We start from the raw sequence: 51,996 nt of genomic DNA on the forward strand, positions 1-51,996 counted from the left end.
CACCACCCCAACCGCCACCTCCTTCGCCGCCGTCCTCCTCCGTCTCGCGGTGGATGAACATCACCACGTCGGCGTCCTGCTCGATGGAGCCGGACTCACGCAGGTCCGACAGCATGGGCTTGCCACCCTTGCGCTCCTCCACCTTACGGCTGAGCTGGCTGAGCGCGATGATGGGCACCTCCAGCTCCTTGGCCAGCTGCTTGAGCGCGCGGGAGATTTCGGCCACTTCCAACTGGCGGCTCTCCACCTTGCCCTTCTGGTGCATCAGCTGGAGGTAGTCGATGACGAGCAGCGACAGGCGGGGGTCCTTCTGCTTCACGCGCCGCGCCTTCGCGCGCAGGTCGAACGGGGACAGGCCACCCGAGTCGTCGATGTAGATGGGCGCGTTGTAGAGGGCGCCCGCCATCTCCTGGAACTTCTCCTCGTCGTGCGGGGAGAGCCGGCCGCCGCGCAGCTTCTTCATGTCCACGCGCGCCGTGGACGCGAGCAGACGCATGAGCAGCTGATCCGCGGGCATTTCCAGGCTGAAGATGCCGACCGCCTTGTTCTCCTTGAGCGCCGCGTGCACCGCGATGTTCATGGCGAAGGACGTCTTGCCCACGCCGGGACGCGCCGCGAGGATGATCAGCTCACCGGCGTGCAGGCCGGTCAGCTGATTGTCCAGGTCGATGTAGCCCGTGGACAGACCGGTCACGCCGGTGTTCGCGGTCTTCATCTTGTCCAGCAGGTCGAGCGTCTGCTCCATCAGCTCGCTGACCGGCCGCAGGTCGCCTTCGCGCTTCTTCTCCGCGAGGAGGAAGACCTTGCGCTCGGCCTCGTCGAGCAGGACGTCCAGTTCGCCCGTCTCCTGGCTGGCGAGCTCCTGGATCTCCCGGCCCACGCCGGCCAGGCGCCGGCGCAGCGCCTGGTCCTTGACGATGTGGGCATACTGCACGGCGTTGGCCGCCAGCGGGACGACCTGGTCCAGGCCCATCAGGTACGCGGGACCGCCCACCGCGACCAGCTGGCCGAGGATCTTCAGCTCCTCCGCGAGCGTCAGGTGGTCCACCTGCTTGCTCTGCTGATCCAGCCGCATCATCGCGGCGAAGATCTGCGCGTGCGAAGGGCTGGCGAAGTCGTCCGCGTGGACGACCTCCGCCACGGGCGTGATGAGCCCGTTGTCCGCCAGCACGGCGCCCAGCACCGCACGCTCCGCGGCGAGATCCTCGTGGACCCGCCGACCTTCCCTACCGTCCAGGACGTTCTGCATGGCTGCTTGGAACCTCTACAGGCAGCGTCTGACACGTTCCAGCGAACGTCCAGTTTCCAGGCAACAGACCTGTAGCACCCGGTAGGCCCGGGAGGGATGCCGCGACCCGCCGTGGCACCTCCGCCCGGCCCCCGGGTGAACCCACCCGGCGCGTCGGCCTATTCGGCGGCGCCCCACTGCTGGAGGAAGGCCTCCCGGTGGGTGCGACTGAGGATCACCGTGGAGCCGTCCTTCAGCACCAGGATGCCGTCCCCGTGCGTCCACGGCTCCAGGCGGGCCACGGCCTCCAGGTTCACCAGGTCACTTCGGTGCACGCGCACGAAGCGGGTGGGGTCCAGGCGCTCCTCCAGGGCCCGCATCGTCTGGCGGACCAGGTGCTCACCCTGGGCGGTGTACAGCCGCACGTACTTGTCCTCCGAGGACAGGCGCCACACGGTGTCCAGGCGCAACGGGACCCAGCCCTCGCCCACCTTCACCACCAGCCGCTCCAGGGGGCGCTCCGGGCGGGCCCGGGCCACCGTGGCGAGCAGGGCGTCCAGCGCGCCAGCGCCGTGCGTGCCCGCGCTGAGCAGCGCATGGGCCTTGTCGAGCGCCCGGGTGAAGCGGACCGCGTCATAGGGCTTGAGGAGGTAGTCCGCCGCGTGGGCCTCGAAGGCCTGGAGCGCGAAGCGTTCGTAGGCGGTGGAGAAGATGACCGCGGGGCAGGCGTCCGGCCCGAGCGCCTCCAGGACCTCGAAGCCGGTGAGGCCGGGCATCTGTACGTCGAGCACCACCAGGTCCGGCCGCAGCGCCTCGATGCGCGCGAGCGCCTCCGTCCCGTCCGGGGCCTCGCCCACGCAGCTGAAGCGCGTGTCGGCTTCCAGCAGGCGCTTCACCTTCGCGCGCGCGGGCGCCTCGTCGTCCACCACCAGCACGCGGAACACCGTCATGATCCGGCCTCCCTTCGCGGCAGCCACGCCGTGACCCTCGCGCCGCCCTCCGGCCCCGCGCCGCGCTCCAGGCGGGCCCGGTCGCCGTGCAGCAGCGTGAGCACGCGTCCCAGCTGCGTCAGTCCCACGCCAGGGCCCGAGGCGGGGGAGGGCGCTCCGAAGCCGCGCCCGGTGTCCTCCACCTCCAGCGCCCAGCGGTCCGCTTCGGCGCGAGCGCGGATGCGCACCTCCAGCGTCCCCACCCGGTCCTGGTTGTGCTTCACCGCGTTCTCCACCAGCGTCTGTAGCGCGAAGCACGGCACGCGCTGGGACTCCAGCCCCGGCGCCACGTCCCAGCGCACCTCCAGCCGGTCGCCGAAGCGCGCCGCGAGCAGCGCGACGAAACGTTCGGTGTGCCCTCGCTCCTCGGCCAGCGTCCAGGTGGGCTCGGTGCGCTCCAGGCTCGCGCGGAGCAGCTGGCCCAGGTCACTCAGGAGCCGGTCCGTGCGCGGCAGGTCCTCGTACATCACCGACCCGATGGTGTGCAGCGCGTTGAAGAGGAAGTGCGGGTGCAGCTGGCCCGTGAGCGACTGGAGCTGCGCGGCCCGCAGCTCGCCCTCCAGCTCCGCCGAGCGCAGCGCCCGGGCCTGCCGCTCCCGCCACTCGTACAGGAGCGCGATGACCGCGCAGCTCAAGCCATAGGAGATGAGGTCCTTCTGCGCCTCCATCGGCAGCGCGTACACGGGAGGCCCCAGGTCGTAGTCCCCCAGCTCCAGGACCGCGTAGACCGCGTGACGCAGCCCCGCCATCCCCGCGACGTGCAGCGAGGTGAAGAGGAGGAACGCCGCCGCGTGGATGCCCAGGAAGCGCGGCCAGCCCACCCGGGGCGACGGCGCGTTGAGCACCGCCGTCATCAGGAGGGGCAGCAGCAGTCCGACTGTCACCGCGCTCGTCAGCTCCCAGATGAACGCCGGGGCCCACGGCCCGGGGTGCGGCCGCATGAGCTGCGTCAGCCGCACCGCGCTGCCCTGCCACAGGCCCAGCGCCACGCAGAACGCCAGGACCTTCAGCGCCGGGCGCACCCGCAGCCGGGGCCAGCGCCAACGCGTGGAGGGAGCTTCGTCCCAGGCGCTCAACCCACCGCCTCCGGCGTCAGGACGGCTGGACGCGCGGCCCGGGGCTTCATGCCGAAGAGCGGCCGCAGCCACGACACGCGGGATACGCCCTCGCACAGCGCCAGCGTGACGGCGAAGGACGCGGTGAGCACCACGAGCAGCATCGCCCACGGCCCCACCGGCAGGCGCAGGCACAGGTAGCCCACGCAGACGATGACCGTCTGGTGGAAGATGTAGAACGGATACGACAGCGCCTGCGCGCGCGGAAGCCACGCCGGGGACACGCGGACGTGCCTCCGCGCGTAGCCCAGCGCCACCAGCAGCCCGCTCCAGATGAGGACGGTGCCCCCCACGATGGCGGGCACCACCGGCATCACCGGCCACGGCCACACCATCTCCACCACGAGCGCCACCAGGAAGAGGGCGAGCAGCCCGTGGCGCAGCGCCACCAGCCGGCCCCACACGCCCGGGCAGCGGCCCAGGAGGTGGCCGTACAGGAAGAGCAGGCCGTAGACGAGGAAGGTGCGCGGATCATCGAACAGCGCGTGCGTCTCCGGGTGGTCGCGCAGGAGCACCCGCGTGAGCACCAGCGGCACCGCGAGCCACAGCACGTTCACCCCGCGCGACAGCCACGCGTCCGTCCACGCGAGGACCCTTCCACCGCGCTCCGTGCGCAGCGCCGCGAACAGGGGCAGGGCCAGGAGGCAGTAGATGAACAGGTAGGCCACGAACCACAGATGGTGCCAGCTGAAGCTGCCAGCGGGGTAGGGCACGAAGTCCAACACCGTCGGGTAGAACGCGGCGTAGCTCCCGTGGAACTGCCCCCGGAACAGCCGCTCCACGTAGATTTGCGGCGGCACCACCACGAACATGCCGAACACCAGCGGCAACAACAGCCGCTTCGTCCGGTCCTTCGTGAACGCTCCCAGCGTGCGCCGCCGGAGCGCGAACGCGGTGCCCGCGCCGGAGATGACCATCAGCAGCGGCATCCGCACCAGGTGCAGCACGGACATCACGGGCTCCAGCACCGGCAGCGCCTGGGGGCTTTTGACGTGCCACTCCCAGGTGTTGAACATCATCCCGGTGTGGAACAGGTGCAGCACCACGATGGCCAGCACCCGGAGCCAGTCCAGGTCGGGGTGATGCATGGCGGTGGGGCGGGCGGGAGCGTTCATGCGGTGGGACCTCCAGGCGGTGTCCGCCGCTGATGTACCCACGCCTCCGCCACGGCCTCCACGCGGATGCCGTGGAACGGACCGCCGGCGGCGCGAACCGGACGCCCCGGCCCCAGCCCAGGGCCCTGGAGACGCGAAAAGGGCCGCCCGGTTGCCCGGACGACCCTTCCCTGTGAAGCCATGGAGCGCTTCAGGTGATGCGGTGGACTACTCGGCCACCACGTCGACCTTGATCTTCGCCGTCACCTCGCGGTGCAGGCGCAGCTCCACGTCGTAGCTGCCCAGCGACTTGATGGGCTCGGCCAGGTGCAGCTGGCGGCGATCCACCTGCTGGCCCTGGGCCGCGAGCGCCTCGGCGATGTCCAGCACCGTCACGGAGCCGAACAGCTTGTCCTGCTCGCCCACCTTGCGCTTGATGGTGACCTTGACGTTGCCCAGCTTCTTGGCCTGCTCGTCGGCGGCGCCCTTCAGCTTGGCGCTGCGAGCGGTCTGCACGGACTTCTCGTGCTCCAGCTGGCGCATGTTCTGTGCGCTCGCCAGGACCGCCTTCTTGCGCGGCAGAAGGAAGTTGCGGCCGAAGCCGTCCTTCACCGTGACGAGCTCGCCGGACTTGCCGAGGTTGTCGATGTCCTCACGCAGAATGACCTTCATGTTCCTGTCTCCTGTGTTGCGGACCGGCGACTAGCCGACCACCGCGTTGTAGGGGAGGAGCGCGATGCCGCGGGCGCGCTTGATGGCGACCGCCACCTCACGCTGGTGCTTCGCGCAGTTGCCGGAGATGCGGCGGGGGATGATCTTGCCGCGCTCGGTGACGAAGTACTTCAGCGTCGCCTGGTCCTTGAAGTCCACCGACGCGTTCTTCTCCGCGCAGAACCGGCAGACCTTCTTGCGGCCGAAGCCACGACCACCGCGCTTGTCGTCGTCGCCGCCCATGCCGCCGCGGTCGCCACGATCACCACCACGGTCGCGGTCACCGCCGCGATCACCGCCACGGTCGCCACCGCGCGAACCGCCGCCGTAGCCGCCACCGCCACCACCGGGGCCGCGGGAAGCGCCCGCGCCCTGCTTGCTATCCATGCCGTTGCTCATGAACGTTCTCGTTTCCTGGAAGGTTGGGGGAAGGTCCCGTCAGAAGAGGCTTACGCCTCCTCCGCGGACTCCTCTTCCGAATCGACAGCCGCGAACTCCGGCGCCTCGCTCCGGAAGCCGCCACCCTCGCGCTCGGCGGGAGCGCCCGGACGGGTCTCCTCGACGTCGCCGGCCAGCTTGAGGTCCTCGAGCACCGGACGCGACTCGGGGTCCACCTCGTCCGCGATCTTCACGGAGATGTAGCGGGTGACCTCGTCGAGGTTGCGCAGGTTGCGCTCGATCTCCGCCACCAGCTTGCCGTCACCCAGGAAGCTCGTGTGGACGTAGATGGCGCGCGGCTGCTTGGCCACGGGGAACAGCGTCTTCTTCTTCCCCCACACCGTGAAGCGGAGGACCTTGCCGCCCTCGCGCGAAACGATGCCGCGGACGCGCTCCTTGAGCTTGTCCACGTTGTCGTCGGTGAGGTCCGGCTTGACCAGGAAGATGGTCTCGTACTCACGAAGCCGCTTGGCGGCCTGCGTCTCTGCCATGTTTCTCTCCCCTTGGGGTCGAGTGCCCCCCGGACCATCCGGGGAGCGGGGAAACGGCCGGTGACCCTCGAAGGCCACCACCGGGAACGGGAAATCCTCTCGCGCGCCCGTCACCATCGCGCCTTGGCCCGTGCGTCAACACGGGAAGCTTTGAAAGAACATCCCCTTGAAGCGTGGGTCACACTTCGGGGGAAGGGGCTTCTAGGAGGACCCCTCCTGGAAAGTCAAGCGCGGCCAGGGGAAGAGGGGGCAGGCGGCCGGCCCGCCGCTTCAAGCCCGGCGGTTGTGGCGGTTCATCGCCGTGGCCAGTCCGTCACGCACCCAGCTCTCCGCCATGTCCGCCGCCTTGGCGATGAGCTCCTCCAGCGCGCGGCGCTCGCCGTCATCGAAGTTGGACAGGACGTAGCCCGCCACGCGCTCCTTGGCGTTGGGCCCCTCCGGCTTGCCAATGCCCACCCGCACGCGGATGAAGGCGTCCTCGCCCAGGCACTGCACCATGCTCTTGAGGCCGTTGTGCCCACCCGCGCCGCCGCCCGCCTTGAGCTGCAGCCGCCCGAAGGGCAGGTCCAGCTCGTCGTGCACCACGAGCACGTCCTGCACGGCGACCTTGTAGAAACGCGCGGCCTCCGCCACCGAGCGGCCCGACAGGTTCATGTACGTCTGCGGCTCCACGAAGAGGATGCGCTCGCCGCCCAGGCTCCCCTGGCCCACCCGCGCCTGGAACTTGTCCTGGGTGAGCTCCGCGCGGGCGCGCGCGAGCAGCGCGTCCACCACCATGAAGCCGACGTTGTGGCGGTGCCGCTCGTATTCGCGCCCGGGGTTGCCCAGCCCGCAGATGAGCTTCATGGAAGGCTCCGGAGGAGGGGCGGGGCCCTGAAGGCTCCGCGCCCGGAAAAAGACAGCGGGGCAGGCCCTGGAAGAGGCCCGCCCCGCGAAAAGACACCGAACGGCGGAAGAGGACTACTTCTTCGCCGGGGCCTTGGCCGCGGCCGCCGCCGGGGCCTTGGCCGCCGCCGCGGGGGCCTTCGCGTCGCCCGCCTTCGCGGCCGCCGGAGCCGCCGCGGCAGCAGCAGCCGCCGCCGCCGGGGCCGCTTCCGCCGCTTCCGGCGCGGCGAGGACGGCGATGGTGTAGTTGACGTGCGTCTTCACGGACACGCCCTCGGGGAGCTTCACGTCGTTCACGTGGATGGCTTCCGCGATGTTCAGGTTGGAGACGTCCACTTCAATCTGGAGCGGGATGGCGCCGGGGAGCGCCCAGACCTCCAGGTTGCGGCGGATCTGCGTGAGCAGGCCGCCCTCCGCCACGCCCGGGGCCTTGCCGGTGAGCACGACGGGCAGGTTCACCTTCACCTGGTCGTTGTCACGCACGGCGATGAAGTCCGCGTGCAGGATGTCCCGGGTGAGCGGGTCCATCTGGTAGTCCTTCAGCAGGACCTGCTGCTCATTGCCGGCCAGCTTCAGCTGGATGAGCGTGTTCAGCTTGTGCGGGGTGTTGATGGCCGTGCGGATGGCCTTCGGGTTCACGGAGATGTGCAGCGGCGCCTTCAGGTGCTTGCCGTAGACGACGGCGGGAACCTGGCCGGCCGCGCGCAGGCGGCGGGCAACGCCCTTGCCGGAACCATCACGGGCCTGCGCTTCGAGGGTGCTCTTGTCGGTGGCCATGGAAATCGCTCTTTTCAGTGGGGGACTGCGGTGTTCACCGGTCCATCGGGCGCCCTCGGCATCCCACCCCCATGGTGGGCCCCGAAGACGGCGCCCGGGCCGTGAGGCCCGTGGAACCGGTGCAGGGGGCCGGACATGCCAGCCCCCGGGGTCTTTCGTCAAGCCGCCCGGCCTCCAGGCGGCCCTTCCGCTCAGACGAACAGCGAGCTCAGTGAGTCCGCGCGGTGGATGCGCGCGATGGCCTCGCCGAAGAGGGCGTCCGTCTGGAGCGCGCGGATCTTCGGGCACGCCTTGGCATTGGGCGCGAGCGGCACCGTGTCCGTGAAGACGACCTCCTCCAGGACGGAGTCGGTGATGCGCTGGATGGCGGGGCCGGACAGGATGGGGTGCACCGCGTACGCGAGCACCCGGCGCGCGCCCTTGTCCTTCAGCGCGAGGGCCGCCTGCGCGAGCGTGCCCGCGGTGTCCACCATGTCGTCCACCAGGATGGCGTCCTTGCCCTTCACGTCGCCAATGAGGTTCATCACCTCCGACGCGTTGGGGCGCGGGCGGCGCTTGTCGATGATGGCCAGCCCGGTGTTCAGCCGCTTGGAGTAGGCGCGCGCGCGCTCCACGCCGCCGGCGTCCGGGCTGACGATGACCAGCTCGCTGGTCTCCGTGAAGCGCTTGCGGATGTCCTCCAGGAACACCGGCGAGCCGTAGAGGTGGTCCGAGGGCATGTTGAAGAAGCCCTGGATCTGCCCGGCGTGCATGTCCATGGACACCACCCGGTTGACCCCCGCGACCTCCAGCATGTCCGCCACCAGCTTCGCGGTGATGGGCGTGCGGGCCGCCACCTTCCGGTCCTGCCGCGCGTAGCCGTAGTACGGCATCACGGCGGTGATGGAGCCGGCGCTCGCCCGCTTGAGGGCGTCGCACATGATGAGCAGCTCCATCAGGTGGTGGTTTGTCGGCGGGCACGTGGACTGGACGATGAACACGTCCTGCCCACGCACGTTCTCGCCGATCTCGACGTGGATCTCCCCGTCGGAGAACGTGTCCACCGTCGCATTGCCCAGGGGACGCTGGAGGTACTCGCAGATGCGCTGCGCCAACGCCGGGTTGGAGTTCCCGGCGAACACCTTGAAGTCACGCGACGGCTGCATGGGGGCGCTGACTAACCCGTGCGCGCCCCGAAGGGAAGTTCGTTAGTCGAGTTCCACGGCCACGGGACCGAGCGTCCCGCTCTGCGCCTGGTGAAGGTGTTTCTCATACTCAATGAGGATGACGCGCTCCATCTGGCTGCGCGTGTCCGCGTTCAACGGATGGGCGATGTCCTTGTAGGTCCCGTCCTTCCGTTTTTTCGCGGGCATCGCGATGAAGAGCCCGGTGGAGCCGTGGATCACCTTCAAGTCGCGTACGACGAAGCAGTGATCCAAGGTGATGGTGACGTACGCCTTGAGTTTGTCCTCTTCGACCGGAAACACCCGGACGTCGGTGATGTTCATGGTCCCCCCCCGAACCTGGAAGATCGGAGCTATGGGGAAGCCTGGGACAGACCGGAGGTGAAAAGCAAGCACCCCCTACCCGTCACACCGGGGACCGTTCACTGCCCCGCCAGCCGCTATGCCCCGAAGGGCCAGTGACTCACCAGGTGGGTGAGGAAGGCCAGATGGTAGACCACGATGATGGCGTACACGATGGCGCCCGCGCGGATGGCGAAGCGGCTGGCCTTGAGCCGGCGGTGCAGGCACAGCAAGCACAGCCCCGCGTTCACGATGAGCAGCTTGGAGAACATGAACAGCAGCGGTGACTGCTCATACGCCACGCGCATCACCGGGTTGAGCTCCTCCGCCACTCCCAGCTGCAGGAAGAGCAGGGTGAACAGCCCGTCCAGCAGGTTCAGCATCAGCAGCGCCACCGACGCCGGTGACATGTAGAAAGAAGCCTGCTGCGCCCAACTCCCCGACTGCACCTCGTTCGCCGTCGCCGCCACGCCCCACCCCCAAGGTTCTCGTCCGTGCTACCTGGGGGCAGGGCTATTCAAATCCCTTGCCAGGGCTTTACCGGGCTTCCCGGAAGCAGCCGGGCAGGCGGCGCGGGTGGGGGGCCTGGCAGCCGGAAACGAAATTGACGGGAAGGGGTGGCCAGCGGAGATTGGCCGCGCTTCCGCCCTTCCCGACGAGTGTCCCTTGCATCAATTCCCCAAAGATATCGGGTGGATAGAAGTCATCTGCGGCTCGATGTTCTCCGGCAAGACGGAAGAGTTGATCCGTCGCGTCAAGCGCGCGCTGTACGGCCGGCAGAAGGTGCGGGTGTTCAAGCCGCGCATCGACACCCGCTATGACGACACGCAGGTGGTGAGCCATTCCCAGTTGAAATTGACGTCCCTGCCCATCGAAAGGGCTGAAGAAATTTTCCGGCACCTGTCCCCCGACACGCAGGTGGTGGGCATTGACGAGGTGCAGTTCTTTGGCGGTGAAGTGGTGCAGGTGTGCGAGGCGCTCGCCCAGCGGGGCCTGCGCGTCATCTGCGCGGGCCTGGACCAGGACTACCAGGGGCGCCCCTTTGAACCGATGCCGCAGCTGATGGCGGTGGCGGAGTACGTGACGAAGGAGCTGGCCATCTGCGCGGTGTGCGGGAACCCGGCCAACCGTTCACAGCGCATCATTGGCAGCGAGGAGCGCGTGGTGGTGGGCGCGGCGGGGGCCTACGAGCCGCGCTGCCGCAAGTGTCACGTGGCGGAACCCGCGGAGGCGAGCCCTCCGCAGACGCTGAAGCTGTTCGACTGAGAGCCCCATCCCATGCGCGACACCCTCTACGCGAACGTGCCCTTCCAGTTGAACGAGATGACCCACCACTATGGGTCCAACGTCCATCTGGTGGGAAATCCGTTTCTCCTCTCCCAGCTGGCCACACTGTGCGCCAAGGGGACGCTGCAGCCGCAGATCAACCGGCTGGTGGAGCAGCTGTACGCGGACCTGGTGAAGACGGTCATCAACGCGGAGTTCCCGCGCAAGATGGTGACCATCCCCACGCGGATGATCGACTCCACGCCCCTGGGCATCTACCAGGGGGAGGTGGTGGACCCGCACCTGCGCGTGGTGACGGTGAACATCGCGCGGGCGGGCACGCTGCCGTCGCAGGTGACGTACGACCTGCTCAACTTCTCCGTGGACCCGTCCCTGGTGCGCCAGGACCACATCATCATGAGCCGGATGATTGACGCGGCCCAGTCAGTGGTGGGCTCGGAGATTGGCGGCGCGAAGATTGGCGGGGACGTGGATGACGCGTTCGTGCTCTTCCCGGACCCCATGGGAGCCACGGGTGGCAGCCTGTCCACGGCCATCCACCTGTACAAGACGAAGGTGCCCGGGAAGGCCCGGCGCATCATCACGCTCAACCTCATCGTCACGCCGGAGTACCTGCGCCGGATGACGACGGAGCACCCGGACGTCATCATCTACGCGCTCCGGTTGGACCGTGGCCTGTCCCCTCCGGAGGTGTTCGGCACCGCGCCGGGCCTCCTGTGGGAGAAGGAGCGGGGGCTGGATGACCGGCAGTACATCGTCCCCGGCGGCGGCGGCTTCGGGGAGATCATGAACAACGCCTATGTGTAGAGGGAGCACCCGGTGACGTTCCACGAGAAGGATGTCGGCGTCCTCATCTCCGAGGAGGCCGTGCAGGCGCGCGTGAAGGAGCTGGGCGCGGCCATCACCCGCGACTACCAGGGCAAGGAGCTGACGCTCATCTGCGTGCTCAAGGGCTCCGCGTTCTTCGCCATCGACCTGGCGCGCGCCATCGACCTGCCGCTGACGCTCGAGTTCCTGGGCGTGTCCAGCTACCACGGCGGCACGGAGTCCACGGGCGAGGTGCGCATCACCACGGACGTGTCCAAGCCGATGGCGGGCAAGCACCTGCTCATCATCGAGGACATCATCGACACGGGGCTCACCATGAGCTTCCTCCTGGAGAACCTCCGGGCGCGCCACCCCGCGTCGGTGAAGATCTGCTCGCTCCTGGAGAAGCCCGCGCGGGCCAAGGCGAAGGTGGACATCGACTACAAGGGCTTCGTCATCGAGGACAAGTTCGTCGTCGGGTACGGCCTGGACTACGGCGAGAAGTACCGGAACCTGCCGTTCATCGGCGTCTGGAAGCACACCTGACGCTCACGGGCGCCTGAGGGCCCGGGTGTCCCACCCCGAGGGGTGGGAGTGTTGAGACTGCGAGGGCCCTGTCCACGCGCCGCAAGGCGGCCGTGTGCAAGGCCCTCGCGCGTTGTGGGGCGCACGCATGCACAGCCTCTCCTCTGGACATCCAAGGAGGCTTGAACATGCGAGACGGGAACATGCGGGCCCCCCCGCGGACGGCGGCCGCCGGCGGGAACGCGATGCAGAAGTACCTGGCGGAGGCCGTCGGCACGTTCGTGCTGGTGCTCGGTGGCGTTGGGGCGGCGGTGCTGGCGGGCGACCGCATCGGCTTCCTGGGCGTGTCATTCGCCTTCGGGCTGTCGCTGCTGGCCATGGTCTACACGGTGGGCCCCATCTCCGGCTGCCACGTGAACCCGGCCGTGACGGTGGGCCTGCTGATGGCGGGCAAGTTCGACAAGCGTCACCTGGCTGGCTACGTCGTCGCGCAGTGCGTGGGCGCCATCCTGGCGGCGGCCGTGGTGCTGATCATCGCGAAGGGGGCGCCGGGCGGGTACTCCGCGGCGGCGGAGGGGCTGGGCAGCAACGGCTATGGCTCCGCGTCGCCGGAGGGCTATGGCGGCGGGGCGGCCTTCATCGCGGAGGTGGTGCTCACCTTCCTGCTGGTGCTGACGGTGCTGGGGGCCACGGACTCGCGGGCGCCGGTGGGCTTCGCGGGCGTGGCCATTGGCCTGGTGCTGACGCTCATCCACCTGGTGGGCATCCCCATCACCAACACGTCGGTGAACCCGGCGCGCAGCCTGGGGCCGGCGCTCTTCGCGGGAGGCGTGGCCCTGGAGCAACTGTGGATGTTCGTCATCGCGCCGCTGTTGGGGGCGGCCTTCGCCTCCGCGGTGTACCGGCTGGTGAACCGGCCGGCGGTGCAGATCACCGCCGCGCGCGCGGAGCAGGCGACGGAGGAGGAGCGCCGTGCGCGCATCACGGGCGCGCGTGACGTGGAGCACCCCGTCTGACGCACGAAGGCCGTGCCTCGCTTGCTGTCGCGGGGCACGGCCTGGGTGTTGGAGGCAGGGGAGGGCGGACTAGAAGGCGGCGTCGAAGACGACGTCGTTCGCGGCGCCCACGCCCACGCCCACCTGGTAGGACGACACGCGGCGCTCGAAGAAGTTGGTGAGCTCCTGCACGTCCTGCAGGTCCATGAAGTGCAGCGGGTTCTTGGTGTGGAAGATGGGGGACATGCCCAGCATCTGGAGGCGCTGGTCGGCCACGTACTCCAGGTAGCCGCGCATCTCCTGCACCGACAGGCCCATCACGCCGCCGCTCAGGAGGTCCTGGGCGAATTGCGTCTCGCACTCCACCGCGTCGCGCATCATCTGCACGACGTCCTTCTCCAGGCTCGCGTCGAAGAGCTCCGGCTCTTCCTTGCGTGCCGTCTGGATGGCCTCGAAGGCGAAGGCCATGTGGGCGGACTCGTCGCGGAACACCCAGTTGGTGCCCGCGGCCAGGCCGTTCAGCAGCCCCTTGCTGCGCAGGAAGTACACGTAGGCGAAGGCCGCGAAGAAGAAGAGGCCTTCAATGCAGCCCGCGAAGCAGATGAGGTTGAGCAGGAACTGGCGGCGGTCCGACTTCGTGCGGACCTGATCCAGCGCCTGGATGCTGTCCATCCACTTCATGCAGAAGCGCGCCTTGCGCTGGATGGACGGGATGTTGTCCACCGCCGCGAAGGCCTTGGCGCGCTCCGCCGGGTCCGGCACGTAGCTGTCCAGCAGCGTCAGGTAGAACTGGACGTGCAGCGCCTCTTCGTAGAGCTGGCGCGACAGGTACATGCGCGCTTCGGGCGCGTTCAGGTGCTTGTAGAGGTTGAGCACCAGGTTGTTGCCGACGATGGAGTCGCCCGTGGCGAAGAAGGCCACCAGCCGGTGGATGAGGTGACGCTCCGCGTCCGTCATCTTCGAGCGCAGGTCCACCAGGTCCGTGGAGAAGTCGATCTCCTCCACCGTCCAGGTGTTCTTGATGGCGTTGCGGTACATCTCGAAGAAGACGGGATACGCCATGGGGCGCAGCGTCAGGTTCATTCCCGGATCGAGCAGCATTGCTTCGGTACTCCCTTACTCACGGACGACAGGGGACAGCAGGGGTACGGCGCCCACCCGGGTGACTACTGGCAGGCCTCGCACGCCTCGGGGTTCTCCAGCGAGCACGCCACCGCTTCAGCCTCCGCGGTGACGACCTGCGGCACCGGCGCGGGCGCGGCCGTAATCGTCGGGCCGCCCTGGCCCACGGTGGCCTTGGCGATGCGGGTCGCCGGGCGCGAGCGCATGTAATACGTGGTCTTCAGCCCCTTCTGCCACGCGTAGAAGTACATGGAGGACAGCTTCCCGATGTTGGGCGTCTCCACGAAGAGGTTGAGCGACTGGCTCTGGTCGATGAAGGCGCCGCGGTCCGCGCCCATGTCCAGCAGCGCGCGCATGGGGACCTCCCACGCGGTGCGGTAGATGGCGCGCAGCTCCTCCGGCAGCTCCGTGAGGTCCTGCACGCTGCCTTCGGCCAGCTTGATGCGGTTGCGCGTGGCCTCGTTCCAGAGCCCCAGCTGCTGCAGGTCGCGCACCAGGTAGCGGTTCACCTGGAGGAAGTCCCCGGACAGCGTCTCGCGCTTGAAGAGGTTGGACACCTGCGGCTCGATGCACTCGTAGCAGCCGGCGATGGACGCGATGGTGGCCGTGGGGGCGATGGCGATCATCAGCGAGTTGCGCAGGCCCACCTTCATGATGCGCGAGCGCAGCGCGTCCCAGCGCAGCGTGTCCTCCGGGACGATGCCCCAGCTGTCGAACTGGAGCTCGCCCTTGGCCGCGCGCGTCTCCGGGAAGGACGGGTGCGCGCCGAACTGCTCCGCCAGGTCGGAGGAGGTGACGAGCGCCGCGTAGTAGATCTCCTCGGAGATCTTCTTGGACAGGTTGCGCGCCTCCACGGAGTCGAAGGGCAGGCGCAGCTGGAAGAAGACGTCCTGGAGCCCCATCAGGCCCAGGCCCACCGGGCGCCAGCGGCGGTTGGAGTCCGCGGCGGTGGAGATGGGGTAGTAGTTGAGGTCGATGACGCGGTCCAACTGCTTGAGCGCGAGCATCGCGTTGGAGCGCAAGAGGTCGAAGTCGAACTTCCCGTCCTTCACCATGCGGCTCAGGTTGAGCGAGCCCAGGTTGCACACCGCCGTCTCACCCTGGCTCGTGACCTCCAGGATTTCGGTGCACAGGTTGGACAGGTGGATGACGTTGCCCGGCTGGCCCGTCTGGTTGCTCTTGCGGTTGCAGATGTCCTTGAAGGTCATCCAGCCGTTGCCCGTCTGGGCCAGCACCTTCATCATCCGGGCGTACAGGTCGCGCGCCTTCACCTTGCGCACGGCCTGGCCCTGCGCCTCGGCTTCCGCGTAGGCCTTCTCGAAGGCCTCGCCGAAGAGGTCGGTGAGGTGGGGCGTCGTCTTCGGGTCGAAGAGGCTCCACTCCTGGTCGGCCTCCACGCGGCGCATGAAGAGGTCCGGCACCCAGTTGGCCAGGTTGAGGTTGTGCGCGCGGCGGGCCTCGTCGCCGGTGTTGTCACGCAGCTCGAGGAAGTCCTCGATGTCCGCGTGCCACGTCTCCAGGTACACGCAGCACGCGCCCTTGCGCTTGCCGCCCTGGTTCACCGCCGCCACGGACGCGTCCAGCGTCTTGAGCCACGGGACGATGCCGTTGGAGTGGCCGTTGGTGGACTTGATCAGCGAGCCGCGCGCGCGCACGCGGTGGTACGCCACGCCGATGCCGCCGGAGAACTTCGACAGCATCGCGATGTCCGAGTACTTCTTGTAGATGGCGTCCAGCTCATCCGCCGGCGAGTCCAGGAGGAAGCAGCTGGAGAGCTGCTCGTGGCGCGTGCCGGAATTGAACAGGGTGGGGGAGCTGGGCAGGTACTCCAGCGAGCTGAACAGGCGGTAGAGCTCGATGGCCTCGCGCGCGTTGTCGCCGGACAGGGCGCACGCCACGCGCAGGAAGAAGTCCTGCGGCGTTTCAATCACTTCGCGCGTCTGCGGGTTCTTCAGGAGGTAGCGGTCGTAGACGGTGCGCAGGCCGAAGTACTCGAACAGGTCGTTGCGGACCGGGTCGATGGCGGCGTTGAGCTTGCGCGCGTTGGCCTGGACGAAGGTGAGCAGGCGGTCCGCGATGAGGCCGTGCTTGTGGCCGGCGGCGACGGACTGGCTGAAGGACTGGATGTCCTGGTTGCTGACCTCCTTCTGGATGAAGGTGGACAGCAGGCGCGCGGAGAGCCGGGCGTACTCGGGCTCCTCCACGATGAGCGCCGCGGCGGTCTGGATGGACAGGCTGTCCAGTTCGCGCGTGGTGGCGCCGTCGTACAGGCCGCTGATGGTCTTGGTGGCCACGCGCATCACGTCCACGCGCGACAGGCCCACGCAGGACTTGCCCACCGCGCGGACGATCTTGTTGAGGTCCACCGGCTCCGCCGTGCCGTTGCGCTTCTTCACCCGCATGGTGGTGGTGAAGTCGCCGGGGGCCGACGAGGCCTGCGTGGTGGGCGCCACGGTGGCGGAGTCGGGGGGCGGCGAGGCGACAGCGTTCGGCTTGAAGGGCGTTTGGACGGTCACGGGCGTCTCACTTCCGGGCAAGGCAATGGCGTAGCCAGCAGGGCGGACGGACCCTGTGGGTGACAGCTTCGGAGATGGCTGGGAGGGACTGCTTCCGATCAGGACCCGAGGGGCTGGCGACAGCGACCCGACATGTAGTTGGGTGTACGGCGGAAGTGGGTGTCTCGCAAGAAAACCACTGCCGCCTCCAAGGTCCCAGAACGCACCCCCCGTGATAGGGGGCGAGCAACCGGTCAACCCAAGCTATGGGGGGTCCTCCGGTGTGTCAACGCTAGATCCTGTGTAAACCTGCCCGAAAGGTGGGATCGATCATTGCAATCTATGATCATTCACCAACACTCTTTCGGGCGTCCTCCGCAGGACATTTACAGCGGCGCAAACGACCCTCCGACGCCGTCTTTTTCATGGGGTCGCCCAACCCCTCAAGATCAGGGCGCCGTGCCCGCGTCGGAGGTTGGGGCGGCGGACGGAGGCGTGGCGGACGTGTCACCGGCGGGTGACGGCGCGGGCTGGCGCGGGGCCGGTGCTACAGGGCTGTTGTCCGGGGCGCTCTCGGTGTGGACGGCGCGGCGCAGGGCCTCCTCCAGGTCGCGGGCGGTGGGGCCCACGGTGCTGAGCATCTGGTTGGCGGCGCGGGCGTGGCGGTTCTCCGTCTCCGCGGCGAGCTTGAGCTGGGCCAGGCCTTCGGACACGAGGCGGCGGGCGTCCTCCAGCTTCTGGCGCGCCTGGTAGAAGGCCACGTCGGTGAGCATGGACTGGAGGCTGCGGCGCTGCTCCTCCGTGATGCCGGAGAGCTTCTCCGCGCGGCGCAGGTAGTAGAGGCCGCGCTCCACCTTGGCGGGCTCGCCGGACGCGATGCGCGGGCGGGCCAGGGTCTCCAGGAGCGGGAAGAGGGCGCGGTCCAGGTCGTCCCGGTCGGTGAACTTCTGCTGCGTCAGCAGGGTGACGTCCTGGCCCTCCAGGGGGAGGGGCGCGTAGGCATCCGCGAGGCGCGCGTCGCCGGGGCGGTAGGCGGCGGCGCCGGTGGGCAGGGCCCGGCCCTTCATCACCACCAGCTCGCCGTTCTCCTGCACGACGGTGAAGGTGCGGGCGTTGAGCTGGCCCAGGAGGAAGACGACGCCGCCACCCAGGCCCAGGATGACGAGGAAGACGAGCAGCCGGGTGAAGGTGCGGCGGGCCCGGTAGCCGAATCCCTGCGGTGAATGGGTGGTCATGTCGCCTGCCCTCCGGTCGGACGGGCTTGGGCCCGTGGGTGTGTGGCCCTGAAATTGGGCCTTCTGGGACTCCAACGCTACAGTCTGCGCCCCGCCGGGAACATCATTTGCAACCCACCTTTCGTCGCATGGGGCCCAGCGAGCTGCTGCCCCGCTACATCTTCGCGGAGAGCCTGTTCGCCCGCCGCCGCGTGCTGGAGGTCGACGCCGTGGCCTCCACGGGCGGCGAGAGCGCGCGCTTTCTCGTCGAGCGGGGCGCTCGCACCGTGGTGGCGTGTGACGCGGACGTGGGGGCGGTGGAGGCGGCGCAGAAGGCCTACGCGCATCCGCAGCTTCGATTTCGCGCCAACGTCTATGACGACCTGGAGGCGGGCAGCTTCGACCTGGTGCTGGTGACGGACCTGGCGCCCTACGTGCGCGCGCCGGAGCTGCTGGCGGAGCTGGCGCGGCTGGTGGCCCGGCAGGGCTTCCTCGTGGGCGGCCTGCGCAACATCGCGGGGCTGGCGCTTCCGCAGCTGATGGACCCGGAAGAGACGGTGCCGCCCACGTACGGGCAGCTGTTGGACGCGCTGACGGCGCACTTCCCGCATGTGGAGGTGGCCACGCAGTCGCCGGTCCTGGGCTACCAGCTCGCGTTCGAGCGGGGCGAAGGGTTGCAGGTGGACGGCTCGCTCGTGCGGCACAGCGAGGCGGCGTACTTCGTGGTGATGGCGGGCCTGGAGCCGGCGCGCGTGGTGGACCCCACGTGGGTGCAGCTGCCGCCGGAGCCCCTGGCCTTCACGCGCGGCAAGCTGGACGAGGTCGCCGCCCGGGCGAAGACGTGGGAGGAGCGGGCGGGGCGGCTGAAGGAGGCGGTGTCCAAGCTGCGCGCGGAGATAGGTGACCGCGAGGCGGAGGTGGTCACGCTCAAGCCCGCGCTGGAGGGCGCGCGGCAGGACATGGCGCGGCTGACCGCGCAATTGGAGCAGGCGCGGGGCACCGTGGAGTCCGCGCGCGAGCGGGACGACCTGAGCAGCCGCTTGCGGCGCCGCGAGCTGGAGCTGCAGGTCGCGACGGAGCGGATCGCCGACGCGGACCGGCGGCTGACGGCACAGCGCCTGGAGGTGGAGGCGGCACAGCGCGCGCAGGCGGAAGCGGGCGTGCAGGTGCTGGCCGCGCAGGAGTCGCTGCGGCTGGAGCGGGCACGGCGCGAGGAGACGGCGGCGACGCTGGACGAGTCGCGCGAGCGGCTGACCCAGGCGTACACGGAGCTGCGCACGCTGCAGGACGAGCTGGGCTCGCTGCGCATCGACCGGGAGCGGGACCGGCTGGCGGCGGAGCGCGCGCAGGACGCCTCCGAGGACCGGCGACGTCAGGCGGAAGCGGCTCGCGAGCGGGAGCTGCGCATCGCGGAGCAGTACTCGACGGCGCTCGCGGCGGTGGAGCACCTGAAGGCGGAGCTTTCGCGCGCGCAGGAGTCCGCGCGGACGGCGGGCGACGCGGTGCCGGTGAAGGAGGCGGAGCTGGCGCGCTCCCGCCGCGAGCTCGCCGAGGCCCAGCAGCGGATGCACTCCGCCGAGGGGGCTCGCAAGGACGCGGAGGCGCGGCTTTCCGAGCGCGAGGTGCTGCTGCGCGGCCTGGAGACGGAGCTCACCGCGGCGCGCGAGGCGGAAGGCCGGCTGCGGCAGGAGCTGGAAGGGCGCGCGCAGTCGGAGTCCTCGGCGCGGGCGCTGGCGGCGCGGTTGGAGGAGGAGCTTCACGCGGCCGGGCTGCGCCTGGAGTCGCTGGAGGCGGAGCAGAAGCGGGTTGAATCCGCGCAGCATGTGGCGGGGCAGCGGCTGGTGGCGGCGGAGACGGAGCGTGTCCGGGTCGAGGCCGCGCTCGTGCAGGCCATCGATGCGGAGCGGGCCCAGGCGCAGGCTCGGCTGGAGGAGGCGCTGGCCCAGGCCCGCGCCGAAGCCGACGAGCGGGTGACGAACGCGCTGGCCGTCGCGCACTCCGACGCGGATTCGCGGCAGGAGCGCGCGCTGGCGGAGGCCCGCGAGCAGGAGGAGGCGCGGCTCGCTCAGGCACTGGAGGACGCACGGGCTCGTGCGGAGCACTCGCTGACGGAGGCCCGTGAGCAGGAGGAAGCTCGGCTCGCCCAGGTGCTGGAGGAGGCACGGGTTCGCGCCGAGCACGCGCTTTCGGAAGCCCGTGAGCAGGCCGCGGCCCGGCTCGCGCAGGCCTTGGAGGAAGCCCGGTCCGACGCGGATTCGCGTGTCGAACGTGCGTTGGCGGATGCGCGGGAAGCAGCGCAGGCGCTGGAGTCGAACCGGTCCGACACGGATGCCCGGGTCGAGCAGGCCTTGGCGGAGGCTCGGGAAGCGGCGCGGGCGTTGGATGCAGCCCGGGCGGATGCGGATGCCCGCGTCGAACGCGCAGCAGTGGAGGCTGCGCAGGCGTTGGAGGCAGTCCGCGCTGACTCGGATGCCCGCGTCGAGCGCGCATCGGTGGATGCTGCGCGGACGTTGGAGGCAGTCCGGGCCGACGCAGATGCGCGTGTCGAACGTGCGATGGCGGAGGCCGCGCAGGCTCAGACCCAGGCCCAAGCCGATGCGGACGCCCGTGTCGAACGCGCGTTGGCGGATGCGGCTCAGGCCCTGACTGAAGCCCGGGCCAATGCGGATGCGCTGCTGGCGAAGGCGTTGGCGGATGCGGCGGCCGAGCGGGATGCGGCCCTGGCGGAAGCGGAGAACCGGCGGGCGCAGGCTCTTGCCGAGGTCCGTGCCAGCGCCTCGGCTCAACGGAGCCGACACCTGGCGGACGTCGAGGCCCGTGCGGCGCAGGCGCTCGCGGAAGTGCGTGCCGAGGCGGAGGCCCAGCGGGTTCAGGCCCTCGAGGATGCCCGCGCCGAAGCCGAGGCCGAGCGGGTCCGGCAGTTGGAGGAAGCCGAACTCCGCGCGGCGCGGATGCTCGCCGAGGTTCGTGCCGAAGCCGACGCGGTCCTCGCCCGACGGTTGGAGGAAGCCGAAGCCCGCGCGGCCCGTGCACTCGCGGAAGCCCGCGCCGAGTCGAGCGGCCAGACGGATCAGGTGCTCTCCGATGTCCGCGCCGAGGCGGAGACCCGGCTCGCGGAGGCCCGTGCCGCGGTCGAACAGGCCCGTTCCGAGGCCCGGGACACCCTGGCCCGTGAGGTGTGGGAGCACGGCGTCCGGCTCGCCGAGTCGAACCAGGCCCGCGAGGCCGCCGAGGCGCGGAACACGGAGCTGGAGGCGGCGCTCCGCACGCTGCGGCAGGAGCTGACCGACTCGGAAGCCCTGGCGGCGCTCATCCAGGAGGACCTGTCGCGCGAGCAGAAGGCCCGGGGCTCGGTGCAGGCGGAGCTCGACACGGCACGCGAGTCGCTGATCACCGAGCAGGAGCGGGGGGCTCGCTGGGAGGCGTTGCTCGCCGACACCCAGGCGCAGTTGCTGTCGGAGCGCGAGCAGCAGGCCCGCGCGCAGGTGGCGCTCACGAACCTGCAGGAGTCGCTCGACGCGGAGCGGGCCCTGCGCGCCCGGTTGGAGGGCTCCGAGTCCTCTTGGAACGAGGCGCAGAGCGCGCTGGAAGCGGACCGGCTGCGGCTGGACTCCGCGCTGGGCGTGGCTCGTACCGTCCTGGAGGAGGAGCGCACGCAGCGGGCCCGGCTGGAGGCGTCGTTCGCCCAGCTCCAGAAGGACTCCGCGGCGGCAGTGGAAGAGGAGCGGGCCCGAGCGGAAGCCTCGCTGGCCTCGGCGCAGGAGCTCCGGACCCAGCTCGAAGCGGACCTTTCGGCGGCGCGCGCCGCGCGGCTGTCCACCGAGGCCGCGTTCGAGCACACGCGCCAGACCCTTTCCGAGGTACAGGCCGCCTTCACCGAAGCGCAGCGGACGAACGAAGCCGCCGTGCTGGAGTTGCGGCAGTCGCACGCGGCTGCCCTGGCGACAGCGTCGGAAGAGGCCCGCGCGTACGCTCGGGAGCTGGAAGAAGCCCGTGCCGCGCTGTCGGACACGAAGCAGTCGCAGTCCGCCCAGGACGCGACGGTGCGCGAGCTGCGCGCGGAGCTCACCGAGGCACGGCGGTCCGAGGTGGAGGCGCTGTCCTCGCTGGATGACGCGCGCACGAATGAGGCTGCGCTCCGTTCGGAGCTGGAGACCCTGCGCGCGGAGTCCACGGCCCAACAGGAGCGCTTGTCCGAAGCGGAGCAGGCGTTGGCCGCTGTCCAGTCCCGGCTGGAATCCGAGCGGCTCCAGTGGGAGTCCGAGACGCGCGAACTGCAGGCTCGCCGCACCGAACTCGAAGCGTCGCTGTCGGACACCGCATCCCGCTACACCGAGGAGGCCGCACGCCGCTCCGAGCTGGAGCAGACCCTGGCGGAGGCCGATTCCCGACAGGCCGCCGAGTCCTCGCGATTGGCTTCGCTGGAGCAGGCCCTCGCGGAGGCCAAGGCACGGCTTGCCACGGAGGCCGAACGCTTCGCCGCGCAGGAGCAGGCCCTGGCGGAAGCGGAGTCTCGGGGGGCCACGGAGACGGCGCGCCATGCTTCCCTGGCGCAGACGCTCGCGGAGGCCGAGGCGCGGTTTGCCTCCGAGTCCACGCGACGCTCCGAACTTGAAGCGGCGCTCGCGGAGGCGGAGTCCCGGCAGGCCGCTGAATCCGCTCGGCGTGCCGAACTGGAAGCTTCGATCGCGGAAGCCGAGTCCCGGCAGGCCGCGGAGTCGGCTCGCCGCTCCGAGCTGGAAGTGTCCATCGCCACGGCGGAGTCCGCGATGGCCGATGGATCCGCGCGCCGCTCCGAACTGGAAGCTTCGTTGAAGGAGGCGGAGTCCCGCCTCTCCACCCTCGAGCAGGCGCTGGCGGATGCGGAGAGGCGCGCCGCCTCCGAGACGTCACGCCGTGTCGGACTGGAAGCCTCGCTGACGGAGGTGGAGTTCCGGCTCGCCGCTGAAACAGCGAACCTCGGCGCGCTGGAGGATTCGCTCGCGCAGGCGGAGGCCCGGCTGGCGGAGGGCTCGCAGTCGCAGGATGCGGCCCGCGAATCCGAAGCCCGTGCGGCCCGTCTCACGGAGTCCCTGTCCGCCCGCGAGCAGGAGCTGCGCGAGGCCAGTGCCCTGCGGGTCTCCATGGAAGCGCAGCTGGAAGGCGCGCTCTCGCGGACCGAACGGCAGCAGCAGGACCTGGACGAGCTTCGCGCGCAGCTGGGGCTGAAGGAGCAGGAGCTGACGACCCTGCGCGCGGAGACGGCCCGGTTGGGCGCCGCGCACCAGGAACTGATGCGCCTGGGATCCGAGCTGCAACGGGCACACGCCGCGCTGCATGAGCGGAGTCAACAGGTCGGCCGGCTGGAAGCGGAGCTGGTGGACGCCAGCGACCGGCTCGCCGCGACGCGCGAACACGCGGAGGTGCTCGTGGTGCAGCTCGAGACCGCGCGCCGTTTCGCGGGCAAGGCCACGAACCTGGAGGCCTCGCTGGAGGGCCTGCGCGCCGAACTGGAAGCCGCGCGCGCGGACGCGGCCCGGCTCACGGAGACCGTCCAGACCGGCAACGAGCGCACCGCCACCCTGGAAGGGCAGCTCGCGGACCTCACCGCTCGCGCGGAGCAGGAGCGGGCCGAACTGGAAGCCCGCCTCACGAGCGCCGCCACCGAGAAGGCCGAACTGGAAGTGCGGCTCGCGGAGGCCACCGCCCAGGCGGGCACGGAGCGGTCGGAGCTGGAAGCCCGTCTCGCCGACCTCACCGAACAGGCCCGCGAGGAGAAGTCCTCCATCGAGGCACAGCTCTCGGACCTTACCTCCCGCGCCGCCGCGGAGCGGGCCGATCTGGAAGCCCGCATCGCGGACCTCGCCGCACAAGCGGACTCCTCCAATGCCGAGCGCGACGAGCGGCTCGCCGAAGCCCAGGCCCGCGCCGCGACGGAGCAGGCCGGGCTCGAAGCCCGGCTCACCCAATCCGCCGAACAGACCCGTGAGTCGCTCGCCGCCATGGAAGCCCGGCTCGCCGCCGCGCTGGAGGACGCGCGGACGGAACAGGCCGCATTGGAAGCCCGCGTCGCCGCCCTGACCCAGGCCGCCGCCGACGCGGAGGCCCAGGCCCGCCGCGCGGACGCCGAGCGCACCGCCATGGCCTCCGAACGCGAGCGCCTCCAATCGGACCTCACGGTCGCCCGGGCCGCCCGCGTCCGCCTGGAAGGCCGCGCCAACTCCCTGGAGACCGCCGCCGCGGATGCCGTGCGCATCCTGGATGCCGAGCGCGCCGAACGCGACCAGCTCGCCACCCGGATCCGCGAACAGCAGGCCCGCCTGGAAGCGCTGGAAACCGAACGCGAGACCCTGGTCCAGGCCCTGGAGGAAGCGAAGACCTCCGCCGTCCAGCCTCCAGAGGAAGTGCTGGAGATGGCCGCGGAGATGGAGGTCCTCCAGGCCCACGTCGAGACGATGCAGGATCAGCTCGCCGCCCGGGAGGCCGAACTGGCCGAGCTGCGCCGTGCCAGCGCCCCTGCCGCCCCTGGGGCCTCACGCCGGTCCATGCCTGCACTGGACGTTCCGGCTCCGTCCAAGAAGGTCGGCGAGCGCGAATAGCCGCCGGCGTCTACACTTGCCCCCGTGGACGCCAGCGAACGCATCTTCAAGTACCACGGGCTGGGCAACGACTTCGTCGTCCTGGACCGCCGCCGCACGGGCGTGGACATCGACGCGGAGCAGTCCCGCTGGCTGTGCGACCGGCGCCGGGGCATCGGCGCGGACGGGGTGCTCGCCATCCTCCCGGCGTCCCGCGGCCTTGCCCGCATGGTCGTCCACAACGCCGACGGCAGCATCGCGGAGATGTGCGGCAACGGACTGCGCTGTGCGGTGAAGTATCTGGTGGACCAGTCCGGCCAGCACCCCGCGCTCATCGACGTGGAGACCGGCGCCGGCGTGCTCACCTGCGAGCCCGGCTACGGCGACGGCGGCGTGGTGGGCGTGGACATCTCCATGGGGCCCGCCCGGCTGGTGGCCGCGAACCTGCCTTCCGGGACGACGGGCCAGCCCTTCGTGAGCGCCCCCGTGCCCGGCCATGAGGGCCTGCTCGGCACCGCGGTGAACATGGGCAACCCGCATCTGGTGCTCCTGGACCAACCCCTGGAGGCGGCCGAGCGCCTGGGCCCCGCCCTGGAGCGGCACCCGGCCTTCCCGGACCGCACCAACGTGGAGTTCGTCCGCGTGGACGAGGACGGACTCACCGTCGTCGTCTGGGAGCGCGGTTGTGGCCTCACCCAGGCCTGCGGCACGGGGGCCTGCGCGTCCGCGGTGGCGGCGGTGCTTGCGAAGCGCCTTCCCTCGAACGCCTGGCTGCGCGTCACCCTGCCGGGCGGCGACCTGCGCATCCGCGTTCCGAGCGACCTGTCCGACATCCGGCTCCGGGGCCCCGTGTCCTTCGTCTTCGAAGGCGTTGTCGCGCTTCCAAGGCCCCGATAACCTTCGGCTTTCCTCCCTTCGCCCCCCGAGCACCGTGGCCGGTCCCATCCTCGTCGTCGACGACGACCTGTTCTTCCGACAACTCGCCACGGACCTGCTGTCGCGCCGCGGGCACCGCGTGGTGGCCGTGGAGAACGCCACCCTGGCCCTGGAAGAGGTGTCCCGGGCGACGTTCGACCTGGTGCTCACCGACGTGGTGATGCCCGGCGTGGACGGCTTCGCGCTCACCGCGCGCCTGCGCGAACGCGACCCCGAACAGGAGGTCATCCTCGTCAGCACGCGCGACGACGTGCAGGGCTCGGAGGTCGCGCTGCGCCTGGGCGTGGCGGACTGCCTCGTCAAACCCATCGAGGAGTCGGACCTGCTGCTCGCGGTGGACCGCGCCATGGAGCGCGCCCAGCTGCGCCACGAACGCGCGCGGCTCCAGGACGAGAACCTGGAGTTCGCCCGCTTCCACAACCTCCAGCAGCGCTGCCTGGAGCTGCTCTCCCATCCGGACTTGGAGTGGCTCCAGGAGCGCGTCATCGCGGACCTGGGCGCGGTGTGTGACGCGCAGAGCGCCGCGCTGTGGGTGGTGGACGACCGGGGAGACCTGGCGCTGCGCTCGTACCGGGGCCTGCTCGACAAGCAGTTCCTGCCGGAGAAGATGAGCCCGGAGGGGCCGCTGTCCCTGCGCCTGCGCGAAGCCGCGCCGTGGCTCGCGCGTGATGAGCGCTCCCCGGTGCTGTACGTGCCGCTGGTGGCCGCGGGCGAGGTGATGGGCCTGGCGCAGCTGTCGGATCCGCTCACCGGCGACTTCCGCATGGAGCACACGCGCGACGCGAAGGTGCTGGCGGACTTCGCCGCGGTGGGCGTGAAGAACGGCCGCAAGCTGATGGCGCTCCAGCGCCTGGGCCTGCGCGACCGCGACACCGCCGCGTACAACCTCAGCTACTTCACCGACTACGCGTCCAAGGAGATCTACAAGGCGCGCAGGTACGGACGCACGTTCTCGCTGCTGACGTTCAGCATCGACAACCTGCCGCTGGTGCGCGTGCGGCTGGGCGCGCAGGACGCGAAGAAGGCGGTGCGCGGCATCATCAAGGCGCTCAGTAAAATCATCCGCGACTCGGACGTCATCGCGAAGGCGAGCGACCAGGAGTTCTACCTCCTCCTGCCGGAGACGGACTTCTTCGGCGCGATGATGTTCGTGCGCCGCGCCGTCGCCGCCGTGCGCGACGAGCCGGACGTGCAGGACGTGGAGCAGCGCCTGCCGCTCGCGCTCGTGGGCGGTGCCAGCACCTTCCCCAAGGACGGCGAGGACTTCGACGAACTGGTGCACCGCTGCCGCCGCCGCATGGACGAGCGCCGCGCGTCGCTCCAGCGCCGGCTGATGCTGGACGGGCTGCCGTTCTGGGACGAGGTGGACCTGCTGCTGGGCACGCCCAACAGCCCGCGCCTGCCCACGGACGACCGCGCGGAACCCAGCCGCCGGGGCAAGGTGGCGGACGTGCTCTTCGACGAGCTCCAGGTGGAGATCGCCCGGGAGCTGGTGCGCGACCCCGGCTCGCGCGGGCTGCTCTACGTGGGCGGTCCGGAGATCCGCGCGGACCTGCCGCTCGCGGTGGGGCTGGAGCAGGCGCCGCCGGACCTGTCGTCGCGCATCTACCTGTTGGGCCGGCGCGTGGATCTGGAGTCGCACGCGGCGCTCACGCCGGTGTTCCTGGAAGGGGATGAGCGGGTGGCGCGCCACGAGTTCATCCTCTGGCTGTCGGAGAGTGCGTCGTACGCGCTCATCCAGCGGCGGGGACGGGGCGCGACGTGGGGTTTCCACACCTCGGACACCGCGGTGGTGGACGGGCTCATCTCCAAGCTGCAGGCCGAATACGACCTGCAGCCCTACTGACGTCACGAAGCGGAGCAAGCGACCTTGGCCCAGGTGCGGAAGATCCTCATCGCCGACCCCGACCTCGACTCGGTGCGCGCCCTGTCGCGTGCGCTGCGCACGAAGGGCTATCAGGTGCACTACGCGCCGGATGGCTCGCGGGCGCTGGAGGTCGCGGTGCTCCGGCACCCGGACCTGACGCTCTTCGACGAGGCGTGCCGGCTCCTGGACGCGCGCACGTTCGTGCAGATTCTGCGCACCAACCCGCGCACGGAAGACATCCCGGTGGTGCTCACCACGTCCAGCCTGGACACGGACCGGGCGCGGGGCATGCGGGACGGCACGCTGCGCAAGCCGTTCAACCTGGACGAGGTGCTCAGCCGCATCGAGCACATCTTCCGGCGCAACGAAGCGGCCAAGGACCTCAAGAGCGAGCAGCAGGAAATCGAAGGGTCGCTCAGCCAGCTCAGCATCCCGGACCTCATGCAGATTCTGGGCATGAACAAGCGCAACGGGCGCCTGTCGCTGGAGCGCGGCGCGGAGCGTGGGGAGATCACCGTCTCCGACGGCCGCACGGTGAACGCGCGGCTGGGGAGGGTGGAAGGGGAGAAGGCGCTGTTCCGGCTCCTGTCGTGGACCGAGGGCAACTTCACCTTCACGCCGGGCAGCAGCGCCGCGCGTCCGCGCATCAACCGCGCCATGGACGACGCGCTCCTGGAGGGCATGCGGCAGTCGGACGAGGTGAACCGCCTGTTGCCGGGCCTGCCGCCGCGCCACACGCGGCTGATGCTGGCGCCGGAGGTGGACCTGTCCGAGGAGCAGCACCCGGTGACGGCGCAGGTGATGGAGCTGCTCCGCCAGCCCCGCGCGCTGGGCGAGGTGCTGGACCTGGCGCCCGCCACGGACATGGAGGTGCTGGGCGTGCTGTCCACGCTGCTCCAGAAGGGCGTGGCGCGGCCCACGGAGAGCGAAGGCCAGAACCTGGGCGGGGGCGACCTCATTGGCGCGGCGGAGGTGCACGCGCTGCGCGGGCGCCTCTTGCGCACGCGGACGCTGGCGAAGGTGGCGACGGCGAAGGTCTTCGTCTGTGGCAGCGGTTCATCCGCGGCGCGGCGCATCCTGGCGCGGGTGCCGGGGCTGGAGGCGATGTCGGCGGACCCCACCGCGGTGAAGAGCGGCTTCGGGACGCTGGGGCGTCTGGAGTTGAGCGAAGTGCTGAACGTGGACTTCTGCGTGCTGCCGCCCGCGGAGGCCGCGCGTCCGCTGTGGCGTCCGTTCAGCGCGGGGGCCATTGGCGCGCTGTTGATGGACAACTCGGAGCCGGCGGTGCGGCTGGCGCACTACCTGGCCTGGGAGGTCCGCATCCCGCTGGTGGTGGTGGGCACGGAGATTCCCGCGCCGTTGCAGGGCGCCCCGGCCGGCGTGAGCGCACCGGGTGAGGACCTCACGGAGGCCCTGCGCGCCATGCTGCTCCAGGCGCTCAACCCCGCGCCCACGCTGCCCGGCGTCACGCAGGTGCAGCGCGCCTCCGTGACGCCCCCGTAGATCTCTCGCGTCACATTTCAATCGGTCTCAACGCATGCCAGACAGGTCGTGGTGCGATTGAAAAGCGCGTTCGCCAAGTGCCGATTGCAATCTGGCTTGCGAACCGAGCGCCTGCGCGAAGGTAGAGGTCGGCCATTGGGTGCAATTTGCGCCAACTCTTCTTGGCGACTCGGCGCCCCGGGGACTCAGCTGCCTCCGTTACTCCCTCTTAAGAGGGAGAGACCGGGCAGCGCCTTGATCTATCCTAGGGGGTGGGATAGCTCTCAGCGTCGTACCTCACCAGGAGAAGCCATGGAATCGCAGGTGCTGAATCAGCCAATGACCTTCGAGCAGGCTCATGCATTCATTCGCGTGGACACGGAGCTTGCCCGTGCCCTTAATAGCGTCGCGGGGCTCGATTTCACCATGCTCAAGCGCAAACTCATGGAGGAGCAGGAATGGACGCTTGAGTACTGCGATGAGGTGGAATCACTCTATCGCAAGTTCCTCGCCCTCAACATCCGCTTCCCTGACAAGAAGATCTGCCCGACGGGCCCCATCGACGAATTCTGGCACGCGCACATCCTGGATACCCGTGCCTATGCCAGTGACTGTGAGCGACTCTTCGGACGAATGCTGCACCACTTCCCGTACTTCGGTATGCGCGGCCCGGAGGATCGCCAGGATCTGGAAGAGGCCTTCATGCAGTCCATCGATCTCTTTGTTCTTCACTTCGGTGTCGATCCAACTGCGGGTGACGCGCGCGCACGGAGCTGCCGCCCACAACGCTGCCCGTGAGGAGTTCTCTCGCTCGTTGCCCATGTAGCGGGCCGAAGGATTCCTCATGCGCGACCGCTTCTTCCATTCGCAAGAAGATGAGGAGCACCTTGAGGCTTCCAACGAAGTTTTCTGGAACTGCCTCCTCCAGCACATCCATGAGGATGACTGGTTACATCCTCCTGGCACAGCGCTGGATGTAGGTTGCCATCGGGGTGGGCTGTTGCTGCGCCTGCTTCGCCGCTGGCAACTTCGCCGTATCTACGGGATTGAGCCTATCGCGGAAGCGCGTGAGCACGCCGCCCTCCGCCTCAGTGGGCATGTTCCCTCCGTCGAGTTGCTCGATGCGTCCGGTTGGGAGCGAATTCCGGAGGGCTGCATCGACCTCGTCACCTGCCACGAAATGCTCTATCTGGAGCCGGATGTCAGTGGGTTCATGGCTCGCTTGCAGCGAGTGCTTTCGCAAAGAGGCCGGGCCTACCTCGTATTGGGATGCCATGCCGAAAACCCGGTCTGGCCCCTCTGGCGTCCCGTTCTGGAAGGCATGGGCCATCGTGTCTATGGCCATCGGCCCATGGACATCCTCGCTGCCGCAGGCGCCCAAGGGCTTCTCCCCTCGGTGAGACCCCTTCGCACATCAGGCTGGATAACCCACGACCCGCGACTGTCGACCTTCTCCTTTCCCAGTGTGGGCGACATGATGAGCCACCACTTCAAACATAAACTGCTCTTCAGATTCATGCGCTCATGACCCCCGTTCCCCTTCTGCCAGAAATTGTCGTCAGTGACATAGTCACTGATTGGCTCGCCTCTTCGAAGTACTCCAATTCTCTGGCGCTGGCGGACTTGGAGCAGACTGTGCTTCGTGGTGAACTCGACGACTCCTTTCTGCAATCAGATGCCTGGATGGGCTTCGCTGAGCGCGTCCACGAATTGTGGCGAAGGTACGACCACGTCGTGCTTCGTGGCGTGCCGGAGGTAGGAGATGGGGCTTCACTGTTGCTTGTGTCCCTCGCGCTCTCTCATCGCTTCAAACCTTACCGCAAGGACAAGGTTGTCAAACACTTCCGCATGTCTCCCTGGACCACGGACTTGTCGCATACGCTGAAGGAAGGCCATTTCCACACGGACATCAACACGGCTCCATTGCCTCCCGTGGTAACGGCCATTCAATGCAAGGTTCCTGACCCGGGCAGCCCGTCCCAGGGCGAGTTGCGAGTCGCTCGGCTGTACGAATTGCTGGCTGAGCTACGGCGACGCAACGCCTCAGCTACCCTCGCTTTCCTCCAGGAAACGGACGTGAGCATGGTCAATGAGACATCGCCCGGCGGGTGGATGGGATGCTGCATTGCCGAGGGGCGCATCCGGTTCCACCCCGAGACGCTCCGTGCGGGCCATCGCCGATTCGGCAAGAACCCGATTGATCTCGAAGCCCACCTCCAGCTCATTCATGATGCCGCGCTCTCTGTGTCCACGCCCATCCATCTGGGCGCAGGAGAGGTGCTTCTCGTGTCGAATACACGAGCCCTCCACTACAGAGGGGCATGCACGGTCGTCTTCCAATCGTTTCCTAGAGCCTTCACGTCTCGTGAAGTTTACGTCCTCCATATGCTGGACGAACCATCATGAGAAAAAGCAAGGCATCCACTTCGACGAAGAGCGAAGACCAGATCGAGGTTGTTGGGGCGGATACAAACAACCTCCAGTCCATCAACGTCAACTTCCCCTTGAACCGAGTGACGATGGTCGTTGGGGTATCGGGCTCTGGAAAAAGTTCGCTTCTGGAGGACACGCTCGCGGCCGAAGCGGGTCGGCGCATGGGCACGTTTCTCGGCATTCATCCTCCTCACATGGAAGGCCCCCCTCCACGGGCGTTCATAGGCCCCTTGCCGGCGGCCATCCACGTGGGACAAAGGACATTCAGGGGATCTGCCCGGACGACTGTTGGAACCAGCACCGGACTGCTCGCAACCCTGCGCAGGCTCTTCATGGCCGCCGGGCGCCCCTACTCGGACGAACTGAAGCGGGACGTGCCCGCCCCATCCCCGGAGAGTTATGCCGAGTGGTTGGTGCGGCACCACCGCGGCCCAGCTACCATCTGGGCCGCCCCCGTGCGCTTCGCAGCGACAGACGGTGTCAGTACCTTCGCGCGGTTATATGGCCTTGGTATTGACCAAGCCATTGTCCGCAGTGAGACAGACCGTCCTTCCGTATGGGAGAAGGGACGCATTGTCCGGTTGGCGCACGCCAAGCCCCTGTCTCCAACGGTCCGGCACATCATCGAGGCGAACATGGGGGGGCTGGACATCGGCCCCCGGACGAACGTGGGGAAGTTGAAGGCCCTTCTCACCAGGGCCTTCGAAGCTGGAGGGGGGACGGTAGTTGTGGAACTGCCGGGCGCGACACGGCCCGATTTGCAAGGCCCTTTCGGAGCACGACTGGATTCCTCTCTCCACTGCGTCGAGCCGGAATTTGCCACCTGTTTCCGTCTCCCCAGTTCCCACCTGCTCTCCTTCAATTCGCCTGAGCACCCCGAGAGTGGCGCGTGCCCGACGTGCCGTGGTCTGGGCCGCGCGGTCGTTGTCAACGAAGATGCGCTTGTCCCGCACCCCGAGCGCTCAATGCACGAGGGTGCCTTTGTTCTCTGGACAGAGAAAAACTACAAATATCTCAACGTCCAGCACGAGACGATTGAGGGATTGCGCGGCATTCGTGGCTTCTCTCCAGATGTCCCCTGGCTGCGCTTATCCGACGATGCCAGGCGGCTGGTATTGGATGGGGCCGGCTCCGACCTGGTGACGGACCGGGAGTGCAAGACAGGGCGGAAGATGAGCGCCCCCAGGCCGTTCGAAGGCTTCCGCAAGGCCATTATTGAGCGCGTGTCGCGAGGGACGAAGGTCGCCCAGAGCCTGGCTTTCCTCGTGCGTGAGGGCCCGTGCCATGACTGTTGTGGCACGCGTTGGTCCTTCCAGGCCCGTGCGCTGCGGGTTGGTAGCCTCGGCGTTCATGACCTACTGGCGCTCCCGTTCGCTGGCTTGTCAGAGCAGGCACAAGAGGAACACGCATTTGGTGGCTCCGTACCGCGCGAGTCCAAGGGATTGGTACGGCGTCTCCAGCAACAAGCCCAGTCGTTTGTTTCGGTGGGGCTAGGGCACCTGTCCGGAGACCGAGGAATGCTGGAGGTCAGCGGCGGCGAGGGGCGCCGGACCCAGCTCGCCGGCGTGCTGAATGCACGTAGCGCGGGTTTGTGCCTGCTCCTGGATGAGCCTGCCCGAGGACTTCATGACGAGGACCTCGTAGGGCTTGCGGAAGCCATTGCTAGCCTTGCGCCCCATCATACGGTGATCATGAACGAGCACCGGCAGGCGCTCGCCCATGCGGCTGACCACCTCATCCAACTCGGTCCAGGAGCTGGCGCTGCTGGCGGGTGTGTCGAGTATGAAGGACCCGTTGTGGAGAGTGCGTGGAAGCACCCGCCTTCCATCAAAAGAACGGTGCCACTGAAACAGGAACAGCCGCTGTGGCTTACCATCCAGGGCGCAACCATCCACAACCTTCGGGGCGTTGACTGCAAGCTGCCATTGGGACGACTGACGTGCCTGACAGGAGTCTCCGGCTCTGGCAAATCGAGCTTCGTGCGAGGCGCACTCTTGCCTGGCGTGCTCCGAATGCTGGACAAGACCATGCCATTGGCTGACTTTGACCTTCGTCCGGGGAACTGGAAGGCACTTAAGGGGGCCGAACGTCTGGAGGGGGTAGTCGCGCTGGACCAGGGGATTCCGCCCACGAATCGCCGCAGCATCGTGGCGACGTTCCTTGAACTGGCTGAGCGGCTGCGAACTGTCTTCGGTGCCTCCGAGCAGGCACGGTCCGCGGGGTTGAGTGCCAGCGACTTCGGACTGAACGCGGGCCAGGGGCGTTGCCAATTCTGCCTGGGGCTGGGGGAAGTCGCGGAGCATGAACTGTGGACAACCTGCCCTGTGTGCGGCGGCCTGCGGTACGGACAGGAGGCGCTGTCAGTGCAGGTTGAGGGCATGAGCATCGGGGACCTACTCGCTCTGCCTGTGTCCTCGCTGCGGAAGAAGCTTCCCTCCTTTCTTGCGACACAGGCGGGCGTTCTGGAGGAGATGGAGGAGTTGGGGATCGGGCACGTCAGTCTCGGCCGACGCGTGGACACGCTGAGTGGCGGCGAAGTGCAGCGCTTGCGCATTGCGCGCAAGCTGTCCGAGCACGGTTCGAGCCGACTACTCTTTGTCCTTGATGAGCCTGCGGCGGGCCTTCATTCACAAGACGTAGCGCACCTCGTGCGCGCGCTGGACCGCATCCTGCGGGGGGGCCTCAACACGGTGGTGCTGGTGGAGCACAACGCCGCCATCATCAGCGCGGCGGACTGGCTCATCGAGTTTGGCCCAGGTGGCGGGCCCCACGGAGGGCGGGTGATGGCGATGGGAACCCCTGCGGAGGTGCGTGGAACAGACACTGCAACGGGGCGCATGCTCGCGGGGCGGACCGTGCGAGCCAGACCCGGTCGCCGTAGCACTTCTCCTGCCCTGCCCTCGGAGCTGTCCAGGGAGGAAGACCTGCGCGGACAGGCAGTGCGGATGGGGGCGAGGATTCGCCAACTCATCGGTGACGACATCGCTCCCCCGGACCTTCCTGTGGAGCAAGTCGTCCCCGACCGGCCGGCGGTGCTCGTGGACGAACGCATGTGGAAGGGGCGCCGCCCTTGGGAGATCGGTGACCTGGACCAGGAGATTGCACGGCTGCTGCTGGATGTGCAGATGCGGGGTGCTCGTGCCGAGGACATCAACACGCTGGCGATTCAGTGGGAGAGGCATGGGGAAGGTCGCCTTGTCATCCACCCGTTCTTGAAGGAGCTCCAAACGTGGGGGGCTTGTCTGCCGCGCACCGCAGTTCAGGATGCGCGAAGCCATGCAAAAGCCATGGGGTTGCGGCTGCTGGCACCAAGCGGCAGTGAATTGAAAAAGGGCACGGATGTGGATTGGGGGCGAGTGCGTGCGACTGGGGAGCGCTTCGTGCCACGCCAGAAGGATCCTGCCGAGCGCAGGAGTCTGATCGCGGACGCACTGATGCTGGGCGCAGGGTATGTCGAACTCCATGGACCCAATGGCGAGTTGCACGGCTTCATCCAGACGCGATTGATGAATTTGGAGCAGGGCTTGGTAGGACCGATGGAGGCGGCGCCCTTTCACTTCTCTCGGCATGACCCTCGAGGCCGCTGTCCCACCTGCAAAGGCGGCGGCGGGGTTCTGACACTGAAGGAAGAACTTGTTATCGGTGACCGGCAAGCATCGTTGGAGGACGAGGAGTTCCTACAGCCAGCAGCAGCGGCGGTGATGAAAGGCGTGCGTCGTGCAGAAATGCTGCCCTTCTTCCTCCGTATGGCCGAGGAGGGATTGTGGGAAAAGGGAATGCCCTACCAACGGCTGGATGCCAGTTCGCGCAACCTGTTGCTGTATGGATGCTGGACGCGACCTGGCCATGGGACCTTCCTCAAGGATGCCAAGGCCGACGCTTCGGAGGTCAATGCCTGGCTGCGCTGGGATGGACTGTATTTCCACCTGGCACAGCAGTGCGCACGAAGCACGAACGCGAAGTGGACGCAGGCCGTGGATAGCAGTCGCTCCACAAGCAGATGTCCTATGTGCGAGGGGACTGGGCTCTCCGCTTCCGCGCGGCTGCTTCTACTGGGCGGACGCTCGCTTCAGGACTGGACGCGGGACGGCTCCCTTGTCGATTTCTCCCATGCGCTGGAGAGGCTACAGGCGTCCACTCCTCGCCAGGAGCGTACGCAGCGACGCGTTCTCGACTGCCTCGGTCCGCTGGTGGGCAAGGGACGCGCATGGAACATGCTCCAGTTGGCAGATGTGGAAGCGGTACGTGCTGCGGGGCAACAAATCGTAGGAGCCTTCACCGACATGCGTGCGGTATTGCCATAATGCGCCTTTTTGACGAGTTCGCACACCGCTACGATTTGCACACGCCACCTGTGCACTACCAACACGATCATGACTTCGTGCTTGAGACGCTGCGCTCCTGGTCCATGCCCTGTCATGTCTTGGACGTCGGCTGTGGAACGGGCGCTTTCCTTGAGAAGGCACTTCGGAACGGGATGCACGTTCGGGGCGTCGATGCTTCGCCGGGCATGGTGCGGGAAGCGGAAAAGCGGCTCGGGCGTGACGTTGTACGGGTTCAGCGGATGCAAGAGTTGGAGGAACAGTCGACGTACCACGCCATCGTCTCGCTCTCATGGACAATCAATTATTGCGAGAGTTACACAGAACTCGTGGACGTCCTGCACCGCTTCTATCAGGCGTTACGACCGGGGGGCGGTGTCGTGCTCCAGATTGCGCACGCGAAGCATGCGCCGGTGGAAGTGATGGAGGACCGCGAGCCAGGACCCGGAGGTCAGCCTGAGGATGTCCTCTTTCTCTATGGCTTCCGTCGGCCTCCAAATCAGTTGGATGAGTTGGAAGCGCAGTACGTGTATGCGTGCAAGTCACTAGGCGAAATGATGCACGAGAAACACCTGTTGCACGTAGCGGACGCCAGGGCCGTGGCCTCATGTGCGCAGAAGGCTGGCTTCAAGGATATCCAGTTGTTTGACTCCTTCCAGCGAAATGCGTTCTCTGGCGCGCTGAGTCCTTTCCTTGTCGCGCGCAAGTCGGGAGGAGGAGGGGAGACATGAGGGGGCGGATGCGTCTGAGCAGCCATGTGGTCTTCGTAGACTATAGTGCAGACGTGGAGGTGCAGCACACGGTACGCGGCACGACGGTGCGGGTCTCGCGCAAGACCTACGAAGAGTTGCTTCGCTTTCGTTCCTTCGCTGAATATGAGCCACACCTGGAGCCGTGGGTAGAGGCTGGCGTGTTGGTCGCTCCCTTCAAAGACACGCCAGAGGCGCACGGAGGTCTTCTACCGGGAACAGAAGCCTGGTTGGGAAACGCGTACCAGGAATGGTACTGGCGCCACGAGGTCGAAGCCGAGCGCGAGTATCGCTGGCTGGGGCACGTCGCGGTGAAGATGCCAATGGACCTGTTCTTCTACCAGGAGCTCCTGACGGGCTCAGGGATAAAGGCAGTGCTGGAGGTGGGATACGGGAGGGGGGGCGGGTTGTGGTTCTTCGCGACCATGTTGGCCCTTTGCGGCGGAGGCCGGGTGATAGGGGTAGACCGGGAGCAGTGCGATGAATGCCTACCACCCTTTGACCGACTCGCGCACGTGAAGGTGGAGCGGGTGCATGGAGATGCTCATGCGGCTGCAACGCTGGAGACCGTTCGTGCGCTGGTGCCGGATGGCTTTGGGCTCGTAGTGCTAGATGCTGATTCAAGGCCCGAGGGCAAATTGATGCTCTTGGATCGCTGGTCGTCGCTGGTCCGTCCAGGTGGTTACTTGGTGCTGGAGGACGTGGACAGCCCCGCTTGCAGAGAGGCTCTGGACTTGATCTCTCATGGGTTGGACCGCTTCCTTCTGGAGCGCCGGGATTTCAGCTTGGCACTGGAGGCAACCCGATTCCCTCTGCTCAAGTCACACGGCGCGGTGTTCCGGCGGATGGAGTAGGAAAATATCCGCTCGCTTGGAAGGTTCAGGGCGGATCCACAAGGTTGCGCCGCTGTTCGTTGCTCCAGTCACTGCTACTTAATTCGTCTATCCCACGTCCACTCCAGGGGACGGTGAACCGTGATGTCAGGCTGGCTCTTCGAACACTGTCAATCCAGGAGTCGGCCAGTTCCGTCGAGCAACCACTAAGGATCAGTGTGTCGTAGACGAGCTGGTACTCTTGGCGGAGTTCCGTGGCGAACGTGATGGGGTCGTCGGAACCAATGATCAGAGTCACGGCGGGGACACCATCGGCTCCCTTGGGAGGACGGAGCCGCCAGAGTGGATGTTTGCCGATGTCCGCGAGGTGACCTATTAGCAGGTTTGATGAAGGATTGACCTCGACGACCAACTCTCTTGCCGCCACTTTTTGGCGCATTGCCTGCTGCAGTTCCTCAAGCGCTTCAACATCCTGGGCAGGCTCCACCCAACGTAAGTGCCGCCCCCGCGAATAAATATCCTCCCTGGTTAGAAACTGTACCAGGAGGTTGAGTCTCTTGCCCTGCGGCTTGGGATCCTTCTCTGGGACTGGGCCGTTGGGGAAGCCAGCTCGCTTTAGCGAGTCCTCGTTTAGCAAATCTTCAGCAAGGTGAACGAAATCAAGTGGAGTGTGCTCTTCGCCGAAGATATGCCTGGATAAGTCAGCTATCTCTCGTTCGATAAGAAGATGGCGGTTTCGGGTGAGTTGTCCGCCATTCCTACTCCGCCAATTCCACTCCCATGCCAGATCTAGAAGCCGATCTTCGGCGGGCATGACTATATTTCCGGCGTGCCTCGCCCAGGTTTCTACATCAAGGCCGAGCGACAACGCATGGCCGAGGCGATCTCCGGGCTGCAGTCGCAGCCCGTCAATGGCATCATCAAGGCGACGAAGCCCGGTTAGCAAATGGACGAAATCCTCGCCTGCATGTACCGCAATCCGACACCCAGGAACATTCAGGTTCAGCATGCGTTGGAGGATGCGTGATGCGACCGCGCCGGCATCGCGCGCATGCCGCAACAACGGGGCCATGACCCACACGGGAACGCCAACTTCATCCGAACAGAGATCCAGTCCTCGTAGCCATTCAAGGGTCAAGGCGTGTTCCGTCAGGAGGTTTCTGAGTTCCAAGGTCTCTTCACGACGTTTTCTATAGAACTGCGCATGACGGTATCCTGTTTTGCCATTGACTGGATTGGCATCGCAGTCCTGCGCGAACGCTGCTGGCCGCCCCTTCAATCCATCGCCTCCTCGGTCTCGCTGAAAATGGATCACGAAGCCCAATTCTAATTTCCCTCCTTGAGTGTCTTTGTTGTTGGGTGATTTGTCGCGCAGTAGTCTGGATGCGGTTTTTATAAGCTCGAAGATATGCTTTCCTTCTGGTGAGATACGTAATTCAAGAGAACGAAGTCCCGCTCCATGGCCGGAACTTTTGAGTGCACTCTCAATCAGAACTCCTTTCTTGATCGGGCTTCGCATGGGGGACATTCGCGCGAAGAAGCGAATGAACCACTGCAGGCCTGGAGTCATGGGGCGCTGAACGATGTGCCTATAGAATAAGCATCGCACGCGAGTTGTCTGCCAGAATATGAGAGAAAAGAGCCTGTCGTGTCTGCCTGCCTCGGTTTCAAGATATGCTAGCGCACGCGCAATGAGCCAGACTTCCGGACTCCGTTGCCCTGTCCGACCTGGTAGGAACGCTGCGAGCGGATCGGTGTTCCACAAGCTCTCAAGGCTTTTGGGGCGAGGGTGCGTGCGGATGGAGGTCAGATCAATGTAAACAGCCTGGAGGTTTGAAATTGCTCGATGGATGTCCGGACCTCCTGCCTCAAGAGGAGTTGCCTCGACCAAGCCCGCGATGGCCTCCTTGAGACCCATCAACATCACTAGGCCGCGGCCTGCTTCAAGAATGCGCGCCTCGACATCATTCTGAAGGAACGATGCTAGGTTGTTTTCTCCACCGTGGTCGAGAAACGCGCCGAGAAGATATCTGGCTATGGCAGATCTCATGAGCCAGACGCAGAACATTGCGCCTTCGTCGAGAGCAGCTCCAGGACTTGTAAAATCCTTTATTAGTGTGTGAGGACTGCGGTCTGCGAGTGCATTAAGTGTGCTGACCCACAGTAGTGGGAAGTCGAGTGCTGCGCTGAGGTGGAGGTGGGGTTCTGCGAATCCACCATCCTTGAGTTGCTGCTCAAGGAGTGGAGACAAGGCCTGGATGCGTTCGGGACCCACGTCATCCTGTTCCAGCGAGGCCTGGAGAAGATCCGACGGAAGTGCGAATGACAGCCACCTCCACATGCTTCGGTCATGCGCCGAACGGGATTGCCCTCTCTCGTGCAACTCTCGCAACGTGAAGTCCGGGCTGGCTAGGGCGCCTGTGTGCCTCAAGAAAAGCTTGGAGATTTTTCGCAAATAATAGACGAGTTGAACGCCCGTTCCCGGGGGTTCTCTCTTGCGATTAGTGTCATTGAACCAAAGTGCGTCACGCAGGCCCACTAGTTCATCGATTGAAAACGAGGGTGAGGCCGCAATCAACTCACGCTCTGCAGCTCTCCAAAGCCTCCAAGTCTCTTCCTCTTTGAGCCGCGGATCGAGCGAAGTAATGCGCTGGTGCAGAGCGGCTTCCGATGCAAGAGGGAATGCTACAAGCTCGGAGATGGTGTGATGCCATGGAATGGCGGCGTTTCGAGATCCGCTCATGCTGGCCCTCTTTGGGTCTCCAGAGAAGGGGGCCATTCTTCAGGGAAATGTTCCGATATATGTTCATGCCATTCGGGTCGTCCTGGGTGACTGGTTCGAAGTCCTTGGATTGAAGGGCTCGAGCGCCAGAATTTGTTTAAAGGCAGATTTTGCTCGAAGTTCTTTGCGATGTCCTCTGAGATACCCAGCCGGAGGGCGATGATGATGCCAACATCAGCCACCCAGTTGTGAGCCGAACTGGAACTGCTGCTGTCGACTTCGATAGTCAACTTTCCAATACGCTCAATGAGGTCGCGCCATTGTAAGGTAGGAGGTGGCTTTGACGGATCAATAAGGTGCACAATGGCCTTGTCGCTGGCCTTGTCGCTGGCCTTGTCGCTGGCCTTGTCGCTGGCCTTGTCGCTGGCCTTGTCGCTGGCCTTGTCGCTGGCCTTGTCGCTGGCCTTGTCGCTGGCCTTGTCGCTGGCCTTGTCATTGGTCAGAATTGAGCAGATGGCGTCGAGCCAGCGAAATGCTAGCGCATCCACATGGAGGGGGCATCCATCGCTCTTGGTGAATAGGCTATTCCATGCCGACCTTAGTAGGTCGATTTCAAGAAAGGTGCTGAATTTCGGAGCCGGCCAGTAAATTGTTTTATTTTCTTGCGGGGTGGCGGTTTTGTCTTTATTTGTGGCCCAGGAGATTTTGATCCATTGAATCTTGAATTGGCTGCTTAGGAGTGATCCTCCGCGGAGGCTTTCAGGGTGTCCAAGTACGAGGACGTCATGAAGAGTAATCAGCCATCCTAGCGGTCGAGGGGGGAGGTCGAGCTTCTTGTTTTTCAGTTGAAGGTGCCAGTCAACGTGTGTTGACGCGTGGATTGTTGTTGTTCCTGGGGTTGAATTGCGAGCATCTGGACCGGCTATTTCAAGGATTTTGGATGTCTCCTGAGCTACTGACAGTGAGCTCGTGGTTAGCAGATACTCTTCGTGAGTTGTTTGGGCTGTCCCTCTTGTTAGGATAGAGTCGAAAAGCCTCTTCTTTCTCCCGGTGACGATGTTTTGTTCGGCAAGTGCGGCTTGGAACTCATCACCCAAAAGCTTCGTGATTAGTTCAATGGGTGGATGCTTCTTTATTTCAGCTAGTGTCATCCATAGGTCAGTGGCGTGACGCGGGGGCATTTCAAGCATCAGGGCCCCTTTGTAGACATGACGCCCCCAGAAGGACTGCTTCTGTTTCTGCTCTGACTCTCTCCATCCTGCCGTGACAAGCTCTTTCACTGTAGATGGGAAGCCGTCTCGACGGATGCGGAGTCTGTGGAGGAGGAATCTCAATGAGTGAGATGTCTTTTTTACGCGTGCAGGCGTTTTGTCTCTGCGTGCGCCAAGCGCTCTGAAGCTTAATGTCTCTTCAATCCGGAGTGGCCATAGTTCGACATTTTGACTGGGCGGCAGAAGTTTGCGTAGCGAGCCTGTTGCAACTGCGGACGCCCGGCTTCGCAGTTCGTCTGTTACGGCGACGTCGGCTGACTTGAACGCCGCTTCGCCTGCCAACTTGATGTAGTCACCCAGTGTCTGCTGAGAATACAGATAGTCAAGCAGGTCGTAGTCCCCCAGCAGCAGTACGAAGAGTTGCGGTGAGGAAATCATCCGCAGCAGCCTCAACAGTTCAATGGAGCTAGCGGGGCTAATGTAAAGATCATCGACGACTAAAAGGAAAAGTTGCGGATCCTGCTGCTGGTTCTCACCGTGAGTATTGAGCTTTGATAGTATTCCTTGTAGTCGCTGGTTTACGGCTAGTCGGGCTCTTTCCGCGCGAAGCACCTCTGTTGCGTATTGATCGGGATCGACATGCGCAGCTCGGGCCTGGAGATTTCCGTCCCATGACATTGCAAGGTCATTCTGGAATCGACGAAGTTCCGCAAGGGCATCAACGGTTGTCGAAGACCGGTCGAGCAATCCATTTCGGGAGGCGATGCGGTTCGGATCACTACCTCCGTCAAGTGCTCGCTCAATCCGAACCATCACGGCAGCCAGGAAGTTTGTGGAGCCGGATAGCGGCTCGAGGTCTAGTGGGTCTAGCCATCTAATGTTTTTTGATATTTTCCCTGCGTTTGATTTTATTCTGTTTTTGAATTCTCCTCTCTTGGTTTTGGCGTAGTGGAAAGCCTCGTGTGTCACTCTTGTGCTGCCTGGAAGGCCGCTCTCCCCAGGGAGCAGTTTGCGTAGCGTGGTATAGATGGATGTTTTGCCAATGCCAGGCTCCCCACTAACGAATAGGAGGCGGCTAGACCTTTTTCGGTCCAGCTCAGGCGTGAGTCCTTGCCTGCCCTGGGAGCGAAGTTGATCGTGGGCTTCCTTCATTCCTTTCACCACGCGGTCAACCACCTTGAGCTGTGAAAGGGACAGCTCTTCTAGTTCTAGCGGTCGCGCTTCAGGGCGCAACATACGTCCACTCATTTGTGGCTCCTTCCGGCCTATCAATTTCTTTGAAGCCTACCTTGCCGCTAGGCTCCCCGAAGCCAGAAGTTGAAGGCATGGGTGGCTCAGTCCACTGGGTTGATGCCTTGATCTGTTCACCCCTCTTGCAGAGTGCGTTCCCCTGGAGGACCCCAAGATGAGTTCCCCTCTGATGTTACTTTACGCCAAGATACGGGGGTCGCTAGCTACCCATGGCTGGTGCCACCTACCACTACTTCCCAATGCGGGGAGTGCTCACGTGGTACTTGAGTTGGCGCAAGCACTGGGGCGGCTTTACGTGCCCCCTGGCTGTTCCGCTACCTTCCCCTTCATCAAGACGCAGTCGGCAATGGACGCGGATGACTCGGCTCCGTTTGATCAGCCCGCAGCAATCGGCTGGCACAACGACTTTTCCACCCACAAGCGCCGCCCCGTCGTGAGTCTGGCTTGGATCGCTCGGGCGGATCCGCTGGGCCTGGGCGCTTGGCGTGTCGCTTCGTGTGACCAGGTCCTGACGGAGCTGCGAAGTACCTCCGAGGGAATGGAGACGGCGCGCTTCCTCTCAGAGACTCCACTGCCCTTCAGCTTCACACGGGACGATTCGCCCGCATTCTTCCGCGTCATCGAGCAGCGAGGATTTCCTTCTGGGCGGCTCGGACTACGTTTCTATGGCCGCGCCATCCGGCAAGGAGCACTTCTGGCTTACGGCGAGGTCCCCCCGCCTATCGAGCATGCCGTTTCGGTTGTCGAGTCCACAGCCGATAGTGTGGGGCAAACAATTCATGCTGAGACCGGGTCGCTGCTCGTCGTTGACAACTGGCACGCTTTCCACGACCGACAAGCTCAGAGTACGAGTTCCTTGCTACCCCTGAGGAGCTCATGGCTCTGCTTTCTTGAGTCTCTGCACGAGGAAATTTCCTCCTCCAGTGCGTGAGCGGCTCGCCTTCGACTCCATGCCAAAGTCGTTGGACTCCCTTTCTGGGCGGAGTGTCTTCTTCATTCGTACGCGAAGACCTCACGGAGGCCCTGCGCGCCATGCTGCTCCAGGCGCTCAACCCCGCGCCCACGCTGCCCGGCGTCACGCAGGTGCAGCGCGCCTCCGTGACGCCCCCCTGACGCGGCCTGCTCAGCTCCGGCGCTCCAGGTACATGGGCAGCTCTCCCCGGGGCCGCAGCGTCAGGTGCGAATCCGGCTCCAGCGTGAAGCCGGGCGCTTCACGCAGGCGGTAGCGCTGGGCCACGGTGGCCAGCACGAGCTGCGCCTCCATCATCGCGAAGCTGTTGCCGATGCACTGCCGCGGCCCGCCGCTGAAGGGGAAGTACGCGAAGCGGTGGCGCTTCGCGGCGGCCTCGGGAGCGAAGCGCTCCGGGCGGAAGGCCTCCGGCTCCTCCCAGAAGTCCGGGTGGCGCTGCGTGACGTAGGGGCTCACGTCCACCGAGCTCCCCTTCGGGATGCGGAAGCCGCCAATGACGTCGTCCTCCTGCACGCTGCGGCTGAAGATGACCGCCGCGGGGTACAGCCGCATCGTCTCCTCCACCACCTGCTTCGTGTATCCAAGCTTCGGCACGTCCTCCGCCGTGGGCGTGCGTCCTCCCAGCACCGCGTCCAGCTCCGCGTGCAGCCGGGCCTCCACCTCCGGGTGCTTCGACAGCAGGCCCCACGCCCAGCTCAGCGACGTGGCCGTCGTCTCGTGGCCGGCGAGGAGCATGGTCATCACCTCGCTCCCCAGCTGCTCATCCGTCATGCCCTCGCCCGTGTCCTCGTCGCGCGCGAGCATCAACATGGAGAGCAGGTCGCCGTGGTCCTCGTTGTGCTCGCGCCGCGTGGCGATGATGCTCCGCACGATTCCCAGCAGTGTGGCGCGCGCGTCGCGGAAGGCCCGGTCGTAGCGGGTGGGCAGCACGGGCGGCAGCATGCGGAAGGTGCGGAACCGCTCGGCGATCTGCTGGCTGATCACGGTAAAGGCCGCGCCCACCTCACGGGCCTGGGCCTCCACGGAGGCGCCGAAGAGGGCCTCGCCGACGATGGCCAGCGTCAGCCGCATCATCTCCGCGTTGATGCCCACGGGCGTCCCGTTCGTGGCGGCCAGCTCCCAGCGCTGGAGCATCCCTTGCGACTGCCGCACCATGCCGGCGGCCATGCCCGCGATGCGCTGCCGGTGGAAGGCGGGCTGGGCCAGCCGCCGCTGACGGAGCCAGAAGTCCCCGGTGCTCGTGAGCAGGCCGTTGCCGGTGATCCACGCGCCCATGCGGTACGAGAGGTGGTCCTTGGTGTAGTTCTTCACGTGGTCCTGCAACACGTGCTTCACGGCGTCCGGATGCGCGACGAGGTGCGAGCGCATGGGGCCCAGCCGGTAGCGCACCACGTCGCCGTACTGGCGATGGAGGCTCCCCAGGCAGCCCAGGATGTCGCGGCGCACGTCGGGCAGGATGCCCATGAGCAGGTGGCCCCGGGGGCCCGGGGGCTGGCGGGTGATGGTGGCGGTGGCGGCGGTGGTCATCTGGCGCTTCCTCCTGGAGGGAGGTATCGCGCCCGGACGCCCGGCGTGCATGGTCCCGGGGCGCCAACGCATTGTCCGCGGGCGCCACGCGCATTGCGAGACGAGGGCGCGTCAGGCCATGCTGGCCCGCGATGCGTCCCCAGACGCTCCAATCCTCTCTCTTCCGCCCCCTGTTCCAGGTGGGCATGTCGCTGGGCATCGCCCGGGAGCGGCTGCTCGAGGCGGTGGGCGTGGACGAAGCCCTGCTCGCGCGGCCGGACGTGCGGCTGCCCTACGCGGCGCTCCATCGCGTGTGGACCCTGCTCGTCGAGGTGGGCGGCTCGGAGCCCCTGGCCGTGCGGCTCGCGCAGGCCATTGAGCCCACCCACGTGGGGCTCGTGGGCTACGTGCTGGTCAACAGCCCCGACCTGCGCACCTCCCTCCAGCGCTATTGCCGCATCCACGCGCTGCTGGACCCGCGCACGATGTGGCGCGTCAGCCAGCTGCCCGGATCGCTGCGCGTGGAGCTGGAGCTGGATCCGCAGGACGCCTGGGCCTCGCGCCTGAAGCACCCGGTGGAGGGGCTGCTCGTGGCGCTGGTGGCCAGCGGCCGCGCGCTCAGCGGCGAGGACTGGCGGCCTACGCGCGTCTGCGTCACGCACCCGCGCCACGCGGCCTCCGCGGGCGTGGAGGACTTCCTCGGTGTTGGCATCGAATACGGCGCGGGCGCCAACCTGGTGCAGGGCGACGAGGCCGCCGCGAGGCTCCCCATCCGCCACGCGGACATCGAGCTGGGAAACCTGCTCCACGCCCGCGCGGAGGCGGAGCTGGCGCGGGTGGAGGCCCACGAGGTCCGCTCCTGGCGCGAGCGCGTGGAGGAGGTCCTCGCGGCCCAGCCCCGCACGGGGGACCTGGTCCCGGCGGACGTCGCGACGCGGCTCGCGGTGAGTGAGCGCACGCTCCAGCGCCGCCTGCGGGAGGAGGGCGTCACGTTCGCGGGCCTGGAGGACGCCGTGCGCCGCGACCGCGCCTTCCAGCTGCTGCGCGACGGACAGCTGCCCCACTTTGAAATCGCCTTCCTCCTGGGCTTCAGCGACGCCAGCGCCTTCACCCGGGCCTTCCGCCGCTGGAGCGGGACGACCCCGGGCCAGTGGCAGCAGGCCCAGGCCCCGAAGCCCTGAAGGGGGCAGGCGCCGGAATCCGTCCCTCGCGCGGAATGTTTTCTCCATGGGCGCGGCACACGGCCGCACCGGAGAGGGGAACACGGATGATCAAGACGCTGAGGGACGCGGAGGAGCTGGTGCGCACGCGCCACGTCATCACCGAGGTGCCCACGCACGGGCCCACGTCCCTCGTCGAACAGGTCATGGGTGGACGGCCCGCCGGCAGCTGGCGCGACCACGCGAAGGGACGCCTCGCGTACCGGCTGGGGCGCATGTTGCGCGCGTCGAAGGACGTGCTCGCGGTGCGGCTCGTGGAGGGCAAGGTCGCCTTCGTGGACCCCACGCTCTGGCCCGCCGTCTACCGCGTCGCCATGGAGCCCGCGCGCCGCCGCCCGTCGCTCCAGGGCCTGTCCCCGGACGCCCGCGCGCTGCTCTCCACCGTGGAGCGGGACAAGCGCGTGCGGCTGGACAAGGAAGGGCCGTGGACCAAGGCGCGCGAGGCGCTGGAGGAACGGCTGCTGGTCCACTTCTCCGAAGCGCAGGAGGAGGACGGCCACCACGTCGCGGTGCTGCGTTCGTGGCGGGACTGGGCCTCCGTGACACTCAAGGCGGACGCGGCCCGGCTCTCCTACGAGGACGCCCAGGCCCGGCTGCGCGCGGCCTGCGATGGGGCCCCCACGGGGCTGGGGCCCTGGGTGTTCTAGGCGCGCCGGGGCTTCAGGCCGCCTCGTCCAGGACTTCCAGTGCGTCGCGCACGCCCGGCAGCCGGGCGAGCAGCTCGTACTCCGCGGGCTGGAGCATGGACACGCGGCGGCCCGCGACGCGCTCCATCCACAGTTCGATGCGGTGGTCGCCGTCCGGGTTGACCCGGCGGCTGATGCGGGCGCGGCGGCCCTCCTTGTGGCAGGCGAGGATGTCCTGCTGGAGGCTGCGCAGACGGCGGAACACCTTCAGCGCCATTCGACCCTCGGGGGTTTCGAACGTGTGGAAGTGCCGGTTCCGCGACAGCGGCCGGCTCGGGTCATGAAGCCTCTCCACGAGGCGGCGCACGAAAGGGTCCATCGACGGAGAACGATAACATCCGGTACCCTGCCGCTCAGCGATGCCCCATCGATTTTTCCCCCGTCCCTGGACGCTTGTCCTGCTCCTCCCGCTTGCCTGCAAGGACCCGGAGACGGCGGCCGCGCAGAAGCAGGCCGTCCAGGTCCAGAACTCCCTCTCCGAGGGCCGTGACGCGCTCACGAAGGGCCAGTACGTCCGCGCCATCTCCGCCCTGCAGAAGGCCGCCAACGCCGCGCCGGAGAGCGTGGAGCCGCTCCTGTTGCTGGCCAAGGCCCACCAGGGCGCGGGCAACCCGGGCGCGTCCATCCTCACGCTCAAGCAGGCGGAAGGCCTCCTGCCCGGCACGGACCCCGTCATCCAGAAGCAGCTGGCGGACCTGTACCTGGGGGAAGGGCAGACCGCCCAGGCCATCTCCACGCTCGTCGCGTTGAGGAACGAGGGCAAGCTGCCCAACGAGGACATCCTGGCACTGGCCCGCCTCCAGGCGCGGCAGGGACAGGCGGACGAGGCCTTCACCACGCTGGAGCGCATCCTCCGGGACAATCCGGACGACGCCGCGACGAAGACGGTGGAGGCGGAGATCCTCCTCATGAAGGGCCAGGAGCTGCTCGCGGCCAACCTGATGGACCGCGTGCTCCAGGGCACGCCCAGCTTCACGCCCGCGCGGCTGTTGCGTGCGCGCTACTTCCTGATGAGCGGCGTCCACGACATGGCGGAAGCGGACCTCCAGGCCGTGCCGGCCGAGGACGCGGACACCACGGACGTGGTGGCGATGAAGGCCCGCGTGCTCATGGCGCTCGAGCGCCCGGCCGAAGCGGAGGGCGCGCTCCGGAAGCTGCTGGAGGAGGACGCGGAGAACGCGGAGGCCACCGCGTGGCTCGCGGAGATCATCTGCGCCCAGGGCCGCCCGTCGGAGGCCCAGCCGCTGGTGGACCGCGCGCTGCACCTGCGCCCCCGCTTCCCCCGCGCCCTCTACGTGCGCGGACGCGTGCTGGAGGAGCAGGGCGACGCGCGAGCGGCGGAGGACAGCTACCGCTTCGCCCTCAAGACGGAGCCCGCCTTCGCGCCCGCGCTGTCTCGCATGTGGCGGCTGCACCTGAAGGCCGGCCGCAAGCCGGAGGCGCAGGAGGTCCTGGAGCGGCTGATGGGGCTGGGCGAGGCGACCGTGGAGGAGAAGGCCGCGCTCGCGAACCTCTACGCCCAGTTCGAGACGCAGCTGCCTCGCGGCAAGAAGCTCATCGAAGAGGCCCTGAAGCGCGAGCCGCAGAACCCCGAGTACCTGCGCATCCAGAAGGCCCTCGACAAGGCGACGCCCAAGAAGAAGAAGGCCCCGTCGGGGCCCATCATCATCCGCGGGCGGCGCTGACAGCGGGCACGGAGGAGGGCAGCCCCTCCGCGTCCGCGACGACCTTCTCCAGCGCCTTGAGCCCCTTGCGCTGGCCCACCGCCACGACGAGCAGGTTCTCCCGGGTGAAGTAGCGCCGGGCCACCTCGCGCACGCGCGCGGCCGTCTGCCGGTCCACCTGATCCGCGCGGTGGCCGAACGTCTCCGGAGGACGGAACAGCTCCACGCCGCCAAACCACCCGGCCAGCTCGCCCGGCGAGTCCTGGGAGAACTCCAGCAGCATGCGGTGGCGGCGCTTGGCGCGGTTCAGCTCCTCCTCGCTCGCCTCCTTCTCACAGAGCTCGGCGAGCACGCGCAGCGACTCGGCCACCACGAGCGACGCCTTCTCCGGCGCGCTGGCTGCTTCAATCTCGAAGAGGCTGATGTCGTGGTACGTGTCCAGCCCGGCCTGGACCGAGTACGCAAGGCCGCGCTTCTCCACGATTTCAAACGGCAGCCGCGACGACAGCCCGTCGTCCAGCAGGCGCCGCAAAATCTGGAGCGCGGGGAAGTCCTCGTGCTGCTCCGGCACGGTGCGGAAGGAGAGCTTGAACTCCGTCTGCGACTCGTCGTGGGTGACGAAGTGGAAGTGCGGCCCGGGGCCCAGCAGCGCCGGCGCGCTCTCCGTGGTGGCGCTGCCCTTCGGAAGATGCGCGAAGGCGCGCTCGGCCAATTCCAGCACCTCCGAGTGCTTCACGCGGCCCGCGGCGGTCACCACCAGGTTGCCGGCCACGTAGTGCCGGGCGAAGTGCTCCAGCACCTGGGCGTGGGTGAGGGCCTTCACGGACTCGGGGGTGCCGGCGATCTTCAGGGACAGCGGGTGGCCGGGGAACAGCAGGCGCTTGGACAGGTTGTCCAGGTCGATGTCGCGCCCCTTCTCGTCCACCTCGTCGAGCATCTCCTCGAGGATGATCTGCCGCTCCACCTCCATGTCGGTGAGGCGGGGGCGGGTGAGCATGTCGCCGATGACATCCAGGCCCACGCGCAGGTGCGCCGGGTGCAGCGGCGTGTAGTAGTAGCCGTGGTCGCGCGTGGTGGCGCCGTTGAGGTTGCCGCCCACCTCTTCCACGGCGGCGTTCATCTTCACCGTGTCCGGCCAGCCTTCGCTTCCCCGGAAGAAGAGATGCTCCAGGAAGTGGCTGACGCCGTTGTTCTCCACCGTCTCATGCCGGCTGCCGGTCCTTACGTAGACGGCCAGCAGGGCGGTGTGCAGGTGGGGCGTTTCGACGGTGACGACGCGCAGCCCGGAGGGCAGCACGTCCCGGTACGGTGTAAAGCTCATGCGCAGGGAAGCCTTAACACGAAGGTCGTTCCCTGGCCGGGAATACTCTGGCAGGAGAGCGAGCCCCCGTGGGCCTGGAGGATCTGTTGGCTCACCGCGAGCCCCAGGCCGGTGCCCCCCTCCTTGGTGGTGAAGAAGGGCTCGAAGAGGTGGCGGCGGACCTCCTCCGTCATGCCGTTGCCGGTGTCCCGCACCGTCACCTCCACGTCGCCGTCGCGCGGGGCGGTGGCCACGGTGAGCTTTCCCCCTGAGGGCATGGCCTCGCGGCTGTTGCGCAAGAGGTTGAGGAACACCTGCCGCAGCTGGCCCTGGTCCGCGAGCACGCGGGGCGTGCCGGGCGCGAAGTCGCGCACCACCTCCACGCCCGCGCGCACCAGCTCCTCGCGGGTGAAGTCGAGCACGCCGTCCAGCACCGCGATGATGTCCTCCGGCTCCAGGTCCGGCCGGGCGGGGCGGGCCATGCGCAGGTACTGCTCGGTGACATCGGTGAGGCGGTCCACCTCGTGGGTGACGGCGGAGAGCAGCTCGCGCGCCTCCGTGGCGGTGTCCTGCGAGTCGAAGCTCGCGCTGTCCACCGCGTCCTGGAGCAGCTCCACGTTGAGGCCGATGGAGGACAGGGGGTTTCTCACCTCGTGGACGATCTGCGCGGAGATGCGGCCCACGGCGGCCAGCTGTTCCGCGCGCATCAGCGCCTCGGCCTGTGACTTGAGCTGCGCCTCACGTGCCTGGAGCGAGCGGGCCATCTGGTCGAACTCGCGCGCCAGCAGCGCGACCTCGTCCTCGCCGCGCACGCCCAGCTGGGCGGAGTAGTCACCCCGGCCGATGCGGGACACGCCTTCAATCAGGGTGCGCACCGGGCGCAGCGTGCGGGCGGACCACGCGGTGACGCCCACGCCCACACCAATGGCCATGATGGACAGCGCGATGATGGTGAGGCCCGTGCGCCGTTCGCGCTCCTCCGCGCCGTCCACGCGCTCGCGGATGCGGTTGGTCAGCGTCGCGCGCAGCACGCGCAGCTCCCGGCCGATAGCGCTCTCCAGCTGGCGCAGCTCGGCGGTGGCGCGCGCCACCTCCTTGCTTTCGGGGGACTCGGATGCGAGCGCGGTGAATACGGCCTCCACCGCGTGGCCGTAGGCCTGGGAGTTGCGCGACAGGTCGGCGAAGCGCGCGTCCAGCTCCTTCACGAAGGGCACCTCGCCGTCGGGGGCGAAGGTGAGCACCTCGCGGGCCTTGGCGCGGGCGGCCTCCAGGCGCTGGGCCATCTGGGGGGCGTAGTAGAGGCTCGCCAGGCGGATGAGCGCGCGGCGCGTCTCCACGCTGTTCTGCTCCAGCACGCGCTCGGTGTCCTTCTCCTGGCTGGTCTGGAAGGTCTCCAGCGCGGCGGCGTCCTGGGACAGCTGGAGGTAGCCCTGGCTGACGAGCCGGATCTCCAGGCGGTTGCGGTGCAGCTCCGCCACGCTGAAGAGGGACACCGCCCCGAACGTCAGCAGCACCAGCGCGTAGCCCAGGAAGATGCGGGTGGCGAGCGAGAGCTTCATGGAGGAGGGGGCAGGACATACGTCCTGGGACGGACGCATTACAGCGCAATCCCCGCCGCGCCGCCTGCTTCTGGCCGTCTGGACTCCACCTCTCCAGGGAAGGGGGCTGATAGCGTCCACCGCATGGCTCCGCGCTTCGTCCGCTCCACGCTCCTTGCCTCCCTGGTGGCCCTGACCCCCGCCTGCGGGGAGAAGGAGGTCCGTCCCTCCCTGGACCTGCTCACCACCGCCTGCGCCGGCACGCCGCCCCTGGCCGGGGTGACGCACCTGCGCTTCCGCGTGACGGGGCCGGGCATCGACACGCCCCGCGAACGGGTGTCGACGGTGGAGTGGGTGGAAGCGGACGTGCCGGCCCTGCCGTCAGGCAGCACGCGGGTGCTGGAGGTGCGGGCCTATGCCGGGGTGCCGGATCAGGGTGGACAGCTGGTGTCGCTGGGCCGCTCCGCGCCGTTCGACGTGGCGGAGGGACAGGCGCCCCAGGTGCGGGTGTTCCTGCGGCGGCTGGGGGAGTTCGTCCCGGTGAACCTGGCGTCGAGCCCCGGGACGTGCTCGTTGCCGACGGAAGCACGCGCGGCACATACGGCCACGACGCTGCCGGATGGGCGGGTGTTGATCACCGGGGGCTATGAACCCCGCGCGGACGGGACGCGGCACGTGTCGAGGAGTACGGAGGTGTTCGACCCGGCGAACGGGACGTTCCGTCCAGGGCCGGACGTGGGCGAAAGGGCCTTCCACACGGCGTCACTGCTGCCGGATGGCCGCGTGTTCCTGGCGGGCGGCGCGGAGTCCTTCGCGCCGGTGTCGCTGCAGCCCACGGCGCGCTTCGTGGACGTAACGACAGGCGCGGTGAGCGAGCTCACGCTGAAGGTCGCGCGCTACCAGCACGCGGCGGCGGTGAATTCGGTGGGCCAGGTGCTGCTGGTCAGCGGACGTGCGGCGGACGGCCGCACGGTGGACACGCTGGAGGGGTTCGACGCGACCACGGGGCACCTCGTGTATTACCCCGCGCCGTTTTCCTTCGTGGACGCTGCGCTGACGGTGGAGCGGGGC

General features: G+C 67.2%; 40 protein-coding genes. 19 read left to right on the forward strand and 21 right to left on the reverse strand.

Annotated features, from left to right (window positions below; genetic code table 11):
- From dnaB to D7W81_RS05405, 12 genes are all read right to left on the reverse strand, one after another.
- A partial coding sequence (dnaB, locus tag D7W81_RS05350) for a replicative DNA helicase (protein WP_120554230.1) occupies window positions 1-1,249 on the reverse strand: 1,249 nt, incomplete at its 3' end.
- A gap of 158 nt (window positions 1,250-1,407) precedes the next feature.
- Window positions 1,408-2,178, reverse strand: a complete 771-nt coding sequence (locus D7W81_RS05355; protein WP_120554231.1) for a LytR/AlgR family response regulator transcription factor — start codon at window positions 2,176-2,178, stop codon at window positions 1,408-1,410.
- Entirely contained in the window at window positions 2,175-3,293 is a 1,119-nt protein-coding gene (locus tag D7W81_RS05360) for a sensor histidine kinase (RefSeq protein WP_120554232.1), read from the reverse strand. Before D7W81_RS05360 ends, D7W81_RS05355 begins: the two co-directional genes overlap by 4 nt.
- Window positions 3,290-4,447: an acyltransferase family protein gene (locus D7W81_RS05365; RefSeq protein WP_120554233.1), complete on the reverse strand. Its 1,158-nt coding sequence runs from the start codon at window positions 4,445-4,447 to the stop codon at window positions 3,290-3,292. The genes D7W81_RS05360 and D7W81_RS05365 overlap by 4 nt, the downstream gene beginning before the upstream one ends.
- 207 nt (window positions 4,448-4,654) lie before the next feature.
- Entirely contained in the window at window positions 4,655-5,098 is a 444-nt protein-coding gene (gene rplI / locus D7W81_RS05370; protein WP_120554234.1) for a 50S ribosomal protein L9, read from the reverse strand.
- Window positions 5,099-5,128: 30 nt separating this feature from the next.
- Window positions 5,129-5,536: a 30S ribosomal protein S18 gene (rpsR, locus tag D7W81_RS05375; protein ID WP_120524744.1), complete on the reverse strand. Its 408-nt coding sequence runs from the start codon at window positions 5,534-5,536 to the stop codon at window positions 5,129-5,131.
- Window positions 5,537-5,586: 50 nt separating this feature from the next.
- A complete protein-coding gene (gene rpsF / locus D7W81_RS05380) occupies window positions 5,587-6,066 on the reverse strand; it encodes a 30S ribosomal protein S6 (protein WP_120554235.1) in 480 nt (159 codons plus the stop codon).
- Window positions 6,067-6,336: 270 nt separating this feature from the next.
- Window positions 6,337-6,912, reverse strand: coding sequence for an aminoacyl-tRNA hydrolase (gene pth / locus D7W81_RS05385; RefSeq protein WP_120554236.1), 576 nt, complete (start codon window positions 6,910-6,912; stop codon window positions 6,337-6,339).
- Window positions 6,913-7,026: 114 nt separating this feature from the next.
- Complete coding sequence (locus D7W81_RS05390; RefSeq protein ID WP_120554237.1) at window positions 7,027-7,728, reverse strand: 50S ribosomal protein L25/general stress protein Ctc; 702 nt, start codon at window positions 7,726-7,728, stop codon at window positions 7,027-7,029.
- 191 nt (window positions 7,729-7,919) lie between these two features.
- Complete coding sequence (locus tag D7W81_RS05395; RefSeq protein WP_120554238.1) at window positions 7,920-8,873, reverse strand: ribose-phosphate pyrophosphokinase; 954 nt, start codon at window positions 8,871-8,873, stop codon at window positions 7,920-7,922.
- Between the two features lie 42 nt (window positions 8,874-8,915).
- Window positions 8,916-9,215, reverse strand: a complete 300-nt coding sequence (spoVG, locus tag D7W81_RS05400; protein ID WP_120554239.1) for a septation regulator SpoVG — start codon at window positions 9,213-9,215, stop codon at window positions 8,916-8,918.
- Window positions 9,216-9,331: 116 nt separating this feature from the next.
- Complete coding sequence (locus tag D7W81_RS05405; RefSeq protein WP_120554240.1) at window positions 9,332-9,703, reverse strand: DUF5658 family protein; 372 nt, start codon at window positions 9,701-9,703, stop codon at window positions 9,332-9,334.
- Between the two features lie 196 nt (window positions 9,704-9,899).
- Here D7W81_RS05405 and D7W81_RS05410 point away from each other — a divergent pair, with 196 nt between their 5' ends.
- The 4 genes from D7W81_RS05410 (at window position 9,900) to aqpZ (ending at window position 12,868) form a co-directional block, all read left to right on the forward strand.
- On the forward strand, window positions 9,900-10,499 hold the full coding sequence (locus D7W81_RS05410) for a thymidine kinase (RefSeq protein WP_120554241.1): 600 nt from the start codon (window positions 9,900-9,902) through the stop codon (window positions 10,497-10,499).
- A gap of 12 nt (window positions 10,500-10,511) precedes the next feature.
- On the forward strand, window positions 10,512-11,327 hold the full coding sequence (locus tag D7W81_RS05415) for a uracil phosphoribosyltransferase (protein WP_120554242.1): 816 nt from the start codon (window positions 10,512-10,514) through the stop codon (window positions 11,325-11,327).
- Window positions 11,328-11,339: 12 nt separating this feature from the next.
- Window positions 11,340-11,873 carry a hypoxanthine phosphoribosyltransferase gene (hpt, locus tag D7W81_RS05420; RefSeq protein WP_120554243.1) on the forward strand — a complete coding sequence of 178 codons (534 nt, stop codon included), beginning with the start codon at window positions 11,340-11,342 and terminating at the stop codon, window positions 11,871-11,873.
- Window positions 11,874-12,040: 167 nt separating this feature from the next.
- The gene (gene aqpZ, locus D7W81_RS05425; protein ID WP_120554244.1) at window positions 12,041-12,868 is read left to right on the forward strand and encodes an aquaporin Z; all 828 of its coding nucleotides are present in this window, start codon (window positions 12,041-12,043) and stop codon (window positions 12,866-12,868) included.
- A gap of 69 nt (window positions 12,869-12,937) precedes the next feature.
- Here aqpZ and D7W81_RS05430 read toward each other — a convergent pair whose 3' ends face one another.
- From D7W81_RS05430 to D7W81_RS05440, 3 genes are all read right to left on the reverse strand, one after another.
- Window positions 12,938-13,948, reverse strand: coding sequence for a ribonucleotide-diphosphate reductase subunit beta (locus D7W81_RS05430; RefSeq protein ID WP_120554245.1), 1,011 nt, complete (start codon window positions 13,946-13,948; stop codon window positions 12,938-12,940).
- A 65-nt stretch (window positions 13,949-14,013) separates the two neighbouring features.
- Entirely contained in the window at window positions 14,014-16,485 is a 2,472-nt protein-coding gene (locus D7W81_RS05435) for a ribonucleoside-diphosphate reductase subunit alpha (RefSeq protein WP_120554246.1), read from the reverse strand.
- 428 nt (window positions 16,486-16,913) lie between these two features.
- Complete coding sequence (locus D7W81_RS05440; RefSeq protein WP_120554247.1) at window positions 16,914-17,699, reverse strand: IF-2 protein; 786 nt, start codon at window positions 17,697-17,699, stop codon at window positions 16,914-16,916.
- 128 nt (window positions 17,700-17,827) lie between these two features.
- On the opposite strand from D7W81_RS05440, the gene D7W81_RS05445 reads away from it, so the two are divergent.
- The 10 genes from D7W81_RS05445 (at window position 17,828) to D7W81_RS05495 (ending at window position 36,878) form a co-directional block, all read left to right on the forward strand.
- Window positions 17,828-24,256, forward strand: coding sequence for a methyltransferase domain-containing protein (locus tag D7W81_RS05445; RefSeq protein WP_120554248.1), 6,429 nt, complete (start codon window positions 17,828-17,830; stop codon window positions 24,254-24,256).
- Between the two features lie 24 nt (window positions 24,257-24,280).
- Entirely contained in the window at window positions 24,281-25,132 is an 852-nt protein-coding gene (dapF, locus tag D7W81_RS05450) for a diaminopimelate epimerase (RefSeq protein WP_120554249.1), read from the forward strand.
- A gap of 34 nt (window positions 25,133-25,166) precedes the next feature.
- The gene (locus D7W81_RS05455; protein ID WP_120554250.1) at window positions 25,167-27,017 is read left to right on the forward strand and encodes a GGDEF domain-containing response regulator; all 1,851 of its coding nucleotides are present in this window, start codon (window positions 25,167-25,169) and stop codon (window positions 27,015-27,017) included.
- 24 nt (window positions 27,018-27,041) lie between these two features.
- A complete protein-coding gene (locus D7W81_RS05460; protein WP_120554251.1) occupies window positions 27,042-28,541 on the forward strand; it encodes a DUF4388 domain-containing protein in 1,500 nt (499 codons plus the stop codon).
- 291 nt (window positions 28,542-28,832) lie between these two features.
- The gene (locus tag D7W81_RS05465; RefSeq protein WP_120554252.1) at window positions 28,833-29,318 is read left to right on the forward strand and encodes a glycine-rich domain-containing protein; all 486 of its coding nucleotides are present in this window, start codon (window positions 28,833-28,835) and stop codon (window positions 29,316-29,318) included.
- Window positions 29,319-29,364: 46 nt separating this feature from the next.
- Window positions 29,365-30,048, forward strand: a complete 684-nt coding sequence (locus D7W81_RS05470; RefSeq protein WP_120554253.1) for a class I SAM-dependent methyltransferase — start codon at window positions 29,365-29,367, stop codon at window positions 30,046-30,048.
- The gene (locus D7W81_RS05475; protein WP_120554254.1) at window positions 30,045-30,926 is read left to right on the forward strand and encodes a TauD/TfdA family dioxygenase; all 882 of its coding nucleotides are present in this window, start codon (window positions 30,045-30,047) and stop codon (window positions 30,924-30,926) included. The genes D7W81_RS05470 and D7W81_RS05475 overlap by 4 nt, the downstream gene beginning before the upstream one ends.
- Window positions 30,923-35,257, forward strand: coding sequence for an excinuclease ABC subunit UvrA (locus tag D7W81_RS42245; protein WP_158621444.1), 4,335 nt, complete (start codon window positions 30,923-30,925; stop codon window positions 35,255-35,257). Before D7W81_RS05475 ends, D7W81_RS42245 begins: the two co-directional genes overlap by 4 nt.
- Window positions 35,257-36,006: a class I SAM-dependent DNA methyltransferase gene (locus D7W81_RS42250; protein ID WP_244226978.1), complete on the forward strand. Its 750-nt coding sequence runs from the start codon at window positions 35,257-35,259 to the stop codon at window positions 36,004-36,006. Before D7W81_RS42245 ends, D7W81_RS42250 begins: the two co-directional genes overlap by 1 nt.
- Entirely contained in the window at window positions 36,003-36,878 is an 876-nt protein-coding gene (locus D7W81_RS05495) for a CmcI family methyltransferase (protein WP_120554258.1), read from the forward strand. The genes D7W81_RS42250 and D7W81_RS05495 overlap by 4 nt, the downstream gene beginning before the upstream one ends.
- Before the next feature lie 25 nt (window positions 36,879-36,903).
- Here D7W81_RS05495 and D7W81_RS05500 read toward each other — a convergent pair whose 3' ends face one another.
- Both D7W81_RS05500 and D7W81_RS41820 read right to left on the reverse strand, forming a co-directional pair.
- A complete protein-coding gene (locus tag D7W81_RS05500) occupies window positions 36,904-39,600 on the reverse strand; it encodes an amidohydrolase family protein (RefSeq protein ID WP_158621448.1) in 2,697 nt (898 codons plus the stop codon).
- Window positions 39,597-42,038, reverse strand: a complete 2,442-nt coding sequence (locus D7W81_RS41820; RefSeq protein WP_147445347.1) for a hypothetical protein — start codon at window positions 42,036-42,038, stop codon at window positions 39,597-39,599. The genes D7W81_RS05500 and D7W81_RS41820 overlap by 4 nt, the downstream gene beginning before the upstream one ends.
- 987 nt (window positions 42,039-43,025) lie before the next feature.
- Between D7W81_RS41820 and D7W81_RS44020 the strand changes: the two genes are divergently transcribed.
- Window positions 43,026-43,154, forward strand: coding sequence for a hypothetical protein (locus D7W81_RS44020; protein WP_279637802.1), 129 nt, complete (start codon window positions 43,026-43,028; stop codon window positions 43,152-43,154).
- 10 nt (window positions 43,155-43,164) lie between these two features.
- Here D7W81_RS44020 and D7W81_RS05510 read toward each other — a convergent pair whose 3' ends face one another.
- Window positions 43,165-44,538: a cytochrome P450 gene (locus D7W81_RS05510; protein ID WP_244226979.1), complete on the reverse strand. Its 1,374-nt coding sequence runs from the start codon at window positions 44,536-44,538 to the stop codon at window positions 43,165-43,167.
- A gap of 131 nt (window positions 44,539-44,669) precedes the next feature.
- Here D7W81_RS05510 and D7W81_RS05515 point away from each other — a divergent pair, with 131 nt between their 5' ends.
- The gene (locus D7W81_RS05515) at window positions 44,670-45,698 is read left to right on the forward strand and encodes an AraC family transcriptional regulator (protein WP_120554261.1); all 1,029 of its coding nucleotides are present in this window, start codon (window positions 44,670-44,672) and stop codon (window positions 45,696-45,698) included.
- 86 nt (window positions 45,699-45,784) lie between these two features.
- Entirely contained in the window at window positions 45,785-46,384 is a 600-nt protein-coding gene (locus D7W81_RS05520) for an RNA methyltransferase (RefSeq protein WP_120554262.1), read from the forward strand.
- Window positions 46,385-46,397: 13 nt separating this feature from the next.
- On the opposite strand, the gene D7W81_RS05525 is transcribed toward D7W81_RS05520, so the two are convergent.
- Window positions 46,398-46,640, reverse strand: a complete 243-nt coding sequence (locus tag D7W81_RS05525) for a hypothetical protein (RefSeq protein WP_233613763.1) — start codon at window positions 46,638-46,640, stop codon at window positions 46,398-46,400.
- Between the two features lie 142 nt (window positions 46,641-46,782).
- On the opposite strand from D7W81_RS05525, the gene D7W81_RS05530 reads away from it, so the two are divergent.
- Window positions 46,783-48,108: a tetratricopeptide repeat protein gene (locus tag D7W81_RS05530; RefSeq protein WP_120554264.1), complete on the forward strand. Its 1,326-nt coding sequence runs from the start codon at window positions 46,783-46,785 to the stop codon at window positions 48,106-48,108.
- Here D7W81_RS05530 and D7W81_RS05535 read toward each other — a convergent pair.
- Together D7W81_RS05535 and D7W81_RS05540 are read right to left on the reverse strand one after the other, a co-directional pair.
- Window positions 48,089-49,408: a M16 family metallopeptidase gene (locus D7W81_RS05535; protein WP_120554265.1), complete on the reverse strand. Its 1,320-nt coding sequence runs from the start codon at window positions 49,406-49,408 to the stop codon at window positions 48,089-48,091. The genes D7W81_RS05530 and D7W81_RS05535 overlap by 20 nt on opposite strands.
- On the reverse strand, window positions 49,405-50,946 hold the full coding sequence (locus tag D7W81_RS05540) for a sensor histidine kinase (RefSeq protein WP_120554266.1): 1,542 nt from the start codon (window positions 50,944-50,946) through the stop codon (window positions 49,405-49,407). Before D7W81_RS05540 ends, D7W81_RS05535 begins: the two co-directional genes overlap by 4 nt.
- A 123-nt stretch (window positions 50,947-51,069) precedes the next feature.
- Here D7W81_RS05540 and D7W81_RS05545 point away from each other — a divergent pair.
- The coding region (locus tag D7W81_RS05545; protein ID WP_244226980.1) for a Kelch repeat-containing protein at window positions 51,070-51,996 on the forward strand (927 nt) is incomplete at its 3' end.

This window comes from Corallococcus aberystwythensis, assembly GCF_003612165.1.
GTDB classification, from domain to species: domain Bacteria; phylum Myxococcota; class Myxococcia; order Myxococcales; family Myxococcaceae; genus Corallococcus; species Corallococcus aberystwythensis.

Coding starts and splice junctions, on each gene's coding strand:
- D7W81_RS42245 (WP_158621444.1), top strand. CDS start 30,923: ATGAGAAAAAGCAAGGCATCCACTTCGACGAAGAGCGAAGACCAGATC.
- D7W81_RS42250 (WP_244226978.1), top strand. CDS start 35,257: ATGCGCCTTTTTGACGAGTTCGCACACCGCTACGATTTGCACACGCCA.
- rpsR (WP_120524744.1), bottom strand. CDS start 5,536: ATGAGCAACGGCATGGATAGCAAGCAGGGCGCGGGCGCTTCCCGCGGC.
- rpsF (WP_120554235.1), bottom strand. CDS start 6,066: ATGGCAGAGACGCAGGCCGCCAAGCGGCTTCGTGAGTACGAGACCATC.
- D7W81_RS05395 (WP_120554238.1), bottom strand. CDS start 8,873: ATGCAGCCGTCGCGTGACTTCAAGGTGTTCGCCGGGAACTCCAACCCG.
- D7W81_RS05520 (WP_120554262.1), top strand. CDS start 45,785: ATGATCAAGACGCTGAGGGACGCGGAGGAGCTGGTGCGCACGCGCCAC.
- D7W81_RS41820 (WP_147445347.1), bottom strand. CDS start 42,038: ATGAGTGGACGTATGTTGCGCCCTGAAGCGCGACCGCTAGAACTAGAA.
- D7W81_RS05470 (WP_120554253.1), top strand. CDS start 29,365: ATGCGCGACCGCTTCTTCCATTCGCAAGAAGATGAGGAGCACCTTGAG.
- aqpZ (WP_120554244.1), top strand. CDS start 12,041: ATGCGAGACGGGAACATGCGGGCCCCCCCGCGGACGGCGGCCGCCGGC.
- D7W81_RS05495 (WP_120554258.1), top strand. CDS start 36,003: ATGAGGGGGCGGATGCGTCTGAGCAGCCATGTGGTCTTCGTAGACTAT.
- D7W81_RS05440 (WP_120554247.1), bottom strand. CDS start 17,699: ATGACCACCCATTCACCGCAGGGATTCGGCTACCGGGCCCGCCGCACC.
- D7W81_RS05445 (WP_120554248.1), top strand. CDS start 17,828: ATGGGGCCCAGCGAGCTGCTGCCCCGCTACATCTTCGCGGAGAGCCTG.
- pth (WP_120554236.1), bottom strand. CDS start 6,912: ATGAAGCTCATCTGCGGGCTGGGCAACCCCGGGCGCGAATACGAGCGG.
- D7W81_RS05475 (WP_120554254.1), top strand. CDS start 30,045: ATGACCCCCGTTCCCCTTCTGCCAGAAATTGTCGTCAGTGACATAGTC.
- rplI (WP_120554234.1), bottom strand. CDS start 5,098: ATGAAGGTCATTCTGCGTGAGGACATCGACAACCTCGGCAAGTCCGGC.
- D7W81_RS05465 (WP_120554252.1), top strand. CDS start 28,833: ATGGAATCGCAGGTGCTGAATCAGCCAATGACCTTCGAGCAGGCTCAT.
- D7W81_RS05510 (WP_244226979.1), bottom strand. CDS start 44,538: ATGACCACCGCCGCCACCGCCACCATCACCCGCCAGCCCCCGGGCCCC.
- D7W81_RS05415 (WP_120554242.1), top strand. CDS start 10,512: ATGCGCGACACCCTCTACGCGAACGTGCCCTTCCAGTTGAACGAGATG.
- D7W81_RS05525 (WP_233613763.1), bottom strand. CDS start 46,640: ATGGCGCTGAAGGTGTTCCGCCGTCTGCGCAGCCTCCAGCAGGACATC.
- D7W81_RS05530 (WP_120554264.1), top strand. CDS start 46,783: ATGCCCCATCGATTTTTCCCCCGTCCCTGGACGCTTGTCCTGCTCCTC.
- D7W81_RS05540 (WP_120554266.1), bottom strand. CDS start 50,946: ATGAAGCTCTCGCTCGCCACCCGCATCTTCCTGGGCTACGCGCTGGTG.
- D7W81_RS05430 (WP_120554245.1), bottom strand. CDS start 13,948: ATGCTGCTCGATCCGGGAATGAACCTGACGCTGCGCCCCATGGCGTAT.
- D7W81_RS05535 (WP_120554265.1), bottom strand. CDS start 49,408: ATGAGCTTTACACCGTACCGGGACGTGCTGCCCTCCGGGCTGCGCGTC.
- D7W81_RS05355 (WP_120554231.1), bottom strand. CDS start 2,178: ATGACGGTGTTCCGCGTGCTGGTGGTGGACGACGAGGCGCCCGCGCGC.
- D7W81_RS05365 (WP_120554233.1), bottom strand. CDS start 4,447: ATGAACGCTCCCGCCCGCCCCACCGCCATGCATCACCCCGACCTGGAC.
- D7W81_RS05390 (WP_120554237.1), bottom strand. CDS start 7,728: ATGGCCACCGACAAGAGCACCCTCGAAGCGCAGGCCCGTGATGGTTCC.
- D7W81_RS05515 (WP_120554261.1), top strand. CDS start 44,670: ATGCGTCCCCAGACGCTCCAATCCTCTCTCTTCCGCCCCCTGTTCCAG.
- D7W81_RS05500 (WP_158621448.1), bottom strand. CDS start 39,600: ATGAGCGGATCTCGAAACGCCGCCATTCCATGGCATCACACCATCTCC.
- spoVG (WP_120554239.1), bottom strand. CDS start 9,215: ATGAACATCACCGACGTCCGGGTGTTTCCGGTCGAAGAGGACAAACTC.